The organism is Streptomyces venezuelae, assembly GCF_008642375.1.
GTDB classification, from domain to species: domain Bacteria; phylum Actinomycetota; class Actinomycetes; order Streptomycetales; family Streptomycetaceae; genus Streptomyces; species Streptomyces venezuelae_G.
Genome location: NZ_CP029194.1, coordinates 734,020 through 789,214, shown reverse-complemented (window position 1 = coordinate 789,214; position 55,195 = coordinate 734,020). Strand labels below are relative to the sequence as shown.

General features: G+C 73.1%; 58 protein-coding genes and 1 pseudogene (2 of these 59 running past the window's edge). 45 read left to right on the top strand and 14 right to left on the bottom strand.

The annotated features are described in order from the left end of the window. The 3 genes in view from DEJ46_RS03585 to DEJ46_RS03575 are tightly spaced (at most 42 nt apart) and all read left to right on the top strand, a layout consistent with a single transcriptional unit that may run on beyond the window. Window positions 1-800, top strand: the 3' portion of a protein-coding gene (locus DEJ46_RS03585; RefSeq protein WP_150264122.1) for an aminoacyl--tRNA ligase-related protein. The gene continues 58 nt to the left of window position 1, outside the view; 800 of the gene's 858 nt are visible here — the last part of the coding sequence; the start codon falls outside the window, past its left edge; it ends in the stop codon at window positions 798-800. Window positions 801-842: 42 nt separating this feature from the next. Then, window positions 843-1,109, top strand: coding sequence for an acyl carrier protein (locus tag DEJ46_RS03580; RefSeq protein WP_150264121.1), 267 nt, complete (start codon window positions 843-845; stop codon window positions 1,107-1,109). Window positions 1,110-1,120: 11 nt separating this feature from the next. Beyond that, complete coding sequence (locus tag DEJ46_RS03575) at window positions 1,121-1,780, top strand: 4'-phosphopantetheinyl transferase family protein (protein WP_150264120.1); 660 nt, start codon at window positions 1,121-1,123, stop codon at window positions 1,778-1,780. Here the strand turns inward: DEJ46_RS03575 and DEJ46_RS03570 are convergent. Beyond that, window positions 1,752-2,486 (bottom strand): hypothetical protein, encoded by a 735-nt coding sequence (locus tag DEJ46_RS03570; protein ID WP_150264119.1) that lies wholly within the window; start codon window positions 2,484-2,486, stop codon window positions 1,752-1,754. The two genes, DEJ46_RS03575 and DEJ46_RS03570, sit on opposite strands and share 29 nt — an antisense overlap. A gap of 187 nt (window positions 2,487-2,673) precedes the next feature. Between DEJ46_RS03570 and DEJ46_RS03565 the strand changes: the two genes are divergently transcribed. From DEJ46_RS03565 to DEJ46_RS03525, 9 genes and pseudogenes are all read left to right on the top strand, one after another. Next, on the top strand, window positions 2,674-3,756 hold the full coding sequence (locus DEJ46_RS03565; RefSeq protein WP_190622408.1) for an AI-2E family transporter: 1,083 nt from the start codon (window positions 2,674-2,676) through the stop codon (window positions 3,754-3,756). A gap of 252 nt (window positions 3,757-4,008) precedes the next feature. Next, window positions 4,009-4,212, top strand: coding sequence for a cold-shock protein (locus tag DEJ46_RS03560; RefSeq protein ID WP_024760785.1), 204 nt, complete (start codon window positions 4,009-4,011; stop codon window positions 4,210-4,212). A 284-nt stretch (window positions 4,213-4,496) separates the two neighbouring features. Beyond that, the gene (locus DEJ46_RS03555) at window positions 4,497-5,933 is read left to right on the top strand and encodes a DEAD/DEAH box helicase (protein WP_150264117.1); all 1,437 of its coding nucleotides are present in this window, start codon (window positions 4,497-4,499) and stop codon (window positions 5,931-5,933) included. A gap of 178 nt (window positions 5,934-6,111) precedes the next feature. Continuing rightward, the gene (locus tag DEJ46_RS03550) at window positions 6,112-7,419 is read left to right on the top strand and encodes a hypothetical protein (RefSeq protein WP_223834486.1); all 1,308 of its coding nucleotides are present in this window, start codon (window positions 6,112-6,114) and stop codon (window positions 7,417-7,419) included. A gap of 52 nt (window positions 7,420-7,471) precedes the next feature. Then, a complete protein-coding gene (locus DEJ46_RS03545) occupies window positions 7,472-8,143 on the top strand; it encodes a 4'-phosphopantetheinyl transferase (protein WP_150264115.1) in 672 nt (223 codons plus the stop codon). 171 nt (window positions 8,144-8,314) lie between these two features. After that, window positions 8,315-10,063, top strand: coding sequence for a tetratricopeptide repeat protein (locus tag DEJ46_RS03540; RefSeq protein ID WP_150264114.1), 1,749 nt, complete (start codon window positions 8,315-8,317; stop codon window positions 10,061-10,063). Between the two features lie 45 nt (window positions 10,064-10,108). Then, entirely contained in the window at window positions 10,109-10,564 is a 456-nt protein-coding gene (locus tag DEJ46_RS03535; protein WP_150264113.1) for a hypothetical protein, read from the top strand. An 89-nt stretch (window positions 10,565-10,653) separates the two neighbouring features. Then, the gene (locus DEJ46_RS03530) at window positions 10,654-11,139 is read left to right on the top strand and encodes an SAM-dependent methyltransferase (RefSeq protein WP_150264112.1); all 486 of its coding nucleotides are present in this window, start codon (window positions 10,654-10,656) and stop codon (window positions 11,137-11,139) included. A 71-nt stretch (window positions 11,140-11,210) separates the two neighbouring features. Then, a pseudogene (locus DEJ46_RS03525) lies at window positions 11,211-11,333 on the top strand (DNA-binding response regulator); the annotation flags it as partial. Between the two features lie 114 nt (window positions 11,334-11,447). Here DEJ46_RS03525 and DEJ46_RS40690 read toward each other — a convergent pair. The 6 genes from DEJ46_RS40690 to DEJ46_RS03500 form a co-directional block, all read right to left on the bottom strand. After that, window positions 11,448-11,621: a hypothetical protein gene (locus DEJ46_RS40690; protein WP_190622406.1), complete on the bottom strand. Its 174-nt coding sequence runs from the start codon at window positions 11,619-11,621 to the stop codon at window positions 11,448-11,450. Window positions 11,622-11,770: 149 nt separating this feature from the next. Continuing rightward, window positions 11,771-12,682, bottom strand: coding sequence for a nitroreductase/quinone reductase family protein (locus tag DEJ46_RS03520; RefSeq protein WP_150264111.1), 912 nt, complete (start codon window positions 12,680-12,682; stop codon window positions 11,771-11,773). Window positions 12,683-12,944: 262 nt separating this feature from the next. Further along, entirely contained in the window at window positions 12,945-14,312 is a 1,368-nt protein-coding gene (locus DEJ46_RS03515) for a carboxyl transferase domain-containing protein (protein ID WP_150264110.1), read from the bottom strand. Between the two features lie 109 nt (window positions 14,313-14,421). Continuing rightward, a complete protein-coding gene (locus DEJ46_RS03510) occupies window positions 14,422-14,904 on the bottom strand; it encodes a DUF6114 domain-containing protein (RefSeq protein ID WP_223834485.1) in 483 nt (160 codons plus the stop codon). 2 nt (window positions 14,905-14,906) lie between these two features. Next, window positions 14,907-15,563: a DUF6230 family protein gene (locus DEJ46_RS03505; protein WP_150264109.1), complete on the bottom strand. Its 657-nt coding sequence runs from the start codon at window positions 15,561-15,563 to the stop codon at window positions 14,907-14,909. Between the two features lie 196 nt (window positions 15,564-15,759). Further along, window positions 15,760-16,434 carry a TetR/AcrR family transcriptional regulator gene (locus tag DEJ46_RS03500; RefSeq protein ID WP_150264108.1) on the bottom strand — a complete coding sequence of 225 codons (675 nt, stop codon included), beginning with the start codon at window positions 16,432-16,434 and terminating at the stop codon, window positions 15,760-15,762. A 347-nt stretch (window positions 16,435-16,781) separates the two neighbouring features. On the opposite strand from DEJ46_RS03500, the gene DEJ46_RS03495 reads away from it, so the two are divergent. Continuing rightward, entirely contained in the window at window positions 16,782-17,450 is a 669-nt protein-coding gene (locus DEJ46_RS03495; protein WP_150264107.1) for a Tat pathway signal sequence domain protein, read from the top strand. A 68-nt stretch (window positions 17,451-17,518) separates the two neighbouring features. Here the strand turns inward: DEJ46_RS03495 and DEJ46_RS03490 are convergent, their stop codons facing one another. After that, window positions 17,519-17,977, bottom strand: a complete 459-nt coding sequence (locus DEJ46_RS03490) for a Crp/Fnr family transcriptional regulator (protein ID WP_150264106.1) — start codon at window positions 17,975-17,977, stop codon at window positions 17,519-17,521. A 183-nt stretch (window positions 17,978-18,160) separates the two neighbouring features. Here DEJ46_RS03490 and DEJ46_RS03485 point away from each other — a divergent pair, with 183 nt between their 5' ends. From DEJ46_RS03485 to DEJ46_RS03465, 5 genes are all read left to right on the top strand, one after another. Continuing rightward, on the top strand, window positions 18,161-18,856 hold the full coding sequence (locus DEJ46_RS03485; RefSeq protein ID WP_150264105.1) for an alpha/beta hydrolase: 696 nt from the start codon (window positions 18,161-18,163) through the stop codon (window positions 18,854-18,856). Between the two features lie 192 nt (window positions 18,857-19,048). Further along, window positions 19,049-19,804 carry an amino acid ABC transporter ATP-binding protein gene (locus DEJ46_RS03480; protein ID WP_150264104.1) on the top strand — a complete coding sequence of 252 codons (756 nt, stop codon included), beginning with the start codon at window positions 19,049-19,051 and terminating at the stop codon, window positions 19,802-19,804. Between the two features lie 42 nt (window positions 19,805-19,846). Further along, window positions 19,847-20,695 (top strand): glutamate ABC transporter substrate-binding protein, encoded by an 849-nt coding sequence (locus DEJ46_RS03475; RefSeq protein ID WP_150264103.1) that lies wholly within the window; start codon window positions 19,847-19,849, stop codon window positions 20,693-20,695. Window positions 20,696-20,705: 10 nt separating this feature from the next. After that, window positions 20,706-21,371, top strand: a complete 666-nt coding sequence (locus DEJ46_RS03470) for an amino acid ABC transporter permease (RefSeq protein WP_150264102.1) — start codon at window positions 20,706-20,708, stop codon at window positions 21,369-21,371. Beyond that, window positions 21,368-22,279, top strand: coding sequence for an amino acid ABC transporter permease (locus tag DEJ46_RS03465; RefSeq protein WP_150264101.1), 912 nt, complete (start codon window positions 21,368-21,370; stop codon window positions 22,277-22,279). The genes DEJ46_RS03470 and DEJ46_RS03465 overlap by 4 nt, the downstream gene beginning before the upstream one ends. A 42-nt stretch (window positions 22,280-22,321) precedes the next feature. Here DEJ46_RS03465 and DEJ46_RS03460 read toward each other — a convergent pair whose 3' ends face one another. Both DEJ46_RS03460 and DEJ46_RS03455 read right to left on the bottom strand, forming a co-directional pair. Further along, window positions 22,322-23,077, bottom strand: a complete 756-nt coding sequence (locus tag DEJ46_RS03460) for an anti-sigma factor domain-containing protein (RefSeq protein WP_150264100.1) — start codon at window positions 23,075-23,077, stop codon at window positions 22,322-22,324. Continuing rightward, complete coding sequence (locus DEJ46_RS03455) at window positions 23,074-23,658, bottom strand: sigma-70 family RNA polymerase sigma factor (protein WP_223834484.1); 585 nt, start codon at window positions 23,656-23,658, stop codon at window positions 23,074-23,076. Before DEJ46_RS03455 ends, DEJ46_RS03460 begins: the two co-directional genes overlap by 4 nt. Before the next feature lie 221 nt (window positions 23,659-23,879). Between DEJ46_RS03455 and DEJ46_RS03450 the strand changes: the two genes are divergently transcribed. Next, window positions 23,880-24,509, top strand: a complete 630-nt coding sequence (locus tag DEJ46_RS03450; RefSeq protein ID WP_150264099.1) for a fasciclin domain-containing protein — start codon at window positions 23,880-23,882, stop codon at window positions 24,507-24,509. Here the strand turns inward: DEJ46_RS03450 and DEJ46_RS03445 are convergent. Both DEJ46_RS03445 and DEJ46_RS03440 read right to left on the bottom strand, forming a co-directional pair. Continuing rightward, window positions 24,502-26,634 (bottom strand): MMPL family transporter, encoded by a 2,133-nt coding sequence (locus DEJ46_RS03445; protein ID WP_150264098.1) that lies wholly within the window; start codon window positions 26,632-26,634, stop codon window positions 24,502-24,504. The two genes, DEJ46_RS03450 and DEJ46_RS03445, sit on opposite strands and share 8 nt — an antisense overlap. Window positions 26,635-26,769: 135 nt before the next feature. Further along, window positions 26,770-27,264 carry a MarR family winged helix-turn-helix transcriptional regulator gene (locus DEJ46_RS03440; RefSeq protein ID WP_150264097.1) on the bottom strand — a complete coding sequence of 165 codons (495 nt, stop codon included), beginning with the start codon at window positions 27,262-27,264 and terminating at the stop codon, window positions 26,770-26,772. Window positions 27,265-27,385: 121 nt separating this feature from the next. On the opposite strand from DEJ46_RS03440, the gene DEJ46_RS03435 reads away from it, so the two are divergent. From DEJ46_RS03435 to DEJ46_RS38965, 14 genes are all read left to right on the top strand, one after another. Then, window positions 27,386-28,969 (top strand): molybdopterin-dependent oxidoreductase, encoded by a 1,584-nt coding sequence (locus tag DEJ46_RS03435; RefSeq protein ID WP_150264096.1) that lies wholly within the window; start codon window positions 27,386-27,388, stop codon window positions 28,967-28,969. Window positions 28,970-29,080: 111 nt separating this feature from the next. Continuing rightward, window positions 29,081-31,219, top strand: a complete 2,139-nt coding sequence (locus DEJ46_RS03430) for an ATP-binding protein (RefSeq protein ID WP_150264095.1) — start codon at window positions 29,081-29,083, stop codon at window positions 31,217-31,219. 94 nt (window positions 31,220-31,313) lie between these two features. Beyond that, complete coding sequence (locus tag DEJ46_RS03425; protein WP_150264094.1) at window positions 31,314-32,498, top strand: sulfite oxidase; 1,185 nt, start codon at window positions 31,314-31,316, stop codon at window positions 32,496-32,498. Between the two features lie 163 nt (window positions 32,499-32,661). After that, window positions 32,662-33,492: an ammonia-dependent NAD(+) synthetase gene (gene nadE, locus DEJ46_RS03420; RefSeq protein WP_150264093.1), complete on the top strand. Its 831-nt coding sequence runs from the start codon at window positions 32,662-32,664 to the stop codon at window positions 33,490-33,492. Window positions 33,493-33,560: 68 nt separating this feature from the next. Continuing rightward, entirely contained in the window at window positions 33,561-33,953 is a 393-nt protein-coding gene (locus tag DEJ46_RS03415) for a VOC family protein (protein WP_150264092.1), read from the top strand. A gap of 79 nt (window positions 33,954-34,032) precedes the next feature. After that, window positions 34,033-34,713 carry an ABC transporter permease gene (locus DEJ46_RS03410; protein WP_150264091.1) on the top strand — a complete coding sequence of 227 codons (681 nt, stop codon included), beginning with the start codon at window positions 34,033-34,035 and terminating at the stop codon, window positions 34,711-34,713. Then, window positions 34,710-35,384 carry an ABC transporter permease gene (locus DEJ46_RS03405; protein ID WP_150264090.1) on the top strand — a complete coding sequence of 225 codons (675 nt, stop codon included), beginning with the start codon at window positions 34,710-34,712 and terminating at the stop codon, window positions 35,382-35,384. Before DEJ46_RS03410 ends, DEJ46_RS03405 begins: the two co-directional genes overlap by 4 nt. After that, a complete protein-coding gene (locus tag DEJ46_RS03400; RefSeq protein ID WP_150264089.1) occupies window positions 35,381-36,340 on the top strand; it encodes an ABC transporter substrate-binding protein in 960 nt (319 codons plus the stop codon). Before DEJ46_RS03405 ends, DEJ46_RS03400 begins: the two co-directional genes overlap by 4 nt. Before the next feature lie 146 nt (window positions 36,341-36,486). After that, entirely contained in the window at window positions 36,487-37,569 is a 1,083-nt protein-coding gene (locus DEJ46_RS03395; RefSeq protein ID WP_150264088.1) for a glycoside hydrolase family 5 protein, read from the top strand. A gap of 69 nt (window positions 37,570-37,638) precedes the next feature. Next, window positions 37,639-38,946, top strand: a complete 1,308-nt coding sequence (locus tag DEJ46_RS03390) for an alpha/beta fold hydrolase (RefSeq protein ID WP_150264087.1) — start codon at window positions 37,639-37,641, stop codon at window positions 38,944-38,946. Window positions 38,947-39,054: 108 nt separating this feature from the next. Continuing rightward, a complete protein-coding gene (locus DEJ46_RS03385; RefSeq protein WP_150264086.1) occupies window positions 39,055-40,170 on the top strand; it encodes a GntR family transcriptional regulator in 1,116 nt (371 codons plus the stop codon). Between the two features lie 88 nt (window positions 40,171-40,258). Beyond that, a complete protein-coding gene (locus DEJ46_RS03380; RefSeq protein ID WP_150264085.1) occupies window positions 40,259-41,191 on the top strand; it encodes an SIS domain-containing protein in 933 nt (310 codons plus the stop codon). Further along, on the top strand, window positions 41,188-41,940 hold the full coding sequence (locus tag DEJ46_RS03375) for a PIG-L deacetylase family protein (protein ID WP_150264084.1): 753 nt from the start codon (window positions 41,188-41,190) through the stop codon (window positions 41,938-41,940). Before DEJ46_RS03380 ends, DEJ46_RS03375 begins: the two co-directional genes overlap by 4 nt. Window positions 41,941-41,985: 45 nt before the next feature. After that, a complete protein-coding gene (locus tag DEJ46_RS38965; RefSeq protein WP_190622404.1) occupies window positions 41,986-42,162 on the top strand; it encodes a hypothetical protein in 177 nt (58 codons plus the stop codon). A 15-nt stretch (window positions 42,163-42,177) separates the two neighbouring features. On the opposite strand, the gene DEJ46_RS03370 is transcribed toward DEJ46_RS38965, so the two are convergent. Both DEJ46_RS03370 and DEJ46_RS03365 read right to left on the bottom strand, forming a co-directional pair. Next, complete coding sequence (locus DEJ46_RS03370) at window positions 42,178-42,951, bottom strand: VOC family protein (protein ID WP_150264083.1); 774 nt, start codon at window positions 42,949-42,951, stop codon at window positions 42,178-42,180. Between the two features lie 192 nt (window positions 42,952-43,143). Beyond that, on the bottom strand, window positions 43,144-44,133 hold the full coding sequence (locus DEJ46_RS03365; protein WP_223834482.1) for an NAD(P)/FAD-dependent oxidoreductase: 990 nt from the start codon (window positions 44,131-44,133) through the stop codon (window positions 43,144-43,146). 67 nt (window positions 44,134-44,200) lie between these two features. On the opposite strand from DEJ46_RS03365, the gene DEJ46_RS03360 reads away from it, so the two are divergent. The 12 genes from DEJ46_RS03360 to DEJ46_RS03305 all read left to right on the top strand — a co-directional run. Next, window positions 44,201-44,791 (top strand): helix-turn-helix domain-containing protein, encoded by a 591-nt coding sequence (locus tag DEJ46_RS03360; RefSeq protein ID WP_150264082.1) that lies wholly within the window; start codon window positions 44,201-44,203, stop codon window positions 44,789-44,791. A 68-nt stretch (window positions 44,792-44,859) separates the two neighbouring features. Next, the gene (locus DEJ46_RS03355; RefSeq protein WP_150264081.1) at window positions 44,860-45,828 is read left to right on the top strand and encodes an NADPH:quinone oxidoreductase family protein; all 969 of its coding nucleotides are present in this window, start codon (window positions 44,860-44,862) and stop codon (window positions 45,826-45,828) included. A gap of 32 nt (window positions 45,829-45,860) precedes the next feature. Beyond that, entirely contained in the window at window positions 45,861-47,096 is a 1,236-nt protein-coding gene (locus DEJ46_RS03350) for an acyl-CoA dehydrogenase family protein (protein WP_150274059.1), read from the top strand. After that, window positions 47,093-48,190 (top strand): acyl-CoA dehydrogenase family protein, encoded by a 1,098-nt coding sequence (locus tag DEJ46_RS03345; RefSeq protein ID WP_150264080.1) that lies wholly within the window; start codon window positions 47,093-47,095, stop codon window positions 48,188-48,190. Before DEJ46_RS03350 ends, DEJ46_RS03345 begins: the two co-directional genes overlap by 4 nt. 111 nt (window positions 48,191-48,301) lie before the next feature. Beyond that, the gene (locus DEJ46_RS03340; RefSeq protein ID WP_150264079.1) at window positions 48,302-49,921 is read left to right on the top strand and encodes an ABC transporter substrate-binding protein; all 1,620 of its coding nucleotides are present in this window, start codon (window positions 48,302-48,304) and stop codon (window positions 49,919-49,921) included. Further along, window positions 49,918-50,910, top strand: coding sequence for an ABC transporter permease (locus tag DEJ46_RS03335; protein ID WP_150264078.1), 993 nt, complete (start codon window positions 49,918-49,920; stop codon window positions 50,908-50,910). Before DEJ46_RS03340 ends, DEJ46_RS03335 begins: the two co-directional genes overlap by 4 nt. Further along, window positions 50,903-51,739 (top strand): ABC transporter permease, encoded by an 837-nt coding sequence (locus DEJ46_RS03330; RefSeq protein ID WP_150264077.1) that lies wholly within the window; start codon window positions 50,903-50,905, stop codon window positions 51,737-51,739. The genes DEJ46_RS03335 and DEJ46_RS03330 overlap by 8 nt, the downstream gene beginning before the upstream one ends. Further along, a complete protein-coding gene (locus tag DEJ46_RS03325) occupies window positions 51,736-52,785 on the top strand; it encodes an ABC transporter ATP-binding protein (RefSeq protein WP_150264076.1) in 1,050 nt (349 codons plus the stop codon). Before DEJ46_RS03330 ends, DEJ46_RS03325 begins: the two co-directional genes overlap by 4 nt. Then, window positions 52,778-53,449, top strand: a complete 672-nt coding sequence (locus DEJ46_RS03320; protein WP_150264075.1) for an ABC transporter ATP-binding protein — start codon at window positions 52,778-52,780, stop codon at window positions 53,447-53,449. Before DEJ46_RS03325 ends, DEJ46_RS03320 begins: the two co-directional genes overlap by 8 nt. Beyond that, complete coding sequence (locus DEJ46_RS03315) at window positions 53,446-54,072, top strand: hypothetical protein (protein ID WP_150264074.1); 627 nt, start codon at window positions 53,446-53,448, stop codon at window positions 54,070-54,072. The genes DEJ46_RS03320 and DEJ46_RS03315 overlap by 4 nt, the downstream gene beginning before the upstream one ends. Before the next feature lie 121 nt (window positions 54,073-54,193). Next, window positions 54,194-54,388 (top strand): hypothetical protein, encoded by a 195-nt coding sequence (locus tag DEJ46_RS03310; RefSeq protein WP_141297606.1) that lies wholly within the window; start codon window positions 54,194-54,196, stop codon window positions 54,386-54,388. A gap of 117 nt (window positions 54,389-54,505) precedes the next feature. Further along, window positions 54,506-55,195 carry the beginning of a hypothetical protein gene (locus DEJ46_RS03305; protein WP_150264073.1) on the top strand. The gene runs 855 nt beyond the window's last position, so 690 of the gene's 1,545 nt are visible here — the first part of the coding sequence; its start codon is at window positions 54,506-54,508; the stop codon falls past the right edge of the window.

Sequence of the window (55,195 nt, the reverse complement as noted above, 5' to 3'; positions counted from 1 at the left end):
GCCTCCTCACGCTCGACCCGGTCCACACCGCCCTGCTGCACGGCCTCGACGCCCTGCTGACCGGACTGGCGGCACGCCTCTCCGCCCCCGAGGTGGTCGGACCACCCCTGCTGTCCGTCGAGGGCCTGGCCCGGCTGGACTACTTCCGCAACTTCCCCCACCTCGGCGTCTCCGCCGGGCGGTTCACCCCCGAGGCGCTCGACGGCCTGGCGGCCGGCGAGGACCCGGCGGAGCTCCCGCTGCGCCCCACCGGCCACCTGCTCCCCTCCGCCACCTGCTACGGACTCCTGCTCTCCCTGGAGGGCAGGGACGTCGGCGAGGACGGGCTACGGCTCTCCGCCACCGGCCGCTGCTTCCGCAACGAGACCCACTACGACGGGCTGCGCCGCCTCTGGGGCTTCCACATGCGCGAGGTCCTGTACCTCGGCACCAAGCAAGGAGCGGTCGAACACCTGGAACGGGGAGCCGAGTTCATCCAGGAAGTGGCCGGACGTCTCGGCCTCGACCTGACCCGGGCCACGGCCGACGACCCCTTCTACGACCGGGGCGGTTCCCGGGCCCGCCTCATGGCGCTCGACCCGGTCAAGCACGAGTTCAGCGCCCCGGACGGCACGGCCATCGCCTCCGTCAACCGCCACCGCAACTTCTTCGGCGAGCGGCTGGACATCCGGGCGGGTGCCGAAGGGTCCGCGTACAGCGCCTGCGTCGCCTTCGGCGTCGAACGCTGGGTGCACGCGATGATCCTCGCCCACGGCACCCCCGAACAGGCCCTCGCCCGGCTCCGGGCCGCCCGGTCCTGAGACGTCACCGAACCCGCACAGCACCAAGGAGTGACCAGCACCATGGAACGCATCGCCGCGTGGCTCCACGAGAAGAACCCCGGCCTCGACGGCCCGATCGACGTCGACGAGGACCTCATCGAGGCCCGACTCATCGACTCGATGGACTTCCTGGAGTTCATCGACCTGCTGGAGGAGATCTCCGGCGACTCCATCGACCTCCAGGAAGTCACCATCGACGACTTCCGCACGCTCGGCCGCGTGGAGCGCCGCTTCCTGACCCGCTCCGGGACGGCCGCAGCCCGGGGCGGCGCGGCAGCCACCGGCTGACCGCCTCACCCATGACGCCCGTGACCGGCGAAGGCCGTACGGCGCTGGCGGCCGTCGCGACCACCGGCGAGGTCCTGGCCCATCCCCGGCTGCACGAGGGACTGCTCGAACCCTGGGAGCTGCGACGACTCGCCGCGACACGGGTGCCGAGCCGCCGGGACGACGTCCTGGCCGCACGGCTGCTGCTGCGGCTCTGCGCCGCCCGGTTCACCGGAAGGCCACCGGAGGAATCGGCCCCGGCCCAGTACTGCGCCGACTGCGACCGGCCCGGCCACGGGCGCCCCTACCTCCCCGACCACCCCGGCGTCGGCGTCAGCCTGAGCCACGCCGACGGCCTCGTCGCGGCGGCCGTCGGCCCCGGTGCCGTGGGCGTCGACGTGGAGCCCGCCACCCGCAGGCCGGGCCCGCTGTCGGTACTCGGCCGGGTCCTGCCCGCCTCCGCCGTCCGCGCGGCCGCCTGCGCCCCGGACCCCGGCGCGGCCCTGCTCCGCCTGTGGGTCCGCGAGGAAGCGCGGCTGAAGGCCGGCGACGGCGATCTCCGCGTCCTCGCATGGACGGACCCGCACAGGTCGGCCGTGGCGGCGGTGGCCTCCGCCGCTCCCGTCACGGCCTTCACCCTCGGACCGGGGCCTTCCCCGCGGATCAGTGCGCCGCCGGGCCCCACGCGGTGATCAGGCCGTCCAGCCACGCCGGCGGCAGCTCGGCGGCGTCCCACTCCTCGTGGAGCGCCGCCGGCGCGGCGGCGAGACGTTCCAGCACGGCGACGCTGGTGGGGGAGTGGACGAGGGAGTAGCGGCCGTGGATCGCGATGGCGCTGCCGGGACCGTACTCCGCGTACAGCCGCTCCAGGCGCGCGTGATGGGCCGTGGCGAACTCCGTCAGCCGCCCCGCGTACCCGGCGCGCTGCCGGGGGCTCATCGTGCCCAGGACGGCGGTGAGCACCTGCTCGGTAGCGTCGGGGTCCAGCTCGGACACGGCGGTGTACGAGAGGTAGAGCGGCGTGATCGCGACCTTCGCCCGCTCCATCTCCGCCCGGCCGACGGGAGACCGGTCGTCCGGCGAGGACACCGTCGGGTCGGGGGCGAGGGCGTGGCGCAGGGTGCGTTCGGCGATGTCCGCGAGCTCGTCGGCGACAGCACGGGTGCCGTCGCGCCAGCCGGCCTCGTAGCGACCGTCGTTCCCCTCCGGCGCGCTCCGGGCGCTCTCGCCGATCTCGGTGTGGGCGAGGGCGAGGGCACCGGCCTCCACGAGTCCGATCAGTTCCTCGGCGTCCCCGGACCAGACCCCGGCTCTGGCCAGGAGCTGGAGGAGCGTCCTCTTCGCGTTGAGGACGCTCGCCGCGTCCAGCTGCTGCCGTCCGTCGTCCGCGGCCTTCATGGACTCCTCCTCACCCGGCACGGGACACCCGCCCCGTACCGGACACTAGCAGCGGACGATCACTCGAACACGGGACCCGACGAGCTCCGTGACGAGCCACCGGCGCCCTCGGGTCCGCCCCCTGCTGACCGGGCGAATGTCGGGTCCTCGGCGTGGCCCTGAGCGTCCTTGGTGGTACCTCGTCGCCATGCAGCCAGGCACAGCACCGCCGGTGACCCCGTTCCTCCGCACGGCCGCCGCGTACGCGTGGCGGCTGCTGATCGTCGGCCTGCTCGTCTACAGCCTGTTCGCCGTCCTCGGCCGCTTCCACGAGATCGGCGTCGCCGTCTTCCTCGGCCTCGTGATCACCGCGCTGCTGCGCCCGGTCGCCGACATCGTCGCCAAGGGTCTGCCCCGGCCACTGGCCGTCGCCCTCACCCTGCTCGGCGGCATCGCGCTCGTACTCGGGGTGCTCACGCTGGTCGGCGAGGCCGTGGCAGGGGAGCGGACGACGCTGGTCCGTGAGTTCCGGGACGGTGTCGACCGGATCGAGGACTGGCTGGAACGGCCGCCGTTCCGCCTGCACCCGGAGGTCCTGACCGACGTACAGGCGAGGATCGGCCAGTTCCTCTCCAGCCACCGGTCGGCCCTGGTGAGCGAGGCGGTGAGCGGCGCCGGCCATGTGGTGGCCGTCTTCACGACACTGGCCCTTGCGCTGTTCTCCGCCGTGTTCTTCATCCACGCGGGAGACCGGCAGTGGGCCTGGTTCCAGGGGCAGCTGCCGAGGTCGGTACGGGGGCGGGTGGGGATCGCGGGGCGCGCGGCCTGGCGCACCTTCACCGGCTACACGCACGGGATCGTGCTGGTGGCCGCCACGAACGCGGTCCTGGTCGGCCTCGCGCTCTGGCTCCTCGGGGTCCCGCTGGCCGTCCCCCTCGCCCTCCTGGAGTTCGTCGCCGCCTTCGTCCCCCTGATCGGCTCGCCCGTCGCCCTCGCGGTCGCCGCCGTGGTGGCGCTCGCCTCGCAGGGCCCCCTGGTCGCGGTGGTCGTGGTCGCCCTGATCGTCGTGATGGGCCAGATCGAGGGGCATCTGCTGCATCCGCTCGTCATGAGCTGGGCCGTACGGCTCCACCCCTTGGTGGTGGCCATCTCGGTCATCGCCGGCTCGATCGCGGCCGGCATCGTCGGCGCGGTGGTCGCCGTGCCGCTGGTGTCCGTGGTCTGGTCGGTCCACACGGCGCTGCGCGCGGCGCGGGGGACGACGCGGGACGGGGCCACAGGGCCGTTGTGACGGGCCTCCGGAGGGTCTGTCCGACACGGAAACCGAAGAAGTTCCGTGCCAAAGAGCCCTCCGGCCCATTCCGTGATACAGTAGTTATCAGTTGCAGTTGTGGTTCCCATAGACTTCAAGTGCTTAGGTGGGTTCATTCTCGCCAGAGCACTTTTTGTATTTTCGGTGCTTTTTCCGGACGGGGCAATCATCGCGGCGACGCCGGGATTCACGCAGTGTGAATTCCGGGTAATGCCTCGAAGGAGATATCGCATGGCTACCGGCACCGTTAAGTGGTTCAACTCGGAAAAGGGCTTCGGCTTCATCGAGCAGGAGGGTGGCGGCCCCGACGTCTTCGCCCACTACTCGAACATCGCGTCCTCCGGCTTCCGTGAGCTGCAGGAGGGCCAGAAGGTGAACTTCGACGTCACGCAGGGCCAGAAGGGCCCGCAGGCGGAGAACATCACCCCCGCCTAAGCTTGACGCGCTTGACGTAGCCGGTGCCCCCCACCCCCAGGGTGGGGGGCACCGGCCGTCGCCGTTTTACCGGGCCTGAAGCCCGCGGGCCGCAGGCCGCCGCCCGCCGGGTTCCCGGCATTCCGCACACCGGATGCCGTGACGTGGTACCGCACCGCACGGATGTGCCCGGATCCGTACAGGTACTGTTCTCGGCCCGTTCCTGCAATTCTTCCGGCGCATTCACGCCGTGGATTCCTTGATACGCGCCGCATCTCAGCATCGCCGCATCAAGGAAGGCACTCATGAACCGCTCGGACCGCACGAACGACACCCGCCGCCCCGCCCCCTCGAAGGGGGAGTTCGCGCCGCCGGTCACCGTCACCCCGGCCCTGCCCCCCGCGGACACCTTCGACGCCATGGAGCTCCCCGCCGAGGTGCTGCGGACGCTGACCGACCTCGGTGTCACCACACCGTTCCCGATCCAGGCCGCGACCCTGCCGAACGCCCTCGCGGGCCGCGACGTCCTCGGCCGTGCGCGCACCGGATCCGGCAAGACGCTCGCCTTCGGGCTCGCCCTCCTCAGCCGCACGGCCGGCCGGCGCGCCGACGCCAAGAGGCCCCTGGCCCTGGTCCTCGTGCCCACGCGCGAGCTCGCCCAGCAGGTCGGCGACGCCCTCGAGCCGTACGCCAAGGCCTTGAAGCTGCGGACCGCCACCGTCTTCGGCGGCGTGTCGATCAACCGGCAGGTCGTCGCTCTCCGGGAAGGGGTCGAGCTCCTCGTCGCCACCCCGGGCCGCCTCATGGACCTCGTCGAGCGCCGCGACTGCCACCTCGACCAGGTGAGGATCACCGTCCTCGACGAGGCCGACCAGATGGCCGACCTGGGCTTCATGCCCCAGGTCACCGAGCTGCTCGACCGGATGAGGCCCGGCGGACAGCACCTGCTCTTCTCGGCCACCCTCGACCACAACGTCGACCTGCTGGTCCGCACCTACCTCAACGACCCGGTCGTCCACTCCGTCGACCCCTCGGCCGGCGCCGTCACGGAGATGGAACACCACGTCCTCCAGGTCCACGGACCCGACAAGTACGCCACCGCCACCGAGATCGCCGCCCGCGACGGACGCGTGCTGATGTTCCTCGACACCAAGGCCGCCGTCGACCGGTTCACCCGCCACCTCCTCGGCAGCGGCGTACGCGCGGCGGCGCTGCACGGCGGCAAGTCGCAGCCGCAGCGGATCCACACCCTGGAGCGCTTCAGGACCGGCGCCGTCCCCGTCCTCGTCGCGACGAACGTCGCCGCCCGCGGCATCCACATCGACGACCTCGACCTCGTCGTCAACGTCGACCCGCCCGCCGACCACAAGGACTACCTCCACCGCGGCGGCCGCACCGCGCGGGCCGGCGAGTCCGGCAGGGTCGTCACCCTCATCACACAGGACCAGCGCAAGGACGTCGCGCGCCTCATGGCGGACGCGGGCATCCGGGCGAAGATCACCCAGGTCCGCTCGGGCGAGGCCGAACTGAGCCGGATCACCGGCGCCAAGACCCCCTCCGGCGTCGCCATCGGAGGCAACGCACCCGTCACCCCCGAACGCTCCCAGCGCGGCGCGGCCTTCCGGGGCATGGGAACCGTCCCCGGGAAGCCCGGCCGCGCCAAGAACGAGTCCCGCCGCTCCGCCGAGGCCCGCAAGCAGGCAGAGGCCCGCCAGGCCGCCCGGATCCGGCGCGGCGCCTGAGATTCCGCGACCGGTCGCGCGCCGCGCCAGAGGTGGGAGAGGGCCGCGGCGCGCCCAACAGGCCCCGTACCGACGGGTCCTGTGCCGCGGAACGGTCTTGATTCCGCGCCGGAGTCGTGATCGTATGTCCCGTCTGTTTCATGATCATGAATATGGGGGGTTACGAATGACCGGGAACATGGACCGACGCTCGCTCATACGCGGAATGGCCACGGCCGGCGCGGGGGCGGCGGGCGTCATGGCGCTGGGCGGAAGCCCGGCGTACGCCGCCGGCGGGGGCGACGACCCGTACAGCGTCGACGTCATCAGCAAGGGCGCCGACCCGACGGGTGCCACCGCGAGCGACGCCGCCTTCCGCGCGGCCGCCGCCGAGGTGCTCGCCTCCTTCCAGCCGGACCCGATCTCGGGAGCCGTCCCGAAGAAGGTGCTCGTCATTCCGCCGGGCACCTACCTGCTCACCCAGCCCGACTCGCTCCTGCCCAACGTGAACGGCGAGGGCGGCGGCGGCATCGTCGACGGCATCTCGATCACCGGCTACGGCAAGCGGCTGTCCCGCATCGTGTACGCACCGACCGCGGACGACACCACGCTGTGGACCAACTACCAGCGCTACAAGAACATCCGGATCTCCGGTCTGACGTTCACCAGCGAGAACGCCACCTCGAGCTTCAACTACGCCTACTCCTCGGCCGCCTACGGCGTCCAGGACACCTGGTACACCGACGTGGAGTGGCGCGGCGCCTGGAAGCGCGGCATCGGCCTCGACGGCCCGGCCACCACCTCCAACCTGAACAGCGAGATGGGCTGGGACCGTTGCCAGGTCGGCGGCTCCTACTCCGACGCCTTCCTCGTCATGGGGATGACCCCGGCCGCGACCCAGCAGGACCAGTTCCTCAACTACTGGTTCCGCGACTGCAAGGTCGAGTACCAGTCCGGCGTGTTCGTGAAGAACAACCGCGGCGGCTCGATGAACTTCATCGGCGGCTCGTACATCCTCACGGACGCCGCTTCCAACGGCACCTTCTTCCAGCTCGGCTCGGACGCCCCCACCCGGGCCGACTCCACGATGCGCCTGTACGCCCAGGGCATCCGGTTCGAACTGCGCGGCCTCGGCCACAAGGTCATCGACTCCCGCTGGTACAAGGGCAGCATCAGCTTCGTGTCCTGCGACGACACCGCGCTGAGCTTCAAGTCCTGGGCGCCGGACGCGGTGACGCACACGTACGCCTTCAACGCCAACGGGGACCGCGGCCCGACCGTCCGCTACACCGACTGCGCGCTGATGGGCTCGCACCAGGTCGCCACCGGCAGCGCCGCCACCACCGCCGGCAAGCTGCTCTACGACGGATGCCGATTCATCGACATGACGTCCGCGACCGGCGCCACCGGCTTCCTCCGGTGGACCGGATCGGCCGCGCCCCGGTACGACATCCGCGACTGCCTCGGCGGTGCCACCTACGTCGCGGACGTGAAGAACCCGGCCTGACGGTCCGGTCCCGCCACCACCCAGTGATCACCCCGCACGCGGAGGGAACACCATGATCGGCGAGCTCGTGCCCGGATCGGTCGCCACGGCCTGGCGCCTCGACGACACCGAACCCGTCACGCTCTTCCCCGAGGAGACGGCGCTCGTCGTCAACTCGGTCGAGCGGCGGCAGCAGGAGTTCGCCACCGTCCGGCTCTGCGCGCGGCTCGCGCTTGCCCGGTTCGGGGTGCCCGAGGGCCCCCTGACACCGGGCCCGCGCGGGGAACCGCGGTGGCCGGCGGGCATCACGGGAAGCATGACCCACTGCGAGGGCTACCGGGCCGCCGCGGTGGCCAGGACGGCGGACGTCGTGTCCGTCGGCATAGACGCCGAGCCGGCCGGACCCCTGCCGGACGGCGTCCTCGGGGTGGTGTCACTGCCCGAGGAACGCCGTCACCTGGCCGCCCTGGAGGCCCGGAAGCCGGGGGTCTCCTGGGAGAAGCTGCTCTTCAGCGCCAAGGAGAGCGTCTTCAAGACCTGGTACCCGCTGACCGGGCGCGAGCTGGACTTCGACGAGGCGGCGCTCGAGTTCACCCCGGACGACGGGGAGGGACGCACGGGAACCTTCGACGCCCGGCTGCTCGTACCCGGGCCGATGGTCGGGGACGCCCCGCGCGAGCACTTCACCGGGCGCTGGATCGACCGGGGCGGACTGGTGATCACGGCGATCGTCCTGACCCGATGACCCCGTGACCGTGTGACCCCGCAACCCTGACCCTGTGACCCTGTGACCCTGTGACCCTGCGATCCGGTTCCGGTGGGACGGCAACCCGCCCTGGCGGGCTGCCGGTTCATCAGGAGTTCACGGGCGTCGGGGATCGTTGCTCTCCCATCCTTCCGGACAAGGGGGAGCGCCATGCCGTACGGGGACGGGAACGGGGAGACGCCGGAGAGCGGTGCGGGGACGGACGCGACGGACGAGGCGGAGCGGACCGTCGCCGCGCTACGGCGTGCCGCGGCCGCCGACCCCGTCCGCCGGCTCCCCGAACTCGCCTACGCACTACTGGCCTTGGGATCCCTGCTCGCCGGCGACCCGGACCGCCACGAGGAGTCGATCGGAGTCCTGGGCGAGGCGGCCCGGATCTACCGGGGGCTGGCCGGTGACGGGACGGATCAAGCTCTCGTCGGCCTCGCCGTCGCCTCGCACCGCCGGGCTCTCGGCCTCGGTGTCGTGGGACGGCGCGAGGAGGCGCGCACGGTGGCGCTCGAAGCAGTCGGGCTCTGGCGCCGGATCGTGGAGCGGCGCGTCGAGGGCGCCCGCCCGGAACTGGCCGCAGCCCTGGTGAACCTCGGCAACCAGCTCGCCGAGACGGGACGCCACCACGAGGCCCTCGACCGCATCACCGAAGCCGTGGAGATACGGCGCTCACTCGTCGACCCGGCGAGCGGAGCGGGCCGCCAGGAGCTCGCCTCGGCCCTCGGGGACCTCGGCGTCAAACTGGGGGAGATGGGCCGCCAGACGGAGGCCCTCGACGCGCTACGGGTGGCGGTCGGCACGTACCGAGAGAGCGGGGCCGCGGGCGGGGGACGTGCGGCCGGGCCGCGGGGCACCGGGGAGCTCGCGGAGCACGCGGCGGTCTCCTTCGCGGCCGCCCGCACACTCACCGGCCTCGGGCGCACCGGGGAGGCCCGGCCCTACTTCGCGGAAGTGGCGGCGCTCCGCGCCGAGATCACCGCGCGTGAGCCCCGGGCCGTCGCGTTCCTCGACCACCTTCTCGAGGGCCACGGCTACCGCGTCACCCGGGACGGCGGGATCCAGCAGGAAGGGACCGAAGGGGCCGATCCGCTCGGCGAGATCGACCGGTTGAACGCGCAGGGTCTGGCCCTGGCGGACTCGGGCCGGGTGGACCTCGCGGCGGATACCCTCGCCGAGGCCGCCGCCCTCGGCCGCTCGGCAGCCGCCGACGGCGGCACCGCGGGCGTCGTCGCCCTGGCCCGTACGCTGCACAACCTCGGTCTCGTACGGGCCTGGTCCGGCCGTCGCCCGGAGGCGCTGGAAGCCGCCGACGAGGCCGTCCACCTCTGCAGGCGCCATCTCTTCGCCGCACCCGACACCCTCCGGCCCCTCCTCGCCGAGGCCGCGGACAGCCTGGGCAGCCGGCTCGCTGTCCTCGGCCGCCACCCCGACGCCGTCGCGCCCGCCACGGAGGCCGTGGCGCTCTACCGGCAACTCGCCCACACCGACCCGGAGACGTACGAGGGTGAGCTCGCCAGGGCGCTGAACAACCTCGGGATCCGGCTCACCGACGGCGACCGGCACGAGGAGGCGCTCGCCGTCACGGAACAGGCGGTCGACCTCCAGCGGCACCTGCACCGGCGCGACCCGGAGGCGCACTTCGAGGGCCTCGTCCACGCCCTGTCCAACCTCGCGCTGAGGCTGGCCCGCGTCGAACGGAACGACGAGGTCGTACGACCCACGGCGGAGGCCGTCCGGCTCCTGGGATCCCTGGACAGGATCCACCCGAGCAACGATGTCGCCGCCCTCGCCGAGTCCCTGGCCTGGCTCGCCTGGTACCTGGGGAAGCACGGCCACCGCGAGGCCGCTCGTGACACCGCGCGGGCGGCGGAGGAGCTGCGCCGCCGCGTTCCGAAGCCGGGAAGGTGACGGGGGCCGGAACCGTGCGGCGGGGGCCCGGCGTCCGTACCCGACATGAGCGGTGGGGAACGGCCGGAGAGGGCCGAGGGCGAGTCGCCCGACGAGAACGGTGGGACGGCCGAGTACGGCGAGCCGGTCGAGAACGCCGAGCAGGGTGAGAACGGTGAGCCGGGCGAGGACAGGGAGCTGTTGCTGAGCAGCGCCGGCTGCGTGCTTGCCCTCGCCGGGGTCCTGGCCGCGGCCGCCTTCGCGGTGCCCCGGGCCGCGTACAGCTACGACGGCGGTTTCGAGGGGGAGGACACCGACTGGGGCGTGGTCCTCGTCGAAGTGCCGCTGATCCTCCTCGGCGGCTTCGCCCTCCCGCCCCTGACCTGGGCGGCGGCCACCCGGCACCTGCGCCCGTGGGCGGCGGCCCTCGTCTGCCTCGCTGTCGTCGCGCTCGGACTCTGGGGCCTCGACGCGGTCTGGCATCCGCCGCAGGCCCCTCCGGGGTACGAGCGGGGGATCTGACGGCCGCGCAACCGCCCGTGGCCGAGGGGGAGTACGGTCTTGATCACGTACGGACGCAGGTCGTCCCCCGGTGAGGAGTGAGGAACCGCATGGCGCAGGAACAGAGCACCCCGGTGACGGTCGTCTCGTACCCGGTCGGGCATGTCGTCGGCGGACGGCAGGAGGTGCGCGACGACGAGTGGGGCGACGTCGAGTCGGTGGTCAGGCTCGACGCGGAGGCCTTCGGCCCCGAGGCGCTGGCCGGTCTCGACGCCTTCTCGCACCTGGAGGTCGTCTACCACTTCGACCGGGTGCAGCCCGAAGCGGTCCAGACCGGGGCCCGCCACCCGCGCGGCAACACGGAGTGGCCGCTGGTCGGGATCTTCGCCCAGCGCGGCAAGAACCGCCCCAACCGCCTCGGCGTCTCGCGCTGCCGGCTCATCCGCACCGACGGCCTGGACCTCCATGTGCAGGGCCTGGACGCGGTCGACGGCACGCCCGTCCTCGACATCAAGCCGTACATGGCCGAGTTCGGCCCCCAGGGAGCGACCACCCAGCCCGAGTGGGCCGACGAGATCATGCGTCACTACTACTGAGTCGCGGGCAGCTGCCCGCGCGGCCGTCCGGCGGTGAACTGACGCACGGAACTCGAACCAGGGTTTCTCCTGTGCGTGTACTGCTGGTGGAGGACGACGAGCCGATCGCGGAGTCCCTGCGGCTCCGGGGTGACGTGCCGATCATCGTGATCAGCGCGCGCAGCGACGAGACGGACCGGGTCGTCGGCCTGGAGAGTGCGTGAGGTAGTCGGTGATGCCTTCCTGGTCGGTGCGGATCCAAGAGGAGGCGGTCGGCAGCACCACGGCGTCGTCGGCGTACCGGTCGGCGACCTTCTCCGGGTCGCCGGTCAGGAGCGCCGCGTTCCACTGCTGAAGAGCGCGGCGACCTCCCGCTCGCCGACCCGGCCGCGCTGCTTGCCGTCCTTCTCCCCGGCCACGCCGACCCCGGCGGCGAAGGTGCCGAGGGTCGCCACGGCCAGGGAGGCGGCGAGGGCGGTACGGATACGGGACTTGGGCGTCATCGGGGGTCCTGCTGCGCGTGGACGACACCCGGACGCGGACCGGTCCGGGTGGTGTCACTCTCGCCTCGGGTGGTCCAACACCCGTACAGCGGACGGCCAGGGCCCGGACAAGGCTCGGGAAAGAGCGCGCCCCGGACGTCCGGGCCCGCTCACCCGGTGGGGCGGACGGGCGGGAAGGGGACCTCCCGCAGCAGCGGCAGCAACATCTCCTCCTCGTAGGCGAGATGGGCCGTGAGCTCCGTCGACATCCGCTCCAGTTCGGCACGGAACGCCTCCGGATCCGCGCCGGCGATGTCGGCGAGGTGTCCGCCGAGATCCCGCTGGAGGCGGGCGAAGAGGCGGTGTTCGGCGCGGAGCCGCTCGAAGACGTCGGCGAGGTGCGGGTGATAGGCCTCGACCCCCGGGAACAGATGGGCGTCCTCGGTCGTGTGGTGGAACTCCAGCGACTGGCAGAACGCCAGGCACCGCTGCCGGATCTGGAGCCCGAGCCCCGGCGCCGGCGGCTCGCCCGGGCCCTGGTGCGCGGCCCGCGCGGCGAAGTGCGCGTCGACCTCCTCCCGTACGCGTCCCAACTGGCCGCGGAGCCAGGTGTGGACCTCCATGATCTTGTCGGCGAGGCTCGTGACCTCGGCGGGACGCTCGTCCGCCGAGCCCGCGTCGCGCTCCAGGACCACGACCGGCAGGACGCGCGCGGTGTTGCTCTGGTACTCGCCGTAGCCCGGCTCCACGCTCACCACGTGCGCGAACAGCCGGTCCCGGCGGGCGCCTTCGGCGGGGACGGCGAGTGCCTCGAACTCCTCGGCGCCGAGCTCCACCCGGACCAGCGGATGGGCCATCAGATTGTGGAACCAGTCGGGGTGCTTGTCGGACCCGAGGTTCGATGCGACGACCATCAGCAGATCGCCGTGCCGGACGTACCCGAGGGGCACGGTGCGCTGAACTCCGGAATGCGCGCCGGTGGTGGTGAGGAGCAGCAGGTCGCCGCCCTCGAAGTAGCCGCCGACCTTCCCGCTGTTCGCGCGGAACTCGTCGATGACGGACTGGTTGAAGGATGTGGGCATGATGATGCGGTCTCCGTGAAGGGCGCGAGAGCCCTGGGTGTGCCGTGCGGGCGCGCGTCGGAGGCGGCCGGCCACGGTGGAGGAACGGACGAGCGCCTCGCACGGGAATGCCACGCGCGAGCGCACTGGGTCGGGTGGTCGCCCGATCGCCGGCCGGCCCACTGCTCTTTGGCCGACGCCACGCGCCACGAGTCCGATTAAAGCACAATGCCTCCGAGCACAGCGCCTTCGAGCGCCGCACCACGCCTCACCGCACAGCGCCTCAGCCCGAGGGCGGCCCGTCGACGATGCCCCGGACGGCCCCGAGGGCGAGGAGGTCCCGCGGGCGCAGCCGGAGCAGGTCCGCGGTGGTGTCCGCCTCCTCGGGAGCCCGCTTGAGGATGGCCGCGGCGAGCTCCGGGGCGATGACGGAGAAGTAGCTGTCCGGGGTCGCCCAGGTGTTGCCGGGAGCGGCGAGGGCGAGCGCGCCGCCCGAACCGCCCTCTCCGACGAGCAGGGAGGTGAGCGGGACCCGGGCCGTGGCGACGGCCTCGAAGAGGGCGGCGATGGCGGGACCCGCTCCGTCCCGCTCCGCCTGGGGGTCGTTGGCCGCGCCGGGCGTGTCGACGAGGGTGAGGACCGGGATCCCGAGGCGGTCGGCGAGGCGGACGAGGCGGGCCGCCGTACGGAAACCGGCGGGCCGGGTGGCCGTGCCGCACTGCGCGGCGTAGGCGACGGTCCGGCCGTCGGGTCCCTGCCCGAAGCCGCAGAGCATGCCGGGGTCCGTGCCTCCGCAGCGGTCGCCGGAGATCTCGGCGCGGTGTGTGAAGTGCGCGTCGAGATAGGCGGGAGCCCGGGGCCGGTCGGGGTGCCGGGCGCGGGCCACGGCCTCCCGGCCGGACTCGACGGGTGCGGTGGCGCCGGTGACGGTGCCGGATCCGGTCCCGAGGGCGTACGGGGGCGGGACCGGGCCCTCGGCGGGCCGTGTGAGGAGCATGAGCCAACGGCCGAGCGCCGCGCGCAGCTCCCCGGGCGGGACGACGGCGTCGAGATGACCGTGGGCGAGCTGGGCCTCCGCCGTGTACGCGGAGGGGTCGGCGTCCGCCGGGCGCACCCGGGAGCCCGCGAAGCCGACCTGGGCGCCCGGCAGGGCGAGGACGACATCGGAGCCCGCCCCGAGCGTGGCCCAGCCGCCGCCGGTCGCCGGGTCCCGCAGGACCGCGATCTGCGGCAGACCGGCGGCCCGCGTCAGCGCCGACTCGCGGGCGATCACCTGGAGTTGGAGGAGCGCGCGCATACCCTCGTGCATCCGGCTCCCGCCGGTGGCGGGCAGCACGACCACGGGCAGCCGCCGGGCACGGGCGAGCCGGTGCCCGGCGGACGCCCGCTCCCCGGTCCGCTCGCCGATGGATCCGCCGAGGAAGCGGAACTCGAAGGACAGCAGCACCACCGGCACGCCGCCGATCGCGCCCGTACCGCAGATCACCGACTCGGTCTCGCCGGAGCGGGCCGCGGCGCGGCCGTGCGCGGCGGAGTAGCCCGGCCAGCCGATCGGCCCGTCCCCTTCCAGGGGTCCTTCGGAGAAGGGGAGTTCGGTGAAGTCGTCGGTGACGAGCGCGATCGCCTCGCGTGCCGTCATCGGGTGGGTCATGCGTCGCCTCGCCGCTCGTCGTCGGTCCGTCCGTACGGGTGGTTCGGTGGTGCCCCTCCACCGTACCGTCGGCCGGTGGAGGGGCGACGAAGCCGCCCGTACGGCCAGGTCAGACGCCTGGGCGGGGCTCCGGTGCGGGTCCGGTCGCCGCCGCGGAGGTCGCCGCCGTCCCGCCCCAGGCCGCCCCCGGCTCCTCGCGCCGGCTCCGGCGCCAGGGCCGCCGCCGGGGGCGGTCGGGCAGCCAGCCGAAGGCGAGCGAGCTGCCGACGAGCCCCAGCAGCATGCCGATGACGAACCCGCCCAGGTTGGACGTCACCCAGCTCCCCAGGGACGCCAGGACGCCGACGACCGAGTAGAAGAGCCGCTGGCGCGGGTTGAGGACGACGAGCAGTCCGCAGATCACCATGAGGACGGGCAGGACATAGCCCACGAGGCTGTCGGCCCCGGCCGTGAGGATCACGGTGATGCTCGCCCGCTGGGTCAGCAGGATCTCCGCGCCGCCCAGGGCGAGCGCGAGACCGGCGCCGAACGGGCGGCGGTACCGCCAGAGCCGGAAGGCCCGCCAGGGGCGGCGGGGGCGGCCGGACGCCACGCTCAGCAGCCCTTCGAGCTGAAGCGCATCTTCAGGTCGGGCAGGGTGAACCGGACCGCGGTCGTGGCGTAGTTGGTCTGCCGCAGGTCCTTGATCCTGACGGTGTCGGCCTGCTGACCGAACACGCCCAGGGGTCCCTTGACCGGTGGCTTCTCGAAGGTGCTCGCGTCGCCGCCGATCTCGATGTTGTCGAAGTCGGCGGCCTTGCCGGAGATCTCGGTGGAGTCGGTGGTGAGCCCAGAGGCCTTGACCGGGGTGCCCTTGGCGCCGGCCGTGATGTGCAGGAAGGTGCCGCCGAGCTCCACGCTCTGGCAGAGGTTGGTGAGTTCGGCCTCGCGGATGGCCGTGACGATCACCAGGATCTGGCCGCCGGTGTCGCCGGCGTTCGGGCTGCCCTCGGGCATGTTGTCGAGTCCGCCGAACTGCCCGAATCCCCGGCCCTCCAGACTGTCGGCGGTCACCGTGAACGGCATGCCCGAGATGGCGAACTGGGCGGCGAGGGCTCCCTGGGCGGTGAGCACCACGAGCGTGGCGGCGGCGGCGAGGGCGGGTACGCCCATCAGGGCCGCGCGGCGGAAGCGGACCCGGCCGCGTCTGCCGGACCGGTCGTCGGGTAACGGGGCGGGGGTGTTGTCCTGGGTGTGCTCGGGCAGGGCCATGAGGCGCTCCTGACATGGGTGAGGAAACTGACCTGCGCGGCGGCGTCCTGGCGCGGACGGTTCCCCGAGCTGCCCGGGTCTTCCTCGCGTGGTGCGGAGGCAGACGTGCCGCAGGGAACCTACCGGACAGTAAGGCTTACGGTTACCCGGGGTCAACTGGCGTGCATGTGCGGTCTGTTGGGTTTGTCACAGTGGATCATCCGGGGGTGAACGGGGTCACGACGACGTGCACCAGGGTGTCGAGTAGCGGAGGGAGATCGGTGAACCGCCCTTCGTCGACCGCGCGGTGCACCGCAGCGTGGACGGCGCCCACCACGATGTCCACCAGCTCGGCCCGCGCCACCCACGGCGGCCCCGCCGGGGCGTCCGCGAAGAACCGTCGAAAACTCGCCAGAAGTTCCGCCCGGGCCGCGCGCCCCGCGGGCCCCGCCGACTCGATCTCGACCACCATCGTGGCGAAGGCGGGGTTCTCGGTGAGCAGGGTCAGGAGCACCCGCAGCCCGGCCCGCACCGAGGCCGGCCAGTCCGCCGCGCCGCCCGCCTCCTCGTACGCCCGCCCCATGGCCCGCACCACCAGCTCCGTACCACCGCGGTAGGCGGCGACGACGGCGTCCTCCTTGCCGGAGAACAGCTCGTAGAAGACCGGTCGGGTCACCCCGGCCTCCCGGCAGATGTCGCTGATGCGCGCACCGGCGTAGCCGTTCTCCGCGACCGTCCGGGCCACCCCGTCGAGAAGCCGCTCCCGCTGCCGGGACGCCACCTGCTCGGGGCTGAGCCGGCGGGGCCCGGGGCGCAGGGAGCGCCCCGGTTCACGGCCCGAGCGGGCCCCCGGCAGGACGAGCCCCTCCTCGGCCTCGCGGGCACTCGTCATCGGCCACATCCCTCCGGGCTTGTTGACGTCACATACTCGGCGGGATTACAACCCTCGTGGGTTTTCCTCTCGGTGCGCCGAGTGTCATCGGGTGTTCTCAGGTGTTCGGTGGAGCCGCTCCCCGAGGGACGGGACGCGTCCCCACCGCACACGGCACCGAGTATCACGCTCCCCGCACCGCTCCAGCACCCCTATCCGACCGCTGTCTCCCGCACCGCTCTCTCCAGAACGCCGCTGCCGGGACGCCATCCGTGGCGCCGGACCGTGCCGGCAGCGCTCGCACGTCGCTCCGTACGCACCGCATTCCCCCTCCCCACCCCCACCTCCGTACGGAAGGAAGCATCCCCATGCGCAAGCACGCTCTCCTCGCCGCCGTCGGCCTCGCCGTCTCGGCCACACTCGCCGCGACCACCCAGGCCGGCGCCCTCGGAGCCGCCGCCGGGAACGTCCTCACCACCGGCTCCGCCACCGGCACCGCCGTCGCGGTCGGCGACGTCCTGTCCGCCTCGCTCTCCACCGGCACCAAGGCCCGGATCGCCACCACGCAGGGCGGCAGCACGGGCATCACCTGCAACACCTCCGCGTTCACCGCCACCGTCACCGGCAACCCCGCCGCGCCCGGCACCGCCACCGAGACCGTCACGGCCCACACGCTCGGCAGCTGCACCACCAACATCGTCGGGGCGACCGGCGTCCAGAGCATCACCGTCAACAACCTGCCGTTCAGTACGGCCGTCGTCTCCGGGGGCGCGCTCACCGTCACGGCCGGCGCCGCGGGCCCGATCCAGACCACCCTGAAGATCAACAGCATTCTCGGCCTGATGACCTGCGTCTACCGGGCCGGCAGTCTCACCGCCACTCCCTCCAACACCGACAACTCGCTCACCTTCACCGACCAGCTCTTCACCAAGGCCAGCGGACCCGGCACCTGTCCGGCCAACGGCTACTTCACGGCGAAGTACGGCCCCGTCCAGGACATCAGCCAGGCCGGCAGCCCGTCCGTCTTCGTGAACTGATCCCGGTCCGAGTGCGGCCCCGCCCTCCGCCTGCACGGCAAAGGGCGGGGCTCACACGAGGGCGGGGCTCACGCGAAGATGCCGCTCCCGTGCGGGGCGTACAGGTCGAGGAGCCGGACCCGGGTCACGTTCAGGCGATGGGCCAGGATGGCCCCCACCCAGAACAGGACCGAGGCGCCGAACTCCGTGTCCGCCCGGCACATCGACAGCACGGCCGAGGCGTCGAACTCGTACGCCCGCACAGGCGTCATCGCCTCGGCCCCCGACTGGCACAGATACGGCGGGAACATCCAGGACAGACCGACCAGCTCGCCGTGGCGGAGGGTCTCGATCACCGGCGACCCTCGGCCCGGCACCTTGGCGTCGAGCGTCACCGCTCCCGTCTTCACGATCCAGAACCGGTCGGCGTGCTGCTGCTCCTCGAACAGCCGATGACCGGATTCGAAGTACACGTCCTCGGCGAAGGCCATCAGCCGCTCCCGGTGCTCCGGCGGCAACGTGCTGACCTTGGGCGCGGCACTGGTCATGGCGGATCCTCCTCCGACGCTCGGCTCCCACCCCCAGTGTCCGCCAGGCCGGGCCGGGGCGCGCCCGACCGGATGTGCGGAGCCGCCGCCGCGCACGTAGCGTGGCGGCGGGGGAACGGGGCGGGGTCGGGGGCGGGAAGCAGGGGCGGGATCCATCCCTCGTACAGATCGGTACGGATACCCATGGCAGACAAGCCCGCGATCGTCCTCGTGCACGGATTCTGGGGCGGCGCCGCCCACTGGTCGAAGGTGATCGTCGAACTCCACCGACGCGGTCACGAACGGCTCCACGCCGTCGAGAACCCGCTCACCTCGCTCGCCGACGACGCCGAGCGCACCCGGAAGATGGTCAAGCAGGTCGACGGACCCGTGGTGCTCGTCGGCCACTCGTACGGCGGCGCCGTCATCACCGAGGCGGGCGATCTGCCGAACGTCACCGGCCTCGTCTACATCGCCGCGTTCGCGCCCGACGCCGGAGAGAGCCCCGGACAGATCAGCCAGGAACATCCGCCCGCCGCCTTCGAGAACATCGCCCCCGACTCCGACGGCTACCTGTGGATCAAGCAGGACAAGTTCCACGAGAGCTTCGCCCAGGACCTGACGCGGGAAGAGGCCCTGGTCATGGCCGTCACCCAGAAGGCACCGCTCGCCTCCACCTTCGGGGACACCGTCACCGCCCCGGCCTGGCGGGCCAAGCCCACCTACTACCAGGTCTCCGCCGAGGACCGCATGATCCACCCGGACAACGGGCGCCGCATGGCCGCGCGGATGAACCCGCGCAAGACCGTCGAGCTCGACGCGAGCCACGCCTCCCTCGCCTCCCGGCCCAGCGAGGTCTGCGACCTCATCGAACTGGCCGTGCGCGAGACCGGCGCCTGACGGCCCGGCCCGGTCCGGCCCGCAGCCGGCCACTGCTCGCCGTGTGACCCCCGGCCCTCCGTCGGGGGTCACACGGCGGTGTGCCCGCTCACCCTCCGTGCACCCCCTCCGGCGTGCGCGGGCCCGGCGGAGGGCGGAGCATGAACGTGAGGAGGGGGCGGCAAGCGGGGGCGTGACCCTTTGGAGGGTGCCATGCCCGTCCCGGAAGGCGGCGACGCGCTCGTCGTCCTGCGCTCGGTCAACAAACACTTCGGCACCCTGCACGTCCTCCAGTCCATCGACCTGACGATCCACCGGGGTGAGGTCGTCGTCGTCATCGGGCCGTCGGGCGGGGGAAAGTCGACGCTCTGCCGGGCGATCAACCGTCTGGAGACCGTCGACTCGGGCGAGATCGTCATCGACGGCCGCCCCCTCCCGGCCGAGGGCCGCGAACTGGCGGCCCTGCGGGCCGACGTCGGCATGGTCTTCCAGTCCTTCAACCTCTTCGCACACAAGACGGTGCTCGACAACGTCACCCTGGGCCAGATCAAGGTCCGCAAGAAGGACCGGAAGGCCGCCGAGCAGCGGGCCCGCGCGCTCCTCGACCGGGTCGGGGTCGCCGAACAGGCGGACAAGTACCCGGCGCAGCTCTCCGGCGGCCAGCAGCAGCGCGTGGCGATCGCCCGCGCCCTCGCCATGGATCCGAAGGTGATGCTCTTCGACGAGCCGACCTCCGCACTCGACCCCGAGATGATCAACGAGGTCCTGGAGGTCATGCAGCAACTCGCCCGGGACGGCATGACGATGGTGGTCGTCACCCACGAGATGGGCTTCGCCCGCTCCGCCGCCAACCGGGTCGTCTTCATGTCCGACGGAAAGATCGTCGAGGAGACGACCCCGGACGAGTTCTTCAGCAATCCGCGCAGCGACCGGGCCAAGGACTTCCTGTCCAAGATCCTCCACCACTGAGCCCGGCCGCCGCCCGACCAGCAGCCCCCAGGGGTGATCCACATGAACGTCCACAGGACCGGCAGAGCCACCGTCGCCGTCGCCGCGGCCGTCGTCCTCTCCTTCACGTCGGCGGGACTGGCATCCGGAGCGTCCGGAGACGTGTCCCGCGGCCACGGTGAGGACGAGATCACCGTCGGCATCAAGTACGACCAGCCCGGCGTCGGCCTCAAGACCCCGGACGGCACCTATACGGGATTCGACGTCGACGTGGCGACGTACATCGCCAAGGAGCTCGGCCACGAACCGGGCGACATCGTGTGGAAGGAGGCCAAGAGCGCCGACCGGGAGACGCTGCTCCAGCGCGGTGACGTGGACTTCATCGCGGCCTCGTACTCGATCAACGACGAGCGCGCGGAGAAGGTCGACTTCGCCGGCCCCTACCTCCTCGCCCACCAGGACGTCCTGATCCGCGCCGACGACGACTCGATCAAGCAGCCGTCCGACCTGAACAACAAGAAGCTCTGCTCGGTCACCGGATCGACCTCCGCGCAGAACGTCAAGGACAAGATCGCCCCCGACGCCCAGCTCCAGGAGTACGGCGGCTACTCCGAATGCCTGACCGGTCTGGAGAACGGGGTCATCGACGCCGTCACCACCGACGACTCGATCCTCGCCGGGTACGCCTCGCAGGACGAGTTCAAGGACAAGTTCAAGCTCGGCGGCTTCAAGATGAGCAACGAGAACTACGGCATCGGCGTCCAGAAGGGCAGCGACCTCAAGGCCAAGATCAACACGGCTCTGGAGAAGATGGTCGCCGACGGCTCCTGGGAGGCGGCGGTGAAGAAGAACTTCGGCCCCGCCGGCTACCAGAACGAACCCGCGCCGGAGATCGGCGTCATCGTCAAGTGAGCAGGCCGTCGTGTTCGACTTCCTCCAGGGGTACGACCTGCTCGGAGCCTTCTGGGTGACGGTGCAGCTCACCGTCTACTCCGCGATCGGCTCCCTGATCTGGGGGACCCTGCTGGCCGCCATGCGCGTCAGCCCGGTCCCCCTGATGAGGGGCTTCGGCACCGCCTACGTCAACGTGGTGCGCAACATCCCCCTCACCGTCATCATCGTCTTCACCTCGCTCGGCCTCTTCCAGACCCTCGGCGTGAGCCTGGGCGCCGACAGGTTCACCACGATCAACTTCCGGCTGGCCGTCCTCGGCCTGACCGCCTACACGAGCGCCTTCGTCTGCGAGGCGGTCCGCTCCGGCATCAACACCGTCCCCCTCGGACAGGTCGAGGCGGCCCGGGCCATCGGGCTCAGTTTCCCGCAGGTGCTGCGCATCATCGTGCTTCCGCAGGCCTTCCGCTCCGTCGTCGGCCCGCTCGCCAGCGTCCTCATCGCCCTCACCAAGAACACCACCGTGGCCGCCGCGATCGGGGTCGCCGAAGCGGCCCTGCTGATGCGCGAGATGATCGAGAACGAAGCCCAACTCATCCTCATCTCCGCGATCTTCGCTCTCGGCTTCCTCTGTCTCACCCTGCCCACCGGGCTGTTGCTCGGCTGGGTGGCCAAGAAGGTGGCGGTGAAACGGTGAAGAGCAAGCCCACGGTCCTCTACGACGTTCCCGGGCCGCGCGCCCGGCGGCGCAACCTCCTCTGGACGCTGCTGTTCCTGATCGCGCTCGCCGCCGTGGTGTGGTGGGTGGTCGCGAGCCTCGCCGAGAAGAACCAGCTCGAATGGGACAAGTGGGCGCCCTTCTTCACCGACGCCCGCGTCTGGGAGACGTACATCCTGCCCGCCCTGAAGAACACCGTCATCGCCGCCGCGCTCGCCATGGTGCTCGCCCTGCCCCTCGGCGCCTTCCTCGGCATCTCCCGCCTCTCCGAGCACCGCTGGGTGCGCGGCGCGGCCGGTACCGTCGTCGAGTTCTTCCGGGCCATCCCCGTCCTGATCCTCATGCTCTTCGCCGACGCCGCCTACTCCGAGTTCACCGACATCAGCCCGGACGTCCGCCCGCTGTACGCCGTCGTCACCGGCCTCGTCCTCTACAACGCCTCGGTGCTCGCCGAGGTCGTCCGCGCCGGCATCCTCTCCCTGCCCAGCGGCCAGACCGACGCGGCGAAGGCCATCGGCATGCGCAAGGGCCAGACCATGGCCTACGTGCTGCTCCCGCAGTCGGTCACCGCCATGCTGCCCGCCCTGGTCAGCCAGCTCGTCGTCATCGTCAAGGACACCGCGCTCGGCGGCGCGATGCTCGGCTTCTCCGAACTCCTCGCCTCCGTACGCCCGATGAGCGCGAACTACGGTGCCAACACGATCGCCTGCTTCACCGTCGTCGCCGTCATCTTCGTCGCCCTCAACTTCGCGCTCACCACCTTCGCCTCCTGGCTCGAAGGCCGGCTGCGGCGCGGCAAGAAGTCCACGGGCGCGGTCGTCGGCGTCGAGGCGGTCGAGGAACTGGCCACCCCGGGCGAACACATGGGTCCGACCGACAAGGCCTAGGGGGTGTCTCACCGATCAGACCGGGCCCGTGACCCGGTCCGTTCAGGCCTGGGGGAAGCCGAGCAGCGCCACCGGAGCGGAAGTCGGTCGCGGCGAACCGCCGGCCGGTTCGACGGTGACTCCCACCCCCGACGCCCGGTTCACGGGGCCGTCGAGGAGGGTCGCCTCGGCGGTGGCCCCCGGGTCCATCAGCCCCGCGGACCGCATGGTGCCCCCGTCGTCGTACCAGAGCTGGTAGACCTTGCCGGCCGGTGGCGGCGCCATGCCGGAGGCCGCGAACACGGCCCGGTCGAGCTCGGCCGAGACGACGACCGTACCCACGGCGCCCCCGTCGAGCCGGGTGGTGGAGACCCTGGCGTCCGGAGCGGCCAGGACCTCGGCGACGGCGTCGTTCGCCTGGCGCGCGCGGGCCGTCTCCTGCCGGGCGTCCTCGGCCAGTCCGTGCTGCCAGGCCGTGACGCCACCGAGCCCGACGAGCGCGGCGAGGCAGGCCGCCAGCGCCCAGTGCGACCAACGGTGGAAGCCGCGCCGCCCGCGCCGGGGCCGCGCCGCCTTCGTGGTCGGCGGCGGATCCTGGCGGACGGCCGCGATCCGCCCCAGCACCCCGGCCCGCAGCGTGGCGGTCGGCGGCACCGCGACGGCGAGAGCGAGCCGGACCACGGTCTCGGAGAACTCCCGGACCTCCTGGGCGCACGAGGAGCACTCCGCCAGGTGGCGCCGGACGGCCGCGTGCTCCTCGGAGTCCAGAGCGCCGAGCGCGTACGCGCCGGTCAGCATGTGCGGATCGACGGCGTTCACGCGCCCACCCCCAGGCAGTCCCGGAGCCGGACGAGACCGTCACGCATCCGCGCCTTGACGGTGCCCAGCGGTACGGCCAGCAGTTCCGCGACCTCGCGATAGGTGAGGCCCCGGTAGTACGCGAGGGTCACCGACTGGCGCTGCAGCTCGGTGAGACCACGCAGACAGCGCCGGACCTGCTCCCGCTCCAGCCTGCCCTCCACCTGCTCGACCACCTCGTCGTAGGCGGCCGTGTGCTCCAGGAGCGCCACCCGCTTCTCACGGTTCGACGCCGCCTGCTCCGAGCGCACCCGGTCGACGGCCCTGCGGTGCGCGAGCGTCAGGACCCACGTCATCACCGACCCCCGCGCCGGCTGGTAGCGGGCCGCGGACCGCCACACCTCGACCAGCACCTCCTGGGCGACCTCCTCCGACTGCGCCGCGTCGCGCAGCACGGTACGGACGAGCCCCAGCACCGGCCCGGACACGGCCTCGAAGACGGCGGTGAAAGCCTCCTGGTCGCCGAGCGCCACGCGCCCCATCAGCTCGGGAAGGTCCGGAGCCGCCGGCCGGACACTGCCGATCCACACGTTCTCTGTCACCGGCGGTTTCCTCCAGGAATCACTTGGCTACGTGAAGGATTCGGAGCCGACGGCCCGGCGGACGGGCCGCGTGGCGGAAATCCGTGCGCGGCTCCGCCGCCGAGGCGGGTCGGTCGATCCTCATCACTCCTTCGGGTGTACGGAGGCATCCGGATGCGGCCGCGCGCCGAATGGCCTGTGTGGGTCACCGACCGGTGGACCCCGGAGCCTCAGGAGTGAGCATGAACACCCAGACCTGCCGCCGTGCCGCCATCGCCGTGACCGCCGCCGTGCTGTTGCCGCTGGGTCTGACCGCCTGTTCGGCCGGTGCGGCGAGCGACGGGGCGGCGGCTCCGGCAGCCGCCTCGTCCGGGCCGGGCGCCGTCGGCACGACGGCCGGCGACCCCTTCGGCCCCGGGTGCGCCTCGGTGCCCGAGGAGGGTGCCGGCTCCTTCGACGGGATGGCGAAGGAACCGGTGGCGACCGCCGCGTCGAACAACCCCGAACTGTCCACGCTGGTCGCGGCCGTCAAGCAGGCGGGTCTCGTCGACACGCTGAACAACGCGAAGGACATCACGGTGTTCGCGCCGACCGACGCCGCATTCGCCAAGATCCCGAAGGCCGACCTGGACAAGGTCCTCGCCGACAAGGCGATGCTGAAGGACATCCTCACGTATCACGTCGTGGGCCGGAAGCTGACCCCGCAGCAGCTCGAGAACGGCTCCTTCGAGACCCTCCAGACGGGCACGCTGACCACCGAGGGCTCCGGCGAGTCCTTCACGGTCGACGACTCCGCGAAGGTGGTCTGCGGCAACGTCCCCACCGCCAACGGCACGGTCTACGTCGTCGACACCGTGCTGATGCCTAAGTAGGCCCGGCACCCTCCCGAGCCGTACCGGTGTTCTCCGGACCCGTCGCGCGCCGGCTGAGCTCGCCCGGCCACCACGCGACGGGGCCGAGGTCCCGGACGAGGGCCGGCACGAGCAGCGAGCGGACGACGAGGGTGTCCAGGAGCACGCCGAACGCGACGATGAAGGCGATCTGCGCCAGGAAGGCGAGCGGGATGACGCCCAGGGCCGCGAAGGTGGCGGCCAGGACGACACCGGCGGAGGTGATGACCCCGCCGGTGGCGGTCAGACCGCGCAGGACGCCCTCCCGGACCCCGTGCCGCAGCGACTCCTCACGGACCCGGGACATCAGGAAGATGTTGTAGTCCACGCCGAGCGCGACCAGGAACACGAACCCGTAGAGCGGCACCGAGGAGTCCGTACCGGTGAATCCGAAGACGTACCGGAAGACCAGGGCCGAGACCCCGAGCGTCGCGAGGAAGTTCAGGGCGACCGTGGCGACGAGCAGCAGCGGCATCAGCAGGGAGCGGAGGAGGCCGACGAGGATGGTCAGGATGACGGCGAGCACCACCGGAACGATCAGCGTCCGGTCGCGTTCGGCGGTCCGTCGGGTGTCGTAGCGCTGTGCCGTGTAGCCGCCGACCAGGGCGTCGGCCTGCGGCACGGCGTGCACGGCCGAGCGGAGCCGGGCGACGGTCGCCGCGGCGGCCTCGCTGTCCGCCGCGTCGGACAGGGTCACGTCGATCCGGACCCGTCCGTCGACGACCAGCGGCGCACCGGCGCCGGGCCGGCCCGAGGCGGTCACGGCGTCGGCCGAGTCCACTCCCTCGACGTTCTCGGCAGCCGCCGTCACCTCGGCGAGCGAGCCGGCCCCGGCGATCACGATCGCCGGGTTGCCCGCCCCGCCCGGGAAGTGCCGGCCGAGCGTCTCCTGCGCGGCCACGGAAGGGGCGTCGTTCACGAAGATCTCGTCGAGCGGAACCCCCTTGGACTCCAGGACCGGGGCGAAGGCGGCGCAGGCGAGCAGTCCGGCGAGCGTCGCCGCCCAGACCTTGCGCGGGGCCCGGTCCACCAGGGCGGCGACCCGCCGCCAGATGCCGGTGCCGCCGCCCTCGGCGTCGGCCGGGCGGGGCTTGGCCGGCCAGTACGCGGCGCGGCCGAGCAGGACCAGGACGGCGGGCAGGAAGGTCAGGGTGCTCAGGACCGCGCAGACGATGCCGATGGCGCCGACGGGTCCGAGGGCCCGGTTGTTCGTCAGATCGCTGAACAGCAGCGCGAGCAGGCCGAGCGCCACGGTGGCCGCGCTGGCCGTGATCGGCCCGGCAGACCGGCGCAGCGCCGCACGCATGGCGGGGAAGCGGTCGTCCTCGTGGCGGGCGAGCTCCTCGCGGTAGCGGGCGGCGAGGAGGAGGGCGTAGTCGGTGGCGGCGCCGATCACCAGGATGGACAGGATGCCCTGGACCTGACCGTCGACCCGGACGATGCCGTGGTCGGCGAGGACGTAGACGACGGCGCAGGCCAGGGCGAGGGAGAGCACCGCGCCGACGATGATGACCAGGGGCAGCAGCACGCTGCGGTACACGAGCAGCAGGATGAGCAGCACCGTCACCAGGGCGACCGCGAGCAGCAGCCCGTCGATGCCGGCGAAGGCGTCCGACAGGTCGGCCTGGGTGGCGGCGGGACCGGCCAATTGCACGGTGGTCCCGGGTACCGCGGAGGCGGCCTCGTCGATCGCTTCGAGCGTGGGCGCCAGCTCCTCGCCGAGGTCGGGACGGAGCTGGACGACTCCGCGCAGCGCCTCGCCGTCCTCGGAGGGCAGGGCCGGGGACGGGGAGCCGACGATCCCGGGCCGACCGGTGAGCGTGGCCAGCGCGCCGGTGGCGGCGGTCTGCGCCTCCGGACCGAGCTGCCCGCCGGCGGGCGCGGTCCAGACGACCAGCGCGGGGAGCGTCTCCTCCTGGCGGAAGGCCCGCTGGGCCTCGATCACCCGGGTGGATTCGGCGCTGCGCGGGAGGAAGGCGGCCTGGTCGTTGGTGGCCACCTCGCCGAGCTTCCCCGCGTAGGGGCCGAGGCCGCCGCCGACGGCGAGCCAGAGGACGAGCAGGACGAGGGGCAGCAGACGGGCGGCCCATCGCATGGGGCGGGTCATGCGGACTCCAGGGAGGGGTCTCTCGGTACGGAACCAGTATCTCAAGGAGAAAGAATCTCAATGATTGAGAGAGATTGAATCATGGGGAACCGCACGAAGGGGCACGGGGTGGCGAGAGGCTGCGCGACGGCCCGGTCAGCGGCGTGGGACGCGCAGGTCGCCGAGTTCCTCGTTGAGCGCTTCCAGGAAACGCACGGCCGCGGCGAGCTCCTCGGCGTCGAACCGCAGCCGGGCCCGCTCCGCCGCCTGCGCCAGCGGCATGAAGTAGCTGCGTGCGGCGGCCTTCGCACCGTCCACGTAGTGCACGTGGACGACCCTGCGATCGGCGCTCTCCCGGGAGCGCCGGATGTGCCCGGCCCGTTCGAGCCGGTCGAGACAGGCCGTGACCGCTCCCGAGGTCAACCCCAGGTGCTCCCTCAGACGGCCCGGTGTCAGCGGCTCAGGGCTGTCCAGGACGACCGAGAGCGCCTGCACGTCCGTGGGATGCAGTCCCTGCGCGGCCGCGAAACCGTGCACCAGCCGGTTGATCTCGCCGTTCGTGCGCCGCAGCGCCCGGGCGAAACTCTGCGCGTCACCCGGCGCGCCCCCGGGCGCGGTTCCACCGGTCTCGGAATCCTCTGTACTGGCCACATGATCAGCCTATAGAAGCCGGCCTGCGCGGCCGGTCCATGGGTGGCGCCGGCACCGCACCGCCGTCCTCCTTCCAGGTGAATCGGCCCGTCCGGAGCGCCTTCGATGCCGAATGGGGAACATGACCCTCTCCGAGTCACCACGTGAGCCGACCCGCACGGACCGGCTCCTGGCCGCCGTCGGCGGCCTGCTCGCCGGATACGTCTCGCTGGCCGTCGCGGACATCGTCGCCCACTGGGTACGGCCCGAGGCGAGCCCCGTCCCCGCCGTCGGCGGCGCCGTCGTCGACCACACCCCGGCGGCCGTCAAGGAGTGGGCGATCCGCGAGTTCGGCGAGGCCGACAAGGCCGTCCTCCAGCTCGGCATCCTGGTCATCCTCGGGATCCTCGCCATCGGGATCGGGCTCCTCGCCCTGCGCCACCGCCTGCTCGGCTCGGCGGCGGTCGGCGCCTTCGGCGTCCTCGGGGCCCTGGCCGCCGTCACCCGCCCCGACTCGGACTCCGCCCTCGACGCCGTGCCCTCGCTCGTGGGGGCCGTGGCGGGCGCGATCCTGCTCTTCGGCCTGATCGGCCTCCTCTTCGCCCGGAGAGCCCGCACGGGAATCGGGGGCGCCCGCGCCGACCGCCGGAACTTCCTGGTCGTGGCCGCGTCCGCCGGCCTCGCGGCGACCGGCGCCGCCGCCGTCGCCAGGGCGATCGGCAGCCCCGCCGAGGAGAACGCCGCCGCATCCCGCGCGGCCCTGAGGCTGCCGGAGCCCGCGTCCCCCGCCCCGCCCGTACCCTCCGGAGCCCAGCTCCGCGTCCCCGGCATCAGCCCCTTCGTCACACCCAACCGCGACTTCTACCGGGTCGACACGGCGCTCGTCGTGCCCCGGGTCGACGCCGACCGCTGGCGGCTGCGCGTCCACGGCAGCGGCGTACGCGAGGAACTCACCCTCACACTGCGGCAGCTGATGACCCGGCGGATCGTGGAGCGGGACATCACCCTGGCCTGCGTCTCCAACGAGGTCGGCGGTCCGTACGTCGGCAACGCCCGCTGGCTCGGCGTCTCCCTCGCCGACCTGCTCCGCGAGGCCGGCGTCCGGCCGCCGTCCGAAGGCGGTCCCGCCGACCAGCTCGTCGCCCGCTCCGTCGACGGCATGACCATCGGCACCCCCGTCGAGGCCGTCATGGACGGCCGAGACTCCCTCCTCGCCTTCGGGATGAACGGCGAACCCCTGCCCTTCACCCACGGCTTCCCCGTCCGCATGCTCGTCCCCGGCCTGTACGGATACGTCTCCGCCTGCAAATGGATCACCTCGATCGAGCTCACCACCTTCGACGCCTACGACGCCTACTGGGTCCCGCGCGGCTGGGCCGCCCAGGCACCCGTCAAGACCCAGTCCCGCATCGACACCCCGCGCCCCCTCGCCCGCCCCGCCGCCGGCACCGTCATGATCGCCGGGGTCGCCTGGGCCCAGCACCGGGGCATCCGCCGGGTCGAGGTACGGATCGACGAAGGCCCCTGGCGCGACGCCCGGCTCGCCGCCGAGGACAGCCCCGACACCTGGCGCCAGTGGACGTACCCCTGGGAGGCCACCCCCGGCCGCCACACCCTCACCGTCCGGGCCACCGACGGCACCGGCGTCACCCAGCCGGAAGAGCGCACCGGCACCATGCCCGACGGGGCACAGGGATGGCACTCGGTGGACGTGACGGTGAAGTGACCGGGGAACCACGGGGGATGACGGGGGATGACCGGGAACGACGCAGAATGACGGTCCGGTGCCGGACAAGATGCGTAACGAAGCGGTTCAGCCGGTCCGTTCGAGCCCATCATGAGGGAGACTGCTTCCGTGCGTGGACATCTTCCGGACGAGAACCCTGGGTTCGTGGGGCGCCGCACGGAACTGGGCCGAATATCCGCCGCGTTGGCGGAGCACCGCCTCGTCACCGTGACCGGCGTCGGCGGCGTCGGCAAGACCCGGCTCGCGCTGCGCTCCGCGCACCGCGTCGCCGAACGGTTCCCGGACGGCGCCTGGTGGACCGACCTGACCCCCCTCGACGGCGACCGGCTCCTCGTCGCGCTCGTCGCCGACTCCGTCGACCTCGCCGACCACACCCCCGGCATGGCGACCACCGCGCTCTGCCGCAGACTCGCCGAGGACCGGCTGCTCCTCGTCCTCGACTCCTGCGAGCACCTCGCCGGACCCTGCGCCAGGCTCGTCGCCGAACTGCTCGCCGCCGCCCCCGGCCTCACCGTCCTCGCCACCAGCCGCAGCCCCCTCGGCGTCGAGGGCGAACGGATCATCGCCCTCGACCCGCTGCCGCCCGCCGGGCGGGACGCCCTGGAGCTGCTCCGCAGGGCCGCCGGGGAGGACTTCCCCGCCGCGGGGCCCGCGGGCGAGATCTGCGTACGCCTCGAAGGCATCCCCCTGGCCCTGGAGCTGGCGGCGGCACAGATCCGCCTCCAGGGTGCCGAGGCCGTCCGGGACCAGCTCGGGACCCGCTTCGACACCCCGCCGGGAGCCCGGTTCGACCTGCTCGCCCACACCGAGCGGGTGTGGCCGAGCCGGCACCAGACCCTGCGCGCCGCCATCGGCTGGAGCCACGAACTGTGCGCCCCGCTCGAACGCCTCCTCTGGGCCCGCCTCTCCGTCTTCCGCGGCCCCTTCGACGTGGCGTCGGCCCTCGCCGTCTGCTCCGGCGGCCCGCTGACCCCCGCGACCCTGCCGGAGGCCCTCGACGGACTCGTCCGCTCCTCGGTGGTCCGCCCGCCGGACGCCTCAGGCCGCCACCGCATGCTCGACACCATCCGCGCGTACGGGGCGACCTGGCTGGAGCGGACCGGCGAGACCGGGACCGTCGCAGACCGGCACGCCGCCCACTTCCGGGGCCTCGCGCGCCGCGCGGACACCGAATGGCACGGCGCCCGCCAGCTCCGCTGGTACCGCAGCGTCGACGCCCACCACACCGACCTCCGCACCGCCCTCGACCGGCTGCTGCGCACCGACCCCGACGCGGCCCTCGACCTCGTCGGCTCCGTCGCCTTCGCCTGGTCCTGCCGTGGCCGCCTCCGGGAGGCCCGCGACGGCATCGAACAGGCCCTGCTCCTCAGCGGCTCGCGCGGCCGGGCCCGGGCCCGCGCCCTCTGGGCGCTCGGCGTGACCCTCGTCCTCCAGGGCGAGTTCGGCCCGGCCCAGGACGTCAGCGAACGCTGCGCCCGCGAGGCCCGCTACACGGAGTACGAGGAGGCCCTGGAGACGGAGCGCGCGGACGCGCCCGGCCCGGACCGTGATCCGTATGCGGAGGCCGGGCGGCCCCGGCCGGGCGACCTCACCCTGGACGCCGCCGCCCTCGCCGGCCTGCTCGCCCTGACCACCGGCCGCCCCATGGCCGCGTTCGTCGTCGTGGACCACGTCCTCGACGCCGTGCCCGGCGGACCGGCCGACTCCGCGGCCCGGCTCCGCTGCGGCCTCGTGCGGGTCTTCGCCCTCACCGGCCTCGGCCGGCTCGCCGAGGCCCGCGAGCGGGCCCTCGCGCTCAGGGCCCTCTGCGAGCAGCTCGACGAGCACTGGACCCGCACCGCCCTGGAGTACCAGCTCGCCCTCACCGGCCTCCTGGAGGGCGCACCCGCGGACGCCGCCGGACACGCCCGCGCCATGCTCGAAGGCACCCGGAGGCTCGGCGCCAGCCTGGGTGTCGCCCTCGGCCTCGACGTCCTCGCCACGGCCCTGGCGGCCGCCGGCGACGGCGAGCGGGCGGCCGACGTCTCCGGCACGGGGGAGGCCTACTGGCGCTCCACCGGCCAGCCCCGGCGAGGCCTGCCCGGTCTGCGGGCCCTCCGAGAGAAGTACACCGACACGGCCCGCGCGACGATCGGCGAGCCCGCGTACGAGGAGATCTTCCTGCGCGCCCTCACGGGCCTCCCGCAGGACGGCCTCGACCGGGCACTCCGCGGCTCCGCAGAGGCCTGACGACGACGGCTCCGCAGAGGCCTGACGGCGACGTGGGCGCCCGCCCCCGCCCCACCGACAGGACACCCCGAGGCGCCCGGCGCACCATGAGGGCATGGACGGATCCCTGAGCGCGTTGGGCGGCGTCAGCGGGCCGGGACGGCTCGCAGGCCCCGAGGAGGGCATCTCCGGCCAGGAGCTCGCCCTTGCGGCCCGCAACCACGGGCTGCCACTGGAGGCGCTGCGGTACGACGTGACCCCGCCCGGCCTCCACTACGTCCTCGTGCACTACGACATCCCCGCCACGGACCCGGACGGCTGGCGGCTCACCGTCGGCGGCCGGGTCCTCAGGCCGCTCTCCCTGGACCTCGGCACGCTGCGCGCCCGCCCCTCCGTCACCCGCCGCGTGACCCTGGAGTGCGCCGGGAACGGCCGAGCCCGCCTCACTCCCCGGCCCGTCAGCCAGCCCTGGCTCGTCGAGGCCGTCGGCACGGCCGACTGGACGGGCGTCCCGCTCGCCGCGCTCCTCGCGGAGGCCGGGACCGCCGAGGACGCCGTCGAGGCCGTGTTCACCGGCGCCGACCACGGGGTGGAGCGGGGCGTCGAACAGGACTACCGGCGCAGCCTGCCCCTCCGGGTCGCCGCGGACCCGGCACGGGACGTCCTCGTCGCGTACGCGATGAACGGGGAGCCCCTGCCCCCGCAGCACGGCAGCCCGCTCCGGCTCGTCGTCCCCGGCTGGTACGGCATGGCCCACGTGAAGTGGCTCCACGACATCACGGTCACCGCCGTCCCGTACACCGGCTTCCAGCAGAGCGTGGCCTACCGCATCAGGACGGCGGCGGAGGGGGACGACCCCGGGGCGCCCGTCACCCTCATCGCGCCCCGCGCCCTGATGATCCCGCCCGGCTTCCCGGACTTCATGTCCCGTGCCCGGGTCGTCCGCCCCGGGCCCGTCCCGCTCGCCGGGCGCGCCTGGTCCGGCCACGGAGCGGTCACGCGGGTGGAGATCGGCGAGTTCGGGGAGGGGGCCGGCGAGGCCGGCGGTGCGGTCTGGACCGACGCCGTGCTCGACCGCGACCCTGCGAACCCCTGGGCCTGGTCGTCCTGGCGCACGACCTGGACCGCGACCCCGGGGCACCACCACCTCACGGTGCGGGCCACCGATGCAGAGGGGCACGTCCAGCCGCTCGCCGCTCCGTGGAACCGCGGCGGCTTCGCCAACAACCTCGTCCAGCGCGTCGAGGTGTTCTGCACCCCCGAAGCCGCCGAGGCCCCCGAAGCCGCCGAGGTCTCGTAAGGCGCCGAGGCCCCCGAAGCGCCCGAAAACCCCGAAGCCTCCGCCCCCTCCGAGGCGCCCGCGTCCTGACCCGCGGCCCGGCAGGGGCCGGGCGACACCCCCGGGCCCCGGTGCGTAGAGTCGACCCCGGTACACCGCAACCCGCCCCGACGAGGAGACCCCCGTGACCGACCCGGCGTCCACCGCCCTCCAGCAGCAGATCGCCCGGGACCTCGAGGTGTCCGACACCTTCGACCCGGCCGTGGAGATCGAGCGCCGCGTGGCCTTCCTCGCCGAGCGCCTCACCTCCACCGGGCTGCGCTCCCTCGTCCTCGGCATCAGCGGCGGCGTCGACTCGACCACCGCCGGCCGGCTCTGCCAGCTCGCCGTCGAGCGGGTCCGGGCCGCCGGCCACGACGCGACCTTCTACGCCATGCGCCTGCCGTACGGCGTCCAGGCCGACGAGAGCGACGCGCAGACCGCCCTCGGCTTCATCCGCGCCGACCAGGTCCTCACGGTGGACGTGAAGGCCGCCAGCGACGCGGCCCTGGCGGCCTGCCTCGCGGGCGGGGTCGCCTTCCGCGACGCCCACCACGAGGACTTCGTGCAGGGCAACATCAAGGCCCGCCAGCGGATGATCGCCCAGTACGCGGTCGCCGGCGCCCACGACGGTCTCGTCGTCGGCACCGACCACGCCGCCGAGGCCGTCTCCGGCTTCTTCACCAAGTTCGGCGACGGCGCCGCCGATGTCGTCCCGCTCACCGGTCTCACCAAGCGGCGCGTCCGCGCGGTCGCCGCCGAGCTCGGCGCCCCCGCCGAGCTGGTGTGGAAGGTCCCGACGGCCGACCTGGAGACGCTGGACCCGGGCAAGCCCGACGAGGACGCGCTCGGCGTCACGTACGACGACATCGACGACTTCCTCGAAGGCAAGCCGGTCGCGGAAGCCGCCTTCGCCTCGATCGTCCGCCGCTACGAGCTCACCGAGCACAAGCGGCAGCTGCCGATCGCCCCCTGAGCGGTCCGCGGCGCTTCGGCGGATCCTGGAAGGGGGCCTCGGACGAGTCCCCCGGAAGGGAGCCCGTCATGTTCGGCGAGACCTCGGCATTCAGCGGCTTCTCGGTCGACGACCTCGACGCCGCCCGCCGGTTCTACGGCGAGACCCTCGGCCTGAAGGTGGAGGAGCAGGGAGAGGGCGAGATGCGCATGCTCTTCCTGACCCTGGCCGGCGGGACGCGGATCTTCGTCTATCCCAAGGAGAACCACACCCCCGCCTCGTACACGATCCTCAACTTCGAGGTCGACGACATCGAGCGCGCCGTCGACGACCTGGCGGCGCGCGGGGTGACCCTCGAGCGCTATCCCGACTTCGAGGCCGACGAGAAGGGCATCGTGCGGGACGAGGACGGCGGACTGTCCATCGCCTGGTTCACGGACCCGGCGGGCAACGTCCTCTCCGTCCTCCACGGGCATCCCTGACCGGGGAGGCTGACGCGCCCCGCCCCCGAACGGCCCGGCCGGAGGTGCGCCGGGGCCGTGCGCCGTCTCGAATGGGAAGGTGACCGCGCCGCCCGACGACTGCCTCGCCCGCAACGAGTGGATCTGCGGCGCCTACGTGTCCACGCGCGACGAGATCCTGACGGACGCCGTCGTCCAGCACCTCCAGCTGACCGGCGTCTCCGTCGCCCTCGCGCTGCTGCTCGCGCTGCCCCTCGCGGTCCTCGCGCGCCGCTGGCGCTGGGCGGCCGGGCCCGTGCTCGGGATCACCACGGTCCTGTACACGATCCCGGCCCTCGCGATGTTCTCGCTGCTCCTGCCCGTGTACGGCCTCTCCGCCGCCCTGGTCGTGGCCGGGCTCGTCCTGTACTCGCTCACCCTCCTCGTACGGAACATCCTCGCCGGCCTCCGGGCCGTCCCCGAGGAGACGCGGCAGGCCGCGCGCGGCCTCGGCTACGGGCCGGTCCGCCTCCTCCTCGCCGTCGAACTTCCCCTCGCCCTGCCCGCGGTCATGGCCGGGCTGCGCATCGCCACCGTCTCCGCCGTCTCCCTGGTCACCATCGGCGCGATCGTCGGACACGGCGGCCTCGGCAACCTCATCTACGCGGGGATGAACACCTACTTCAAGGCCCAGGTCCTCACCGCCTCCGTCCTCTGCGTCGTCATCGCCGTCGTCGCCGACCTGCTCCTCCTCGGCGCGCAGCGGCTCCTCACCCCGTGGACGCGGGTGCAGGCCGCGTGACCACGCTGACCGACGCCTGGTCCTGGCTCACCACCGCCGCGCACTGGTCCGGCGAGAACGGCATCGGGCAACGGCTCGTCGAGCACCTGTTCCTCACCGTCGTCTGCCTCGCGCTCAGCTGCCTCGTCGCCCTGCCCGTGGCCCTCGTCCTCGGTCACCTCGGCAAGGGCGGCGGACTCGCCGTGAACCTCGCCAACGCGGGCCGCGCCGTGCCCACCTTCGCCGTCCTCGTCCTCCTGCTCCTCAGTCCCCTCGGCCCGTACGGCGAGTGGCCGACGATCATCGCGCTCGTCCTCTTCGCGGTGCCCCCGCTGCTCACCAACGCGTACGTCGGGATGCGCGGCGTCGACGCCGACGTCGTACGGGCCGCCCGGGGCATGGGCATGACGGGAGGTCAGACCCTCGCCAGGGTCGAGCTGCCGCTCGCGCTGCCGATGGTCCTCACCGGCGTACGCATCGCCGCCGTCCAGCTCGTCGCCACCGCCACCGTGGCGGCGCTCGCCGGCGGCGGCGGCCTCGGACGGATCATCACGGCGGGGTTCAACCTCGCCTCCACCCCGCAGGTCGTCGCCGGCGCCCTCCTCGTCGCCGCCCTCGCGCTCCTGGTGGAGGGCGTCTTCGAGGGTGTCCAGCGCCTCGCGCCCGCCGGGGCGCGGGGGAGCGGCGCGTGAGGCCGCCCCGCGTACGGCTGCTGCTCGCCGCCTCGGTCTCCCTCGCGCTGTCGCTCTCCGGCTGCGCCGAGGGCCCGAGCCTGGAGGAGCAGGGCGAGGTCACGGCGCCGCCCGGCGACAGCCGCCGTCTGGTCGTCGGCTCGGCCGGATTCACCGAGAGCGACCTGCTCGCCCAGATGTACGCGCTGCTCCTGGAACAGGCCGGCCACCGCACGAAGGTCCTCTCCGTCACCAACCGCGAGCTGTACGAACCCGCGCTGGAGAACGGCCGGATCGATGTCGTGCCGGAGTACGCGGCGACCTTCGCCGACTGGCTGAACGCCAAGGTCAACGGGGCGCAGGCGCCGACCGTCGGCTCGCCCGACCTGACCGCGACCATGACGGCCCTCCGCGCGCTCGCCGGACCGCGCGGGCTCACCGTCCTCGACCCCGGCCGCGCCGTCGATCAGAACGCCTTCGCCGTCACCGCCGCCTTCGCCGCCGAGCACCGCCTGAAGACCCTCAGCGACCTCGGCGCCACCGGTCTCCCCGTCAGGCTGGCCGCCGGGGACGAGTGCGTCCAGCGGCCGTACTGCGCGCCCGGCCTGACGAAGGTGTACGGGATCGAGGTGACCGCCGTCGATCCCAAGGGCGTCGGGACGACCCAGGCGAAGCAGGCGGTCCAGAGCGGTGAGAACCAGCTGGTCCTCACGACGACCACCGACGCCACGCTCGACGAGTTCGGGCTCGTCCTGCTCGCCGACGACAAGAACCTCCAGAACGCCGACCACATCGTGCCCGTCGTCAACCGCGCCCGCGCCGGGAGCGCGGACGTCACCGGGGCCCTCGACCGCCTCAACACCGTCCTGACCACGGCCGATCTGGCAGCACTCAACGAACGGGTGGACAGCTGGCGCCGCCTCCCCGAGGACGTGGCGCGCGACTACCTCGCCGACAAGGGTCTGATCCCGCGCTGACGGCCGGAGCAGGGAAGTCAGCCCGCTGAACTGCGTCTCTTGTCATGACCCTTGCGGGGCGCTCCGGAGCCCTGCTATTCATTCGTTAGGAAGGTTTCCTTCCAATCTGACCTCGTTCATCTCGTTCATCGTTCCGGGAGACCCCCATGACTTCGGCACGATCCGTACGACCCCGTCCCCGACCCCGCACCGGACTCCGGCGCCTCGGCGTCGCCACCACCGCCCTCGGCACCCTGCTCCTCGGCCTCGCCGCCGCACCGCCCACCGTGAGCGCGGCCCCCACCGCCGCCACCCCCGCCGGGATCAACGGGCAGCTGAAGGTCTGCGGCACCAAGCTCTGCAACCAGTACGGCAATCCGATCCAGCTGCGCGGCATGTCCAGCCACGGCACCCAGTGGTACGCCCAGTGTCTGACGGGCGGTTCCCTCGACGCCCTCGCCAAGGACTGGAAGGCCGACGTCCTGCGCGTCTCCACGTACGTCCAGGAGGACGGCTACGAGACCGACCCCCGCAAGTACACCGACCTGGCCCACTCGCTCATCGAACAGGCCAGCGCACGCGGCATGTACGTGATCGTCGACTGGCACATGCTCGACCCCGGCGACCCCCACCACAACCTCGCCCGTGCCAAGACCTTCTTCACCGAGATAGCCAAGCGGCACGGCTCCAAGACCAACCTGCTCTACGAGATCGCCAACGAGCCCAGCGGCGTCTCCTGGTCCCGGATCAAGAGCTACGCCGAGCAGCTCATCCCCGTCATCCGCGCCAAGGACGCCGAGACCCCGGTCCTCGTCGGCACACGCGCCTGGTCCTCGCTCGGAGTCTCGGAAGGGGCGAACGAGTCCGAGGTCGTGTCCAACCCGGTGAACGCGGCCAACATCATGTACACCTTCCACTTCTACGCGTACTCCCACCGGGAGGAGTACCTGAACACCCTCTCCCGCGCCGCCGACAAGCTGCCCGTCTTCGTCACCGAGTTCGGCACGCAGAACTACGCGGGCGAGGGCGCGAACGACTTCACCATGACGAAGAAGTACCTCGACCTGATGGCCGCGAAGAAGATCAGCTGGGTCAACTGGAACTTCTCCGACGACGAGCGCAGCGGCGCCGTCTTCAAGCCCGGCACCTGCGCCGCCGGCGGAAGCTGGACCGGCACCGGCTCCCTCAAGCCCGCCGGCGTCTGGATCCGCGACCGCATCAGGACGGCGGACTCCTTCCCCACCTCCTGACCGTGATACGCCCCCGCCATGTGATCCACTGTCCTGGCGGGGGCGTACCGATCACGAGCAGGAGCAGCGTTGACCACCTACCGTCAGCCGGGACTCGTCCTCACCGACCACCGCTTCCCCGTCCCTCTCGACCACACACGCCCCGACGGCGAGCGGATCGAGATCTACGGCCGCGAGCTCGTCGCGAGCGGGTCGGCCGGCCAGGACCGGGAGCGACTTCCCTGGCTGGTGTACCTGGAGGGAGGGCCCGGCTTCGGAGCCCGCCGCTTCGTCGGGCCGCAGGCCTGGCTCGGCCGGGCCGTACGCGAGTACCGCGTCCTCCTCCTCGACCAGCGCGGCACCGGCCGCTCCACCCCCGCCAACCGCCAGACCCTGCCCCTGCGCGGCACCCCGGCCGAGCAGGCCGGCTACCTCGCCCACTTCCGCGCCGACTCCATCGTCAAGGACTGCGAACTGATCCGGCGACGCCTCACCGGCGGCGCCCCCTGGACCGTCCTCGGCCAGAGCTTCGGCGGCTTCTGCGCGACCCACTACCTCTCCACCGCCCCCGAAGGCCTGGACACGGTCCTCGTGACCGGCGGCCTGCCCTCCCTGTACGCCACGGCCGACGAGGTCTACCGCGCCGCCTACCCCCGCATCCGGCGCAAGAACGAGGCCCACTTCGCCCGCTACCCGCAGGACGCCGAACGCGCCCGGGCGATCGCCGCCCACCTCCTCGACCGCGAGGTCACCCTCCCCGGCGGCGGGCTCCTGACCGTCGAGGCCTTCCAGTCCCTCGGCATCCTCCTCGGCTCCGGCGACGGCACCCACCAGCTCCATCTGCTCCTGGAGCACGCCTTCGTCCCGACCCCGGGCGGACCCGCGCTCGCCGACGCCTTCCTCGAACAGGTCCAGGCCCACCTGTCGTACGCGGGACACCCGCTCTACGCCGTCCTCCACGAGGCCATCTACGCCCAGGGGCAGGACCCCACCGACTGGGCCGCCGAGCGGGTGCGGGGCGAGTACCCCGAGTTCGACGCCGCCGCGGCCCTCTCCGCGGGCGAGCCCTTCCTCTTCACCGGCGAGACCGTCCACCCCTGGCACTTCCGCACCGACCCCGCCCTGCGGCCGCTCCGGGAGACCGCCGAACTGCTCGCCGCGCGCGCCGACTGGGACCCGCTCTACGACCCCGAGCGCCTCGCCGCCAACGAGGTCCCGGTGGCCGCAGCCGTCTACCACGACGACATGTACGTGGACACCGCCCACTCCCTCGAGACGGCGAACGCCGTGCGCGGCCTGCGGACCTGGGTGACCGACGAGTTCGAGCACGACGGGGTACGGGCCGGCGGCCCGCGCGTCCTCGACCGGCTGCTCTCCCTCGCCCGCGGCGAGAAGTGACGGGGCGAGACGCGACGGGACGGGATCCGGCCGGTCGGGCATAGGATTCGGCGCGCAATCGATCAGCACAGGAGCCGGGCGCGCGACCGGCCGCACGAGGGGGCCCGGATGGCGGGACGACGTGAGACTCCGGCGTCCGGCCGGGAGCTGAAGTTCCGGGCCCTCATGGCCGAACTGCGGCGCGGAATCCTCGACGGCACCTGGCCGCCCGGCAGCAAACTCCCCACCGAACGCGCCCTCGCGACCGAGACAGGCCTCTCGGTGACGACCGTCCGCCGGGCCTACGAGGACCTCGTCGCCCTCGGCCTCGTCGAGCGCCGCCAGGGCGCGGGCACCTTCGCCGCCCACCGCCCCGAGCGCGGCGGCGCCGGCCGCCGGATCGTCGGCGTCCTCGTCCCCGACACCACGTTCTACTACCCGCGCGTCCTCCAGGGCATCGAGAAGGAACTCGCGGCGGACGGCGCCCGGCTCGTCCTCGCCTGCTCCCACTACGACCCCGATGAGGAGGACGCGGCCGTCGAACGCCTCCTCTCCGACGGGGTCCACGGACTCCTTCTCGTCCCGAGCCTGCACACCGCCACCGATCCCGGCCGGCGCGCCGAGGAGCTTCTCGCGCTGCCGGTGCCCGCCGTCCTCGTCGAGCGCCGGCTCGCCGCCCACGGCCCCGGCGACGCCACCGAACACGTCTGCACCGACCACGAGGGCGGCGCCTACGACGCCGTACGTCATCTGCACGGCCTCGGCCACGAACGGATCGGGCTCGTCGCCCGCACCGACGCGCCCACCACCGCGCCCATCGAGTCCGGCTTCGCCCGGGCGCTCGCCGACCTCGGCCTGCCCGCGGCGCCGTCGTACGAGCGGGACGTCATGGCCCGCTGGGACCCGGACCGCGCCGACCGGGCCCTCGCCGCCCTGCGCGCGGCGGGTGTCACCGCCGCGCTCTGCTTCGGCGACCGGGAGGCCGCGCTGATGCTCGGGGCGGTCCGCCGCGCCGGGCTGCGGGTGCCCGAGGACCTGGCCATGATCAGCTACGACAACGAGTTCGCGGACGTCGCCGAGACCCCGCTGACGGCCGTCTCGCCGCCCAAGTACCAGCTCGGGCGGCTCGCCGCGCAGATCCTGCTCCGGCGCCTCGCCGAGGGCGACGCCGCCCCCCTCCACCAGGTGCAGCTGCGGCCCCGGCTCGTCGTCCGCGCCTCCTGCGGGAAAAAGTCCAAGCAGTGAGTTCCCAATGCTCATGGTGTGCTCTTGACCGGTGCCGGTAGAACTCGGTCCGGACCCCACGGGGGAGTCTGCGAGAGAGGACCGGACCATGAGCACCCACGTCACCGCGGAGATCGCCAGCCAGCCCGACTGCTGGCGCCGCGCCGCCGAGACCGCCGACCGTCACGCCGCCCGGCTGCCGCGCCGGGGCGAGCGCGTCGCCGTCGTCGGCTGCGGCACCTCGTACTTCATCGCCCGCGCCTACGCCGCGCTGCGCGAGTCCCTCGGCGCGGGCGAGACCGACGCCTTCCCCGCGTCCGACCGGACACCGCTCGGCCGCGGTTACGACCGGATCGTCGCCCTCACCCGCTCCGGGACGACCACGGAGGTCGTGAACCTGCTCGCCGGTGCGGCCGGCCGCATCCCGACCCTCGTGCTGACCGGCGTCCCCGACAGCCCGGCGGGGCAGCTCGCGGACGAGATCGTCGATCTCTCCTTCGCCGACGAACGCTCCGTCGTCCAGACCCGGTTCGCCACCACGGCACTCCAACTCCTGCGCGCGGGGCTCGGGGTGGACCTCGCACCGGCGATCACCGACGCGGAACTCGTGCTCTACGAACAGCTCCCCGCGGTCTGGGAGCGGCGTGGCCAGTTCACCTTCCTCGGCACCGGCTGGACCGTGGGCATCGCCGACGAAGCGGCTCTCAAACTCCGCGAAGTGGCCCGCGCCTGGACGGAGTCGTACGCCGCGATGGAGTACCGGCACGGCCCGATCAGCATCAGCGACCGGACGAGCCTGGTCTGCTGCATCGGCCCCGCGCCCTCGGGCCTCCGGGACGAAGTGGAGTCCACCGGCGCCCTGTTCGCCGCCGACGCGATCGACCCGGTCGCCGCGCTCGTCCGAGCCCAGCGGCTCGCCGTCGCCCTCGCCGACCGGCGCGGACTCAACCCCGACCGCCCGCGGCACGTCTCGCGCTCGGTGATCCTCGCCGGAGCGTTCCGCCCGACCGCCGCGGACGCGGCCCGTATCCTGCGCTCATGATCGAGAACGCCGCTCCGGACCTCCTGGACATGCCCCGCGACTGGCAGCGGGCCCTCGCCGTCGTCGCCCACCCCGACGACCTGGAGTACGGCTGCGCCGCCGCCGTCGCGGACTGGACGGACGAGGGCAAGGAGGTCGTCTACGTCCTCGCCACGCGTGGCGAGGCCGGCATCGACACCCTCGCCCCGGACGTCTGCGGCCCGCTGCGCGAGCGGGAGCAGCGGGACAGCGCCGCCGTCGTCGGGGTCGGCACGGTCGAGTTCCTCGACCACCGCGACGGCGTCGTCGAGTACGGGCTCGGCCTGCGCCGCGACATCGCGGCGGCGATCCGCCGCCACCGCCCGGAGCTCGTCATCACCCTCAACCACCGCGACACCTGGGGCGGCGGCCCCGGCGCACCCTGGAACACGCCCGACCACCTGGCCGTCGGCCGTGCCACGCTCGACGCGGCGGCCGACGCCGGAAACCGCTGGATCTTCCCCGAACTGACCGAGCAGGGCCTGGAGCCCTGGAACGGCGTCCGCTGGGTCGCGGTCGCCGCCTCCAGCACCCCGACCCACGCGGTCGACGCGACCCCGGGCCTGGACCGCGCCATCCGCTCCCTGCTCTGCCACCGCGCCTACATCGAAGCCCTGACGGACGAGGACCCGGAGGAGTACGTCCGCTCCTTCCTCACCTCGACGACCGACCGCGCCGCCGCCCGCTTCGGCGACCGTCCGGCGGTGACGTTCGAACTCTTCGGCCGTTAGGGTCGGTTGGGGCGCGGGGGGCGACCCGGGGGAGGGGAAGCGGGCATGACGGACGTGGAATCGCGGAGCGTCACGAAACTGGCGCCCACGGAGGACGAGAAGCGCCGGAACGCCGCGCTCGAACGGGGCGAGACGGTGCTGAGCGAGTACGAGGCAACGGTCGGCTGGGACGCCCTGCTGCTGGGCGCCCGGCGTCTGCAGCGCCGTTCACGCGACCGCTGACAGCGCGGCTCCCGCTCACCCCATCGGCGCCGGCTTCAGTACCGCGAAGGGCGCGCCGAAGGGGTCGGCGAGCCAGGCGATGCGGCCGACGTCGGGGATGTCGGCCGCCGGCATGAGGACCGAGCCGCCGTTGCCCTGGGCCGTCCGGGCCGTCGCGTCGGCGTCCTCGACCGCGAAGTACGGGATCCAGTGCGGCGTCTTCCCCTGCAGCTCGGCGACCCCTCCGAAGGAGGCGTCCTCCTGGTCGCCCGCGGCGGTGGAGATCACCCGGTACGTCATGCCGGGCGCCTCCATCTCCGCCCACCGCCAGCCGAACAGCGTCCGGTAGAAGGCGAGCACGGCCTCCGGGTCGGCGACGTGGAGCTCGGCCCAGACCAGGGTGTTGGTCGAGGAGGTCCGCTCCAGGCCCTGGACCGTACCCGGCTGCCAGATCGCGAACTGGGCGCCGCCCGGGTCCGTGAGGGCCGCCATGCGGCCCGCGTCCATGACGTCGAACGCCGCGAGGCGCACGGTGCCGCCCGCGGACTCTGCCGCCTTCTGTGTGGCGTCCGCGTCCGGTGTCTGGAAGTACACCGTCCAGGCGCTGCTCGCGCCCTCCTCGGTGAGCGGGCCGAGCGCGCCGACCGTGAGGCCGTCCTGCTGGAAGAAGCCGTAGCCGCCGGCGTCCGGTCCCGCCGAGCGGAACTCCCAGCCGAGGACGGCGCCGTAGAACGCGGCGGCGGCCTCGGTGTCGGGGCTGCCGAGGTCGATCCAACTGGGGGAACCCGTGGTGAACTGCGTACCGAGCATGGGAGGTGTCCTGTCCTTCCGTCGTCCGAGACTGCCGGAGCCGCGCCGTCAGGGTGAGTCCTGCCGGCCGCGCCGCCAGGGTGAGTCCTGCCGACCCCGATCCGCCGGACGGGTCCTGGTCCCGTCGGCTTCCGGCCACCATGACCGATCCTCACCCCTGCGTCGCGGCGGCGCAGCCGCAGCGCCACCGGTTCATCCGCGCGGCCGACCGGCCACCGCGTCCTCCAGGTCGCCGAGCAGCAGCTCGTTGTTGATCGTCACGCCGGCCCGGTAGCCGAGCGCGACCGCGTCGACCACCTGCTCCTGCGGGCCCGTCACGTTCCCCGCGGCCCAGACGCCCGGCACGCTCGTGCGGCCCGACCCGTCCACCGCCACGAACTCGCCGAAGGGCGTCTCGCGCAGCGCGGCCCCCAGTTGCCGCAGGACGCCGTCCCGGGCCACGAGACGGTCGGCCCCGACGAAGACCACGGACCGGGCGACCGTCCGGCCGTCGGCGAGCCGGACGCCGGTCAGCCGGTCGTCCTCGACCACGAGCCCCGCCACCTCGCCCTCCACCACCGTGACCCCGGCCGCGTCGAGGAGCGCCGCGTCGTGGGCGGAGAGCTCGCCGGCCGTGTGCAGGAAGAGAGCCACGTCCGCGGACCAGTGGGAGACCATCAGCGCCTGGTGCGCCGGCATCGCCGGGTGCGCGATCACCCCGAAGGCCCGGTCGCGGACCTCCCAGCCGTGGCAGTACGGGCAGTGCAGCACGTCCCGCCCCCACCGCTGCGCGACCCCGTCGATCGTCGGGAGCTCGTCGACCAGCCCGGTCGTGACGACGAGGCGCCGCGCGCCCACGGCCGTACCGTCCGCGAGGGAGACCGTGAATCCGCCGCGCCCGTCCGGCTCCGCGCCCGTCACCCGGCCGGCCCGCCACTCCACCCCGTACGCGGCGATCTCGCGCCGACCGGCCGCCAGGTACGCGGCGGGGCTCTCCCCGTCCCGGGACAGGACACCGTGCATGTGCCGCGCCGGGGCGTTACGAGGCTCGCCCGCGTCCACCACCAGGGTGCGGCGCCGCGACCTCCCCAGGACCAGCGCGGCGCTGAGTCCGGCCGCACCACCGCCGACCACCACGACGTCGTACCGGTCCTTCGTCTGCTCCGGGCAGGTCATCTCCGTGCTCCTCACGCTCGCTCTCATGGCCCGAGGGTCGCCCCGCATCGGAGAGAACGGCAAAGGTTCTTGCCATTTCTGCAAGAATGGCCGCATGACCGAAGACGACGACCGCATCGACGCCGTACTGAACGAGGTGGGCCCCCGGCTCCGCCGTGTCCGCCGCGACCGCGGGGTGACCCTGGCCGAGCTCTCCGCCGCCACCGGCATCTCCGTGAGCACGCTCTCCCGGCTGGAGTCCGGGCAGCGCAAGCCCAGCCTCGAACTGCTCCTCCCGCTCGCCCGCGCCCACCAGGTGCCCCTCGACGAGCTGGTCGGCGCCCCCGCCGTCGGCGACCCCCGGGTCAAGGCGCGGCCGATCGTGCGCCACGGCCGCACGATGTACCCGCTGACCCGGCAGCCCGGCGGGCTCCAGGCGTACAAGGTGATCCAGGAGAAGCCCACGGAGGTCCCCGAGCCGCGCGTCCACGAGGGGTACGAGTGGCTGTACGTGCTCTCCGGGAAGCTGCGGCTCGTCCTCGGCGAGCACGACGTCGTCCTCGCCGCGGGCGAGGCCGCGGAGTTCGACACGCGCGTCCCGCACTGGTTCGGGCCGACGGCCGACGGGCCGGTGGAGTTCCTGAGCCTGTTCGGGCCGCAGGGGGAGCGCATGCACGTCAGGGCGCGTCCGAAGAAGTCGGGCTGAGCGGTTCCCCCGGAGACAAGCGACCGCTTAGTATGCCACCGACCGCTCGGTACGGAGGAGGCTTCCGGATGCAGGCATGGCGTGTGTACGAGAACGGCGAACCCGGCGTGGTGATGCGCCGCGAGGAGGTGGAGCCGCCCACGCCCGCCGACGGGCAGGTCCTCCTCAGGGTCCGCGCCGCGAACGTCAACTTCCCCGACGCGCTGCTCTGCCGCGGCCACTACCAGATCAGGCCCCCGCTGCCCTTCACCCCCGGCGTCGAGGTCTGCGCCGAGACGGAGGACGGGCGCCGGGTCATCACCACCGCCGCCCTCCCGCACGGCGGCTTCGCCGAGTACACGCTCGCCGACGCCGCCGGACTGCTCCCCGCCCCCGAGAGCCTCGACGACGCCGAGGCCGCCGCACTGCACATCGGCTACCAGACCGGCTGGTTCGGCCTGCACCGCCGCGCCGCCCTCCAGGAGGGCGAGACCCTCCTCGTCCACGCGGCGGCGGGCGGCGTCGGCAGCGCCGCCGTGCAGCTCGGCAAGGCGGCCGGCGCCACCGTCATCGGCGTCGTCGGCGGACCGGAGAAGGCCGCGGTCGCCCGCGCCCTCGGCTGCGACCTGGTGATCGACCGCCGCTCCGAGGACGTCGTCGCCGCCGTCAAGGCCGCGACCGGCGGCCGGGGTGCCGACGTGATCTACGACCCCGTCGGCGGCGAGGCCTACCAGCAGTCCGCCAAGTGCGTCGCCTTCGAGGGCCGGATCGTGATCGTCGGCTTCGCGAGCGGCACCGTCCCCGCCCCCGCCCTCAATCACGCCCTCGTGAAGAACTACTCGGTCCTCGGCCTCCACTGGGGCCTGTACGCGGCGAAGGACCCGGCCTCGATCGGCCGCTGCCACGAGACCCTGACCGCCTACGCGGCGAAGGGGCTCGTCAAGCCGCTCATCGGCGAGCGGGTCCCCTTCGCGGGCGCGGCGGACGCCGTCCAGCGCGTCGCCGGCGGCACCACCACCGGCCGCCTGGTCGTCCTCCCGGAAGGAGCCTCGGCGTGACCGACACCGAGCGTGTGACCGACACCGAGCGCGTGACCGACACCCACCGCCCGACCGACGCCGAGCGACTCCGGGCCCTCACCCGCAAGCTGCTCACCGACCACCCGCCCGCCACCACCGACCGCACCGACTTCCTGCGTGCGCGCTTCGACGCGGGACTCGCCTGGGTGCACTACCCCGTGGGCCTCGGCGGACTCGCCGCGCCCCGCGCCCTCCAGGCCGTCGTCGACACCGAACTCGCCGCCGCGGGCGCCCCCGACAACGACCCGCGCCGCATCGGCATCGGCCTCGGCATGGCCGCCCCCACCCTCCTCGCCTACGGATCCGACGAGGTCAAGCGCCGCTTCCTCCGGCCCCTGTGGGTGGGGGAGGAGGTCTGGTGCCAGCTCTTCAGCGAGCCCGGCGCCGGCTCCGACCTCGCCGCGCTCGGCACCCGCGCCGTCCGGGCGCGTGGGGGCACCTCCCGCTCGAGCGAAGCCGAGAGTGGGGGAGGCTGGGTGGTCGACGGCCAGAAGGTGTGGACCTCCAGCGCCCACGTCGCCCGCTGGGCCATCCTCATCGCCCGCACCGACCCGGACGTGCCCAAGCACCGGGGCATCACCTACTTCGTCTGCGACATGACCGACCCCGGCGTGGAGGTCAGGCCGCTGCGCCAGATCACCGGCGAGGCGGAGTTCAACGAGGTCTTCCTCACCGGCGTCCGGATTCCCGACGCCCACCGCCTCGGCGAGGTCGGCGACGGCTGGCGGGTCGCGCAGACCACCCTCATGAACGAACGGGTCTCCATCGGCGGCGCCCGCATCCCGCGCGAGGGCGGCATGATCGGGAAGGCGGCCGCCACCTGGCGCGAACGCCCCGAGCTGCGCACCCACGACCTCCACCGGCGTCTCCTCGACCTCTGGGTCGACGCCGAGGTGGCCCGGCTCACCGGCGAGCGGCTCCGTCAGCAGCTCGTCGCGGGCCAGCCGGGCCCCGAGGGCAGCGCGATGAAGCTCGGCTTCGCCCGGCTCAACCAGGCCATCAGCGGGCTCGAAGTGGAACTCCTCGGCGAGGAGGGCCTCCTGTACGGCGAATGGGAGATGCGCCGTCCCGACCTCGTCGACTTCACCGGCCGCGACGCCGGCTACCGCTACCTGCGCTCCAAGGGCAACTCGATCGAGGGCGGCACGACCGAGGTCCTGCTCAACATCGTCGCCGAACGGGTCCTCGGTCTGCCCTCCGAGCCCCGCAACGACAAGGACGTCGCCTGGAAGGACCTGAGCCGATGAGCGACCTGCTCTACTCCGAGACCGAGGACGACCTGCGGGCCGCCGTCCGCGCCCTCCTCGCCGACAGGGCCGGACACCAGGCCGTCCTGGCGCGGATCGAGACGGACAGCCCCTACGTCCCCGGCCTCTGGAAGGCGCTTGCGGGGGACATGGGTGCCGCCGGACTCCTCGTACCCGAGAAGCTCGGCGGCCAGGGCGCGAGCCACCGGGAGGCCGCCGTCGTCCTGGAGGAGCTGGGGCGCGCGGTGACCCCGGCGCCGTACCTGACGAGCGCGGTCGTGGCCACGGAGACGCTGCTCGCGCTCGCGGGGGAGTCCGTCCCGGCTGCCGAGCTCCTCGCGGAACTCGCGAGCGGCCGTACGGTCGCCGTCCTCGCCGTACCCCTGCCGGCATCCCCCTACGCGGAGCCGTCCACCGCGCCCTCCGTCACCGGCGTCGCGGACGCCGGCGCCGCCGACCTCCTCCTCGTCTCCCGTGCCGACGGCCTCTACGCCGTCCCGGCCGCCGAGGCGACCGTCGAGCCGCAGACCCCGCTCGACCTCACCCGCCCCCTCGCGAAGGTGACCACGGAGGCCGGGAGCGGCACCCGGCTCGCCGGGCCGGACGAGGCCGCCGCCGCGATCCGCAGCGGGCTGCTCGCGGGCGCGGGCCTGCTCGCCTCCGAGCAGCTGGGCCTGGCCGAGTGGTGTCTGGAGGAGACCGTCCGGCACACCCGCGAGCGCCACCAGTTCAACCGGCCGGTCGGCTCCTTCCAGGCGCTCAAGCACCGCATGGCCCAGCTCTGGCTGGACGTCGTGGGTGCCCGGGCGGCGGCGCGCGCCGCCGCCGACGCCCTCGCCACCGGCAGCCCGGACGCCCCGCTCACGGTGGCGGTCGCCCAGGCCTACTGCTCCAAGGTGGCCGTCCGGGCCGCCGAGGAGTGCGTCCAGCTGCACGGCGGGATCGGCATGACCTGGGAGCACCCCGCGCACCTGGCGCTGAAGCGGGCCAAGTCCGACCAGCTCGCCCTGGGCTCGGCGGGCCGCCACCAGGACGCGATCGCCGCCCTGGTGGACCTCCCGGCGCCCACCGCGGAGGTCATCGGAGCCCGGTAGGCGCGGGCCGTGGGGCCCGGTAAGGGGCCACTGTGTCCACACCCCGTTACATGCTGTTTAATTGCATGCTGTTCGCAATAACAGTTGATCTCCAAAAGGGGTGTGGACACGATGACCGCCCGATCCATCCGCGGCACGGCCACCGCGATACTCGCGGGGGCCGTGGCCCTCACCGCGGCGGCCTGCACGAACCCCGGCTCCACCGCCGGGGCCTCCGGCGGCCCCAAGGATTCCGCGGTCGTCGGCGTCGCCTACGAGCCCGAGACGCTCAGCCCCCTCCTCGGCTACGGCAAGGACGGCAACTCCAAGATCTTCGACGGCCTCCTCGCCTTCGACGCCGACATGAAGCTGCGGCCGGCCCTCGCCGTGAAGCTGCCGCACATCACCGCGGACGGGCTCACGTACACGTACACCCTCCGCGACGACGTGACCTTCAGCGACGGAACGCCCTTCACCTCGAAGGACGTCGTCTTCACCTACCGGACGATCCTCGACCCGAAGACGAACAACGCCTCCCGCACCGAGCTCGACGCGATCAAGAAGATCGAACCGGTCGGCGACGACACCGTCGTCTTCACCCTGAAGTACCCCTACGCGCCCTTCGCCGAGCGCACCGTCCAGGCCATCGCGCCCGAGCACGTCGCCGCGAAGCAGGACGTCAACACCGGCGCCTTCACCACCAAGCCGATCGGTACCGGCCCGTACGTCCTCACCGGCTGGTCCAAGGGCGAGAAGCTCACCTTCAAGGCCAACCCCACCTACTGGGACGGCGCGCCCCCGGTGAAGAAGCTCACCATGGCCGTCGTCAAGGACGACGACGTCCGCGCGACCCGGCTGCGCGCCGGCGACCTCGACGGCGCCATCCTGCCGCCCAACCTCGCCGCGGGCTTCGAGGGCGACAAGGCGAAGAAGACGTACGCGGCGAAGACGTACGACTACCGCACGGTCACCCTCCCCACCCACAACAAGGTCGCCGGGGACACCGCCGTCCGCCGCGCCCTGGACATCGCCGTCGACCGGCAGGCGATGGTCGACAAGATCCTCGAAGGGGCCGGCAAGCCCGCCTACGGGCCCGTCCCCACCGACAGCCCCTGGTTCGCGAAGGGCACCGAGCGCCGCCACGACCTCGCAGGCGCCCGGAAGATCCTCGACGAGGCCGGCTGGAAGCCCGGACCGGACGGCGTCCGCGTCAAGAACGGCGTCCGCGCCGAGTTCCCGCTCTGGTACCTCTCCGGCGACAAGCTGCGCCAGGACCACGCCCTCGCCTACGCCTCCGACGCCAAGAAGGCCGGCATCGACATCACGACCCAGGCGGGCACCTGGGAGGTCATCGAGCCCCGCATGAAGACCGACGCCGTCCTCGCCGGCGGCGGGTCGCCCGGCGACCCCGACTTCGACCAGTACCTGCTCCTGAAGTCCTCCCTCGCCGGCGACGGCTTCAACAACATGGCCTGGTACGACAACAGGACCGTCGACAAGGCCCTCGACGACGGCCGCCGCACGAACGACCCCGCCCGGCGGAAGGCCGCCTACGACACCGTCCAGCGCGAGCTGGCGAAGAACCCCGGCTACACCTTCCTCACCCACATCGACCACCTGTACGTCGTCGACGACAGCTGGGACGGGCTGAACACCCAGATCGAGCCGCACGACCACGGCCTCGCCTCCGGCCCCTGGTGGAACGTCGAGTCCTGGAAGCCGAAGAAGAGCACGGGAGAAGCGAAGAAGTGACGCGCCGCCTCCCCTGGGGGGCCATGGCGCGGATGACGGGACGGCGCGCCCTGGCCGCCGTCCCCGTCCTCCTCGCCGTCACGTTCGCGGTGTTCGCCGTCGCCGCGGCCTCCCCCTTCGACCCCGTCAAGGCCTACGCGGGCACCGCCGGACTCACCGCCTCGCAGGAGAACCTCGACCAGCTCCGCGCCAACCTCGGCGCCGACCAGCCCCTCCTCACCCGGTGGTGGGACTGGCTCACCGCCGCCGTCACCGGCGACCTCGGCGACTCCTCGGTCATGCGCCGGCCCGTCGCCGAGGTCATCACCGAACGCCTCGGCTGGTCCGTCCTCCTGGCCGCCACCGCCTTCCTCATCGCCATCGTCCTGGGCACCGTCCTCGGCGTCCTCGCGGGCCGCCGCCGCGGCGGCCTCCTCGACCGGGCCGTCAGCTCCGCCGCGTACACCCTGGAAGCCGCCCCCGCCTTCTGGCTCGGCCTCCTCGCGATCTGGTTCTTCGCCCTGAAGCTCGGCGTCCTGCCGGCCGGCGGGCTCACCGACACCGCCAGCGACACCGTCACCGCCGACCAGGTCGCCCGCCACCTCGTGCTGCCGGCGCTCGTCCTCGGGATCTCCCAGCTGCCCTGGTTCTTCCTGTACGTCCGCCAGGGCGTCGGCGACGCCCTCGGCGAGGACCCGGTGCGCGGCGCCCGCGCCCGAGGTCTCAGCCGGCGCACCGTCCTCACCGGCCACGCCCTGCGCTCCGGGATGCTGCCGATGCTCACCCTCGTCGGCTCCCGCGTCCCCGAGCTCATCACCGGCGCGCTGCTCGTGGAGACCGTCTTCAGCTGGCCCGGCATCGCCGCCGCCACCGTGCAGGCCGCGACCTCCGTCGACTTCCCGCTGCTCGCCGCGCTCACCGTCCTCGCCACCGCGGCCGTGCTGCTCGGCAACCTCCTCTCCGACCTGCTGTACGGACTGGCCGACCCGAGGGTGGGCTTCGATGGCTGACCGGCGCACCCACCGCCTGCGGCTGTGGACCTCGGCCGTGACCGTCGGCGTCGTCCTCCTCGCCGTCCTCCTCGTGCCCCCGCTCGTGCAGCTCGACGAACAGGCCGTCGACCTCTCGCGCAAGCTCCTCCCGCCGTCCTGGGGCCACCCCTTCGGCACCGACGACCTCGGCCGCGACCTGCTCCTGCGCTGCGTCCACGGGCTGCGGATCTCGCTCCTCGTCGGGCTCGTCGCCGCGCTCGTCGCCACCGTCGTCGGCACCGTCGTCGGAGCGGCCGCCGGAGCGCTCGGCGGCTGGACCGACCGCTGCCTCATGCGGCTCGTCGACGCCTTCTCGTCCGTGCCGCACCTGCTGCTCGGCATCTTCGTCGTGGCCCTCTTCCGGCCGGGCGTCTGGCCGGTCATCGCCTCCGTCGCCGTCACCCACTGGCTCTCCACCGCCCGGATCGTCCGCTCCGAGGTCCTCTCGCTGCGCACCCGGCCCTTCGTGGACGCCGCCGTCTCCGGCGGAGCCTCGCGGTGGCGCGTCACCGTCCGGCACCTGCTGCCCGCCGTCCTGCCGCAGGCGGGCCTGGCCGCCGTCCTCATGATCCCGCACGCCATGTGGCACGAGTCGGCGCTCTCCTTCCTCGGCCTCGGCCTCCCCAGCCACCAGGCGAGCCTCGGCAACCTCGTGCAGAACGCCCGCTCCTCCCTCCTCGCCGGAGACTGGTGGCCGACGCTCTTCCCCGGCCTCCTCCTCATCGTGCCGACCCTCGCCATCGCGGGACTCGCGGGCGTCTGGCGCGACCGGCTCAATCCGCGCCGCCGATCGGAGCTGATGCTGTGAACGCCGCCGACCCCACGGTCCTGCGCGCCCTGGAGGCCGTCAGCGCTGGGGGTCCCCCCGCCGCAGGTAGGGGGAGGGCCGAGGACGCCGTCCTCAGCGTCCGGGACCTGACCGTCCGCTTCCGGCTGCGCGGCGGGCGGAGCGTCGCCGCCGTCAGCGACGCCGCGTTCGACCTCGGCGCGGGGGAGTGCCTCGCCCTCGTCGGCGAGAGCGGCTGCGGCAAGTCCGTCCTCGCCTCCGCCCTCCTCGGGCTGCTCCCGGGCAATGCCGAAGCCTCCGGTACGGCCCTGCTGGCGAGCCTCCCCGGAGCCGGAGCCGGGCCCACGGACCTGCTCGCCGCCGACGAGAACACCCTGGCCCGCACCGTGCGCGGTCGACGCGTCGGGCTCGTACCCCAGAGCCCCGCCGCCCACCTCACCCCCGTCCGCACCGTGCGGTCCCAGCTGGAGGAGACCGTACGGGCCCTCACCGGCACCCCGCGCCGGGCGCGGCGCAAGGCCGCCGAGGACGCCGCCGAGCGGGCCGCCTTCCCGGCCGGCCACCTCGACCGGTACCCGCACGAACTCTCCGGCGGACTCGCCCAGCGGGCCGCCACCGCACTCGCTCTCATCGGCGACGCCCGCCTCCTCCTCGCCGACGAACCGACCACCGGCCTCGACCGGGAGCTCGTCGACCGCACCGTCGACGAACTGCGCCGCCACGTCGACGAGGGCCGGGGCCTGCTCCTCATCACCCACGACCTCGCCGCCGCGGCGCGCGTCGCCGACCGCGTCGCCGTCATGTACGCGGGCCGGATCGTCGAGATCGCCCCCGCCCAGCGCTTCTTCGGCGCCGCCGGGCCCCGCCACCCGTACGCGCGCGGACTCCTCGACGCCCTCCCCGACCGGGCGTTCACCCCCATCCCCGGCATGCCCCCGGAGCTCTCCGCGCTGCCCGACGGCTGCGCCTTCGCCCCGCGCTGCCCCCTGGCCACCCACCACTGCGCCACCCGCCCCGAGCCGCGCGCCGGAGTGGCCTGCCACCACCCGGAGCACCCCCGTGCTTGAACTCGACACCGTCACCGCCGGATACGAGCGCCGCGCCCCCGTCTTCCGGGGCGCCTCGCTCACCGTCGCCCCCGGCGAGTCCGTCGGCCTCCTCGGCCCCAGCGGCTGCGGCAAGTCCACCCTCGCCCGGGTCGCCGCCCTCCTCCACCGGCCCGACGCGGGCCGCCTCGTCCTCGACGGCACCGAGATCCGCGCCTGGCGCCACCGCGCACCGCGCGAACTCCGCACCGCCGTCGGCGTCGTGTTCCAGCAGCCCCGCACCGCGGCCGACCCACGGCTGACCCTCGCCGAGATCATCGCCGAACCCCTCCGCGCCACAGGCCGCCGTACCGAGGCGGACGCCCGGATCGCCGAACTCGCCCCCGCCGTCGGCCTCACCGCCGACCTGCTCACCCGCCGCCCCCACGAGGTCAGCGACGGCCAGCTCCAACGCGCCTGCCTGGCACGGGCGTTGACCCTGCGCCCGCGCTGGCTGATCTGCGACGAGATGACCGCGATGCTCGACGCGTCGACCACGGCCGCACTCGTCGCCGCCGTCGAGACCTACCGCGCCGGGAGCGGCGCGGGCCTCCTCGCCGTCGGCCACGACCGCGTCCTGCTGAACCACTGGTGCGACCGTACGGTGGAGTGGAAGGACTGCCTGCCGCCGAAGGAGACCCGGTGACCACCCCCTGGACGCGCGCCGCCGAGGACGACCCCCTCGACGGCCTGCGCGCGGCACTGGCCGAGGCCGACTGCGGCTACGAACCCGAGGGCGGCTACGAGGCCCGCTGCTGGATCCTCCACAGCGTCCACGACGGTCCCGTACGGCTCCGCTGGGACGAGGTGCTCGGCCGGGCCCGGCGGCGCCTGGCCGACTGGCCGGGCACCCTGTCCTACCTGGTCTTCGAGGGCGTGGAGGGGATGGACGGGCTCGAAGGGCCCGACCCGGCGGAGCTGGACCGCGCGTCCCTGGCCCGCCTGGTCGAGCACCTGGTCCGCAGCGGGCCGCAGGGACCGGACACCCCCTGCGGGGCCGCCCAGGCCGTCGTCGCGACGCCTCCCGGCGGACAGCAGGGCATGTGGCGCGGCCGGCTCGGCGACGCCCTGGCCCACCACGACGCCATGCCGGAGTTCCGCTTCCCCGCCACCTGGTGGGCCGCCGACGGCCGTTGGCTCGTCCTGACGGACTGGGACCTCAGCGCCACCGAGGTCTTCGGCGACGCGACGCTCGTCGCGGCACTGCTCGCCGACCCGGAGCTCGACGCGGTGCGCCACCCGAGCATCGCCGAGAGCCTCGGCGGCTGACACCCGACCGAAATCCCACCCGTATGGCCGCCCCGCCATACGTCCGGACGGACGGGTCATTCCGCCACACTGTCCGCCGAACGCCGCAATTCCGGTGCGGCGACGGAGGGACGTGAAGGCGATGGCCGTTTCCATTTCTGTCGTGGTGCTCCTGCTCGTACTGGCCGTGATCTTCCTGCGCAGCGGCGGACTCAAGGTCACCCACGCGCTCACCTGCGCCCTGCTCGGCTTCTTCCTCGCCGGCACCAGCGTGGCGCCCACGATCCACAACGGGGTCGCCGCCACCGCCAACGTGGTCTCCAGCCTGAAACCGTGATCGTTTCAGTGCCGTGAACTGCCTGTGAAACACACGGCAGTTGCATGTACATCTCACGGACTCGGGCCTAGCGTCGGCGGCCGGCGCGACAGACTGTCAGCAACCCGAGGAGCCGCAGTGACCACGCATCCGCCCCGAAGACGAGCACGCGCGCTCGCGCTGACCGCCGCGCTGAGCGCGACCCTCCTCGCGGGCGCCGCCCCCGTCGCCCAGGCCGAGGAGATACCCCTCGCCATCGGCCACCGCCTCGTCGACCACTACGAGGGCGCCCCCGCCACGGCCCGGCCCGTGCCCGGCAAGGCCCCCGCCCGGCACCCGTACCTCGCCCCCAACGGGCGCAGCGGCATGCACGCCGACGGGGCCGGCAGCGGGACCCACCCCTACTCTGGACCCCTCGGCCGCGACCCGAAGGTCGACAGCGAGAAGATCGCCCCCATCGGCGGCGAATGTGCGACCGTCACCTTCGACTCCGGCGGCCGCCTCGTCACCGTCTGCGGCACCTTCAGCGGCTTCCTCCTGAAGCTGCTCGACCCGCGCACGCTCGACACCCTCGCCGAGTACAAGCTGCCGCAGCGCTCCTCGACCGTCGAGGCCATCACCCGCCTCGACTTCGAGAAGATCTTCAAGGACACCTCCGGCGGCGCCTACTTCTACCTCGACGACCAGGACCGGGTCGTCCTCGCCGACTCGCGCCAGCACGTCCTGCGCATCGCCCACCGCCAGAAGGCCGACGGAGCCTGGGAGTTCGTCGTCGTGAACGACTGGGACCTCACCTCCCTCGTCCCGCACGACTGCGTCACCTGGACC

What these genes read in the sequence shown, in the direction of transcription:
- DEJ46_RS03580 (WP_150264121.1), top strand. Translation starts at nt 843, where the DNA reads ATGGAACGCATCGCCGCGTGGCTCCACGAGAAGAACCCCGGCCTCGAC.
- DEJ46_RS03575 (WP_150264120.1), top strand. Translation starts at nt 1,121, where the DNA reads ATGACGCCCGTGACCGGCGAAGGCCGTACGGCGCTGGCGGCCGTCGCG.
- DEJ46_RS03570 (WP_150264119.1), bottom strand. Translation starts at nt 2,486, where the DNA reads ATGAAGGCCGCGGACGACGGACGGCAGCAGCTGGACGCGGCGAGCGTC.
- DEJ46_RS03565 (WP_190622408.1), top strand. Translation starts at nt 2,674, where the DNA reads ATGCAGCCAGGCACAGCACCGCCGGTGACCCCGTTCCTCCGCACGGCC.
- DEJ46_RS03560 (WP_024760785.1), top strand. Translation starts at nt 4,009, where the DNA reads ATGGCTACCGGCACCGTTAAGTGGTTCAACTCGGAAAAGGGCTTCGGC.
- DEJ46_RS03555 (WP_150264117.1), top strand. Translation starts at nt 4,497, where the DNA reads ATGAACCGCTCGGACCGCACGAACGACACCCGCCGCCCCGCCCCCTCG.
- DEJ46_RS03550 (WP_223834486.1), top strand. Translation starts at nt 6,112, where the DNA reads ATGGACCGACGCTCGCTCATACGCGGAATGGCCACGGCCGGCGCGGGG.
- DEJ46_RS03545 (WP_150264115.1), top strand. Translation starts at nt 7,472, where the DNA reads ATGATCGGCGAGCTCGTGCCCGGATCGGTCGCCACGGCCTGGCGCCTC.
- DEJ46_RS03540 (WP_150264114.1), top strand. Translation starts at nt 8,315, where the DNA reads ATGCCGTACGGGGACGGGAACGGGGAGACGCCGGAGAGCGGTGCGGGG.
- DEJ46_RS03535 (WP_150264113.1), top strand. Translation starts at nt 10,109, where the DNA reads ATGAGCGGTGGGGAACGGCCGGAGAGGGCCGAGGGCGAGTCGCCCGAC.
- DEJ46_RS03530 (WP_150264112.1), top strand. Translation starts at nt 10,654, where the DNA reads ATGGCGCAGGAACAGAGCACCCCGGTGACGGTCGTCTCGTACCCGGTC.
- DEJ46_RS40690 (WP_190622406.1), bottom strand. Translation starts at nt 11,621, where the DNA reads ATGACGCCCAAGTCCCGTATCCGTACCGCCCTCGCCGCCTCCCTGGCC.
- DEJ46_RS03520 (WP_150264111.1), bottom strand. Translation starts at nt 12,682, where the DNA reads ATGCCCACATCCTTCAACCAGTCCGTCATCGACGAGTTCCGCGCGAAC.
- DEJ46_RS03515 (WP_150264110.1), bottom strand. Translation starts at nt 14,312, where the DNA reads ATGACCCACCCGATGACGGCACGCGAGGCGATCGCGCTCGTCACCGAC.
- DEJ46_RS03505 (WP_150264109.1), bottom strand. Translation starts at nt 15,563, where the DNA reads ATGGCCCTGCCCGAGCACACCCAGGACAACACCCCCGCCCCGTTACCC.
- DEJ46_RS03500 (WP_150264108.1), bottom strand. Translation starts at nt 16,434, where the DNA reads ATGACGAGTGCCCGCGAGGCCGAGGAGGGGCTCGTCCTGCCGGGGGCC.
- DEJ46_RS03495 (WP_150264107.1), top strand. Translation starts at nt 16,782, where the DNA reads ATGCGCAAGCACGCTCTCCTCGCCGCCGTCGGCCTCGCCGTCTCGGCC.
- DEJ46_RS03490 (WP_150264106.1), bottom strand. Translation starts at nt 17,977, where the DNA reads ATGACCAGTGCCGCGCCCAAGGTCAGCACGTTGCCGCCGGAGCACCGG.
- DEJ46_RS03485 (WP_150264105.1), top strand. Translation starts at nt 18,161, where the DNA reads ATGGCAGACAAGCCCGCGATCGTCCTCGTGCACGGATTCTGGGGCGGC.
- DEJ46_RS03480 (WP_150264104.1), top strand. Translation starts at nt 19,049, where the DNA reads ATGCCCGTCCCGGAAGGCGGCGACGCGCTCGTCGTCCTGCGCTCGGTC.
- DEJ46_RS03475 (WP_150264103.1), top strand. Translation starts at nt 19,847, where the DNA reads ATGAACGTCCACAGGACCGGCAGAGCCACCGTCGCCGTCGCCGCGGCC.
- DEJ46_RS03450 (WP_150264099.1), top strand. Translation starts at nt 23,880, where the DNA reads ATGAACACCCAGACCTGCCGCCGTGCCGCCATCGCCGTGACCGCCGCC.
- DEJ46_RS03445 (WP_150264098.1), bottom strand. Translation starts at nt 26,634, where the DNA reads ATGACCCGCCCCATGCGATGGGCCGCCCGTCTGCTGCCCCTCGTCCTG.
- DEJ46_RS03435 (WP_150264096.1), top strand. Translation starts at nt 27,386, where the DNA reads ATGACCCTCTCCGAGTCACCACGTGAGCCGACCCGCACGGACCGGCTC.
- DEJ46_RS03430 (WP_150264095.1), top strand. Translation starts at nt 29,081, where the DNA reads ATGAGGGAGACTGCTTCCGTGCGTGGACATCTTCCGGACGAGAACCCT.
- DEJ46_RS03425 (WP_150264094.1), top strand. Translation starts at nt 31,314, where the DNA reads ATGGACGGATCCCTGAGCGCGTTGGGCGGCGTCAGCGGGCCGGGACGG.
- DEJ46_RS03415 (WP_150264092.1), top strand. Translation starts at nt 33,561, where the DNA reads ATGTTCGGCGAGACCTCGGCATTCAGCGGCTTCTCGGTCGACGACCTC.
- DEJ46_RS03395 (WP_150264088.1), top strand. Translation starts at nt 36,487, where the DNA reads ATGACTTCGGCACGATCCGTACGACCCCGTCCCCGACCCCGCACCGGA.
- DEJ46_RS03385 (WP_150264086.1), top strand. Translation starts at nt 39,055, where the DNA reads ATGGCGGGACGACGTGAGACTCCGGCGTCCGGCCGGGAGCTGAAGTTC.
- DEJ46_RS03380 (WP_150264085.1), top strand. Translation starts at nt 40,259, where the DNA reads ATGAGCACCCACGTCACCGCGGAGATCGCCAGCCAGCCCGACTGCTGG.
- DEJ46_RS03375 (WP_150264084.1), top strand. Translation starts at nt 41,188, where the DNA reads ATGATCGAGAACGCCGCTCCGGACCTCCTGGACATGCCCCGCGACTGG.
- DEJ46_RS38965 (WP_190622404.1), top strand. Translation starts at nt 41,986, where the DNA reads ATGACGGACGTGGAATCGCGGAGCGTCACGAAACTGGCGCCCACGGAG.
- DEJ46_RS03370 (WP_150264083.1), bottom strand. Translation starts at nt 42,951, where the DNA reads ATGCTCGGTACGCAGTTCACCACGGGTTCCCCCAGTTGGATCGACCTC.
- DEJ46_RS03365 (WP_223834482.1), bottom strand. Translation starts at nt 44,133, where the DNA reads ATGAGAGCGAGCGTGAGGAGCACGGAGATGACCTGCCCGGAGCAGACG.
- DEJ46_RS03360 (WP_150264082.1), top strand. Translation starts at nt 44,201, where the DNA reads ATGACCGAAGACGACGACCGCATCGACGCCGTACTGAACGAGGTGGGC.
- DEJ46_RS03355 (WP_150264081.1), top strand. Translation starts at nt 44,860, where the DNA reads ATGCAGGCATGGCGTGTGTACGAGAACGGCGAACCCGGCGTGGTGATG.
- DEJ46_RS03345 (WP_150264080.1), top strand. Translation starts at nt 47,093, where the DNA reads ATGAGCGACCTGCTCTACTCCGAGACCGAGGACGACCTGCGGGCCGCC.
- DEJ46_RS03340 (WP_150264079.1), top strand. Translation starts at nt 48,302, where the DNA reads ATGACCGCCCGATCCATCCGCGGCACGGCCACCGCGATACTCGCGGGG.
- DEJ46_RS03330 (WP_150264077.1), top strand. Translation starts at nt 50,903, where the DNA reads ATGGCTGACCGGCGCACCCACCGCCTGCGGCTGTGGACCTCGGCCGTG.
- DEJ46_RS03310 (WP_141297606.1), top strand. Translation starts at nt 54,194, where the DNA reads ATGGCCGTTTCCATTTCTGTCGTGGTGCTCCTGCTCGTACTGGCCGTG.